The organism is Methanocaldococcus infernus ME, assembly GCF_000092305.1.
GTDB lineage: Archaea > AGJL01 > Methanococci > Methanococcales > Methanocaldococcaceae > Methanocaldococcus > Methanocaldococcus infernus.
Genome location: NC_014122.1, coordinates 284722 through 340620 on the forward strand (window position 1 = coordinate 284722; position 55899 = coordinate 340620).

Annotated in this window: 68 protein-coding genes and 2 tRNA genes (2 of these 70 cut by a window edge); 26 read left to right on the forward strand and 44 right to left on the reverse strand. The window is 33.3% G+C overall.

The window, feature by feature from the left end; all coding sequences use genetic code 11:
- The 3 genes in view from cbiQ to cbiM are tightly spaced (at most 29 nt apart) and all read right to left on the reverse strand, a layout consistent with a single transcriptional unit that may run on beyond the window.
- On the reverse strand, positions 1-681 hold the 5' portion of the coding sequence (gene cbiQ / locus METIN_RS01545; RefSeq protein WP_013099725.1) for a cobalt ECF transporter T component CbiQ. Its footprint begins 135 nt before the window's first position; the window shows 681 of its 816 coding nt (coding positions 1-681); the start codon lies at positions 679-681; its stop codon lies off the left edge, out of view.
- Between the two features lie 29 nt (positions 682-710).
- A complete protein-coding gene (locus METIN_RS01550; RefSeq protein ID WP_013099726.1) occupies positions 711-1058 on the reverse strand; it encodes a PDGLE domain-containing protein in 348 nt (115 codons plus the stop codon).
- A 22-nt stretch (positions 1059-1080) separates the two neighbouring features.
- On the reverse strand, positions 1081-1731 hold the full coding sequence (gene cbiM, locus METIN_RS01555; protein WP_013099727.1) for a cobalt transporter CbiM: 651 nt from the start codon (positions 1729-1731) through the stop codon (positions 1081-1083).
- Between the two features lie 205 nt (positions 1732-1936).
- Here cbiM and METIN_RS01560 point away from each other — a divergent pair, with 205 nt between their 5' ends.
- Positions 1937-2374, forward strand: a complete 438-nt coding sequence (locus METIN_RS01560; protein WP_013099728.1) for a universal stress protein — start codon at positions 1937-1939, stop codon at positions 2372-2374.
- On the opposite strand, the gene METIN_RS01565 is transcribed toward METIN_RS01560, so the two are convergent.
- The 5 genes from METIN_RS01565 to gatD are packed head-to-tail and all read right to left on the reverse strand — an operon-like array spanning position 2355 to position 6032.
- Positions 2355-3530, reverse strand: coding sequence for a geranylgeranyl reductase family protein (locus METIN_RS01565; RefSeq protein WP_013099729.1), 1176 nt, complete (start codon positions 3528-3530; stop codon positions 2355-2357). The genes METIN_RS01560 and METIN_RS01565 overlap by 20 nt on opposite strands.
- Positions 3530-3706 carry an ATP-binding protein gene (locus METIN_RS01570; protein ID WP_013099730.1) on the reverse strand — a complete coding sequence of 59 codons (177 nt, stop codon included), beginning with the start codon at positions 3704-3706 and terminating at the stop codon, positions 3530-3532. The genes METIN_RS01565 and METIN_RS01570 overlap by 1 nt, the downstream gene beginning before the upstream one ends.
- Positions 3707-3736: 30 nt before the next feature.
- Entirely contained in the window at positions 3737-4465 is a 729-nt protein-coding gene (locus tag METIN_RS01575) for a KaiC domain-containing protein (RefSeq protein ID WP_013099731.1), read from the reverse strand.
- 1 nt (position 4466) lies between these two features.
- A complete protein-coding gene (locus tag METIN_RS01580; RefSeq protein ID WP_013099732.1) occupies positions 4467-4766 on the reverse strand; it encodes a hypothetical protein in 300 nt (99 codons plus the stop codon).
- 18 nt (positions 4767-4784) lie between these two features.
- On the reverse strand, positions 4785-6032 hold the full coding sequence (gene gatD / locus METIN_RS01585; RefSeq protein ID WP_013099733.1) for a Glu-tRNA(Gln) amidotransferase subunit GatD: 1248 nt from the start codon (positions 6030-6032) through the stop codon (positions 4785-4787).
- A 115-nt stretch (positions 6033-6147) separates the two neighbouring features.
- On the opposite strand from gatD, the gene METIN_RS01590 reads away from it, so the two are divergent.
- From METIN_RS01590 to METIN_RS01600, 3 genes are read left to right on the forward strand one after another with little or no spacing between them, the layout of a single operon-like run.
- The gene (locus METIN_RS01590) at positions 6148-7674 is read left to right on the forward strand and encodes a type II/IV secretion system ATPase subunit (RefSeq protein WP_013099734.1); all 1527 of its coding nucleotides are present in this window, start codon (positions 6148-6150) and stop codon (positions 7672-7674) included.
- A 5-nt stretch (positions 7675-7679) separates the two neighbouring features.
- A complete protein-coding gene (locus METIN_RS01595) occupies positions 7680-8717 on the forward strand; it encodes a type II secretion system F family protein (RefSeq protein WP_013099735.1) in 1038 nt (345 codons plus the stop codon).
- Position 8718: 1 nt separating this feature from the next.
- A complete protein-coding gene (locus tag METIN_RS01600) occupies positions 8719-9618 on the forward strand; it encodes a type II secretion system F family protein (RefSeq protein WP_013099736.1) in 900 nt (299 codons plus the stop codon).
- Here the strand turns inward: METIN_RS01600 and METIN_RS01605 are convergent.
- From METIN_RS01605 to METIN_RS01630, 6 genes are read right to left on the reverse strand one after another with little or no spacing between them, the layout of a single operon-like run.
- Positions 9604-10104, reverse strand: coding sequence for a TIGR00295 family protein (locus tag METIN_RS01605; protein ID WP_013099737.1), 501 nt, complete (start codon positions 10102-10104; stop codon positions 9604-9606). The genes METIN_RS01600 and METIN_RS01605 overlap by 15 nt on opposite strands.
- On the reverse strand, positions 10101-10652 hold the full coding sequence (gene tfe, locus METIN_RS01610; protein WP_013099738.1) for a transcription factor E: 552 nt from the start codon (positions 10650-10652) through the stop codon (positions 10101-10103). Before tfe ends, METIN_RS01605 begins: the two co-directional genes overlap by 4 nt.
- The gene (locus METIN_RS01615) at positions 10649-11689 is read right to left on the reverse strand and encodes an ATP-grasp domain-containing protein (protein WP_332247459.1); all 1041 of its coding nucleotides are present in this window, start codon (positions 11687-11689) and stop codon (positions 10649-10651) included. The genes tfe and METIN_RS01615 overlap by 4 nt, the downstream gene beginning before the upstream one ends.
- The gene (gene mptA, locus METIN_RS01620) at positions 11661-12602 is read right to left on the reverse strand and encodes a GTP cyclohydrolase MptA (RefSeq protein ID WP_013099740.1); all 942 of its coding nucleotides are present in this window, start codon (positions 12600-12602) and stop codon (positions 11661-11663) included. The genes METIN_RS01615 and mptA overlap by 29 nt, the downstream gene beginning before the upstream one ends.
- Positions 12603-13817, reverse strand: a complete 1215-nt coding sequence (locus tag METIN_RS01625; protein ID WP_048203505.1) for an ArsR family transcriptional regulator — start codon at positions 13815-13817, stop codon at positions 12603-12605.
- Between the two features lie 5 nt (positions 13818-13822).
- Complete coding sequence (locus tag METIN_RS01630; protein WP_013099742.1) at positions 13823-14602, reverse strand: hypothetical protein; 780 nt, start codon at positions 14600-14602, stop codon at positions 13823-13825.
- Positions 14603-14713: 111 nt separating this feature from the next.
- Here METIN_RS01630 and METIN_RS01635 point away from each other — a divergent pair, with 111 nt between their 5' ends.
- On the forward strand, positions 14714-15301 hold the full coding sequence (locus tag METIN_RS01635; RefSeq protein ID WP_013099743.1) for a SagB/ThcOx family dehydrogenase: 588 nt from the start codon (positions 14714-14716) through the stop codon (positions 15299-15301).
- Between the two features lie 11 nt (positions 15302-15312).
- Positions 15313-15717 carry a hypothetical protein gene (locus METIN_RS01640; protein ID WP_013099744.1) on the forward strand — a complete coding sequence of 135 codons (405 nt, stop codon included), beginning with the start codon at positions 15313-15315 and terminating at the stop codon, positions 15715-15717.
- Here the strand turns inward: METIN_RS01640 and METIN_RS01645 are convergent.
- From METIN_RS01645 to METIN_RS01660, 4 genes are read right to left on the reverse strand one after another with little or no spacing between them, the layout of a single operon-like run.
- Positions 15709-16914, reverse strand: coding sequence for a peptidase U32 family protein (locus METIN_RS01645; protein ID WP_013099745.1), 1206 nt, complete (start codon positions 16912-16914; stop codon positions 15709-15711). The genes METIN_RS01640 and METIN_RS01645 overlap by 9 nt on opposite strands.
- Positions 16907-17815 carry a dihydroorotate dehydrogenase gene (locus tag METIN_RS01650; RefSeq protein ID WP_013099746.1) on the reverse strand — a complete coding sequence of 303 codons (909 nt, stop codon included), beginning with the start codon at positions 17813-17815 and terminating at the stop codon, positions 16907-16909. The genes METIN_RS01645 and METIN_RS01650 overlap by 8 nt, the downstream gene beginning before the upstream one ends.
- A complete protein-coding gene (locus METIN_RS01655; protein ID WP_013099747.1) occupies positions 17787-18920 on the reverse strand; it encodes a hydrogenase large subunit in 1134 nt (377 codons plus the stop codon). The genes METIN_RS01650 and METIN_RS01655 overlap by 29 nt, the downstream gene beginning before the upstream one ends.
- Positions 18921-18974: 54 nt before the next feature.
- The gene (locus METIN_RS01660; protein ID WP_013099748.1) at positions 18975-19361 is read right to left on the reverse strand and encodes a toprim domain-containing protein; all 387 of its coding nucleotides are present in this window, start codon (positions 19359-19361) and stop codon (positions 18975-18977) included.
- A gap of 35 nt (positions 19362-19396) precedes the next feature.
- Between METIN_RS01660 and rqcH the strand changes: the two genes are divergently transcribed.
- Together rqcH and trpA are read left to right on the forward strand one after the other, a co-directional pair.
- On the forward strand, positions 19397-21397 hold the full coding sequence (rqcH, locus tag METIN_RS01665; RefSeq protein ID WP_013099749.1) for a ribosome rescue protein RqcH: 2001 nt from the start codon (positions 19397-19399) through the stop codon (positions 21395-21397).
- Positions 21398-21410: 13 nt separating this feature from the next.
- Positions 21411-22229 (forward strand): tryptophan synthase subunit alpha, encoded by an 819-nt coding sequence (gene trpA, locus METIN_RS01670; protein WP_013099750.1) that lies wholly within the window; start codon positions 21411-21413, stop codon positions 22227-22229.
- On the opposite strand, the gene METIN_RS01675 is transcribed toward trpA, so the two are convergent.
- Genes METIN_RS01675 through METIN_RS01685 form a run of 3 tightly spaced genes read right to left on the reverse strand, consistent with a single transcriptional unit; the run spans position 22209 to position 24181 of the window.
- Positions 22209-22826 carry a fumarylacetoacetate hydrolase family protein gene (locus tag METIN_RS01675; RefSeq protein WP_013099751.1) on the reverse strand — a complete coding sequence of 206 codons (618 nt, stop codon included), beginning with the start codon at positions 22824-22826 and terminating at the stop codon, positions 22209-22211. The genes trpA and METIN_RS01675 overlap by 21 nt on opposite strands.
- Before the next feature lie 6 nt (positions 22827-22832).
- On the reverse strand, positions 22833-23738 hold the full coding sequence (argF, locus tag METIN_RS01680; RefSeq protein WP_013099752.1) for an ornithine carbamoyltransferase: 906 nt from the start codon (positions 23736-23738) through the stop codon (positions 22833-22835).
- Between the two features lie 5 nt (positions 23739-23743).
- On the reverse strand, positions 23744-24181 hold the full coding sequence (locus METIN_RS01685) for a DUF2124 family protein (protein ID WP_048203298.1): 438 nt from the start codon (positions 24179-24181) through the stop codon (positions 23744-23746).
- A gap of 99 nt (positions 24182-24280) precedes the next feature.
- Here METIN_RS01685 and infB point away from each other — a divergent pair, with 99 nt between their 5' ends.
- The 3 genes from infB (at position 24281) to nrdD (ending at position 29961) form a co-directional block, all read left to right on the forward strand.
- Positions 24281-26860: an intein-containing translation initiation factor aIF-2 gene (gene infB / locus METIN_RS01690; protein WP_013099754.1), complete on the forward strand. Its 2580-nt coding sequence runs from the start codon at positions 24281-24283 to the stop codon at positions 26858-26860.
- Positions 26861-27484, forward strand: coding sequence for an N-glycosylase/DNA lyase (locus tag METIN_RS01695; protein ID WP_013099755.1), 624 nt, complete (start codon positions 26861-26863; stop codon positions 27482-27484).
- A 191-nt stretch (positions 27485-27675) separates the two neighbouring features.
- Positions 27676-29961, forward strand: a complete 2286-nt coding sequence (nrdD, locus tag METIN_RS01700) for an anaerobic ribonucleoside-triphosphate reductase (RefSeq protein WP_048203301.1) — start codon at positions 27676-27678, stop codon at positions 29959-29961.
- Here the strand turns inward: nrdD and METIN_RS01705 are convergent.
- Genes METIN_RS01705 through METIN_RS01730 form a run of 6 tightly spaced genes read right to left on the reverse strand, consistent with a single transcriptional unit; the run spans position 29951 to position 33541 of the window.
- Complete coding sequence (locus METIN_RS01705) at positions 29951-30358, reverse strand: class III signal peptide-containing protein (protein ID WP_013099757.1); 408 nt, start codon at positions 30356-30358, stop codon at positions 29951-29953. The two genes, nrdD and METIN_RS01705, sit on opposite strands and share 11 nt — an antisense overlap.
- Before the next feature lie 6 nt (positions 30359-30364).
- The gene (locus METIN_RS01710; protein WP_013099758.1) at positions 30365-31174 is read right to left on the reverse strand and encodes a hypothetical protein; all 810 of its coding nucleotides are present in this window, start codon (positions 31172-31174) and stop codon (positions 30365-30367) included.
- 1 nt (position 31175) lies between these two features.
- Positions 31176-32345, reverse strand: a complete 1170-nt coding sequence (locus METIN_RS01715; protein WP_013099759.1) for a DUF515 domain-containing protein — start codon at positions 32343-32345, stop codon at positions 31176-31178.
- Between the two features lies 1 nt (position 32346).
- Entirely contained in the window at positions 32347-32712 is a 366-nt protein-coding gene (locus tag METIN_RS01720; RefSeq protein ID WP_013099760.1) for a class III signal peptide-containing protein, read from the reverse strand.
- On the reverse strand, positions 32709-33050 hold the full coding sequence (locus METIN_RS01725) for a ribonuclease P protein component 4 (protein WP_013099761.1): 342 nt from the start codon (positions 33048-33050) through the stop codon (positions 32709-32711). The genes METIN_RS01720 and METIN_RS01725 overlap by 4 nt, the downstream gene beginning before the upstream one ends.
- 50 nt (positions 33051-33100) lie before the next feature.
- A complete protein-coding gene (locus METIN_RS01730) occupies positions 33101-33541 on the reverse strand; it encodes an Hsp20/alpha crystallin family protein (protein ID WP_013099762.1) in 441 nt (146 codons plus the stop codon).
- A 151-nt stretch (positions 33542-33692) separates the two neighbouring features.
- On the opposite strand from METIN_RS01730, the gene METIN_RS01735 reads away from it, so the two are divergent.
- Genes METIN_RS01735 through METIN_RS01745 form a run of 3 tightly spaced genes read left to right on the forward strand, consistent with a single transcriptional unit; the run spans position 33693 to position 35485 of the window.
- Positions 33693-34388 (forward strand): peptidylprolyl isomerase, encoded by a 696-nt coding sequence (locus METIN_RS01735; RefSeq protein WP_013099763.1) that lies wholly within the window; start codon positions 33693-33695, stop codon positions 34386-34388.
- Positions 34389-34436: 48 nt separating this feature from the next.
- Positions 34437-34757 (forward strand): winged helix-turn-helix transcriptional regulator, encoded by a 321-nt coding sequence (locus tag METIN_RS01740; protein WP_013099764.1) that lies wholly within the window; start codon positions 34437-34439, stop codon positions 34755-34757.
- 5 nt (positions 34758-34762) lie between these two features.
- The gene (locus METIN_RS01745) at positions 34763-35485 is read left to right on the forward strand and encodes a ParA family protein (RefSeq protein WP_013099765.1); all 723 of its coding nucleotides are present in this window, start codon (positions 34763-34765) and stop codon (positions 35483-35485) included.
- Here the strand turns inward: METIN_RS01745 and METIN_RS01750 are convergent.
- From METIN_RS01750 to METIN_RS01770, 5 genes are all read right to left on the reverse strand, one after another.
- On the reverse strand, positions 35478-36233 hold the full coding sequence (locus METIN_RS01750; RefSeq protein ID WP_157198804.1) for a hypothetical protein: 756 nt from the start codon (positions 36231-36233) through the stop codon (positions 35478-35480). The two genes, METIN_RS01745 and METIN_RS01750, sit on opposite strands and share 8 nt — an antisense overlap.
- A gap of 132 nt (positions 36234-36365) precedes the next feature.
- The gene (locus METIN_RS01755) at positions 36366-36587 is read right to left on the reverse strand and encodes a class III signal peptide-containing protein (RefSeq protein WP_013099767.1); all 222 of its coding nucleotides are present in this window, start codon (positions 36585-36587) and stop codon (positions 36366-36368) included.
- Positions 36588-36694: 107 nt separating this feature from the next.
- Positions 36695-36871 carry a hypothetical protein gene (locus METIN_RS01760; RefSeq protein ID WP_394295973.1) on the reverse strand — a complete coding sequence of 59 codons (177 nt, stop codon included), beginning with the start codon at positions 36869-36871 and terminating at the stop codon, positions 36695-36697.
- 105 nt (positions 36872-36976) lie between these two features.
- Positions 36977-37756 carry a prephenate dehydratase gene (gene pheA, locus METIN_RS01765; protein ID WP_013099769.1) on the reverse strand — a complete coding sequence of 260 codons (780 nt, stop codon included), beginning with the start codon at positions 37754-37756 and terminating at the stop codon, positions 36977-36979.
- A complete protein-coding gene (locus METIN_RS01770; protein WP_013099770.1) occupies positions 37753-38394 on the reverse strand; it encodes a class I SAM-dependent methyltransferase in 642 nt (213 codons plus the stop codon). Before METIN_RS01770 ends, pheA begins: the two co-directional genes overlap by 4 nt.
- A gap of 21 nt (positions 38395-38415) precedes the next feature.
- Here METIN_RS01770 and METIN_RS01775 point away from each other — a divergent pair, with 21 nt between their 5' ends.
- The 6 genes from METIN_RS01775 to METIN_RS01800 all read left to right on the forward strand — a co-directional run bounded on the left by METIN_RS01775 (position 38416) and on the right by METIN_RS01800 (position 44068).
- A complete protein-coding gene (locus METIN_RS01775) occupies positions 38416-39291 on the forward strand; it encodes an aldolase (protein WP_013099771.1) in 876 nt (291 codons plus the stop codon).
- 5 nt (positions 39292-39296) lie between these two features.
- Complete coding sequence (gene purF / locus METIN_RS01780) at positions 39297-40706, forward strand: amidophosphoribosyltransferase (protein ID WP_013099772.1); 1410 nt, start codon at positions 39297-39299, stop codon at positions 40704-40706.
- Between the two features lie 117 nt (positions 40707-40823).
- Positions 40824-41342, forward strand: coding sequence for a V4R domain-containing protein (locus tag METIN_RS01785; protein ID WP_013099773.1), 519 nt, complete (start codon positions 40824-40826; stop codon positions 41340-41342).
- A 109-nt stretch (positions 41343-41451) separates the two neighbouring features.
- The gene (locus tag METIN_RS01790; protein ID WP_013099774.1) at positions 41452-42693 is read left to right on the forward strand and encodes an FprA family A-type flavoprotein; all 1242 of its coding nucleotides are present in this window, start codon (positions 41452-41454) and stop codon (positions 42691-42693) included.
- A 219-nt stretch (positions 42694-42912) separates the two neighbouring features.
- Positions 42913-43728, forward strand: a complete 816-nt coding sequence (locus METIN_RS01795; protein WP_013099775.1) for a DsrE family protein — start codon at positions 42913-42915, stop codon at positions 43726-43728.
- Positions 43729-43738: 10 nt separating this feature from the next.
- Entirely contained in the window at positions 43739-44068 is a 330-nt protein-coding gene (locus METIN_RS01800; protein WP_013099776.1) for a DUF5400 domain-containing protein, read from the forward strand.
- Here the strand turns inward: METIN_RS01800 and aroA are convergent.
- The 3 genes from aroA to METIN_RS01815 all read right to left on the reverse strand — a co-directional run bounded on the left by aroA (position 44061) and on the right by METIN_RS01815 (position 46130).
- Positions 44061-45338: a 3-phosphoshikimate 1-carboxyvinyltransferase gene (gene aroA, locus METIN_RS01805; protein WP_013099777.1), complete on the reverse strand. Its 1278-nt coding sequence runs from the start codon at positions 45336-45338 to the stop codon at positions 44061-44063. The two genes, METIN_RS01800 and aroA, sit on opposite strands and share 8 nt — an antisense overlap.
- Positions 45332-46033: a Rossmann-like domain-containing protein gene (locus METIN_RS01810; protein WP_013099778.1), complete on the reverse strand. Its 702-nt coding sequence runs from the start codon at positions 46031-46033 to the stop codon at positions 45332-45334. Before METIN_RS01810 ends, aroA begins: the two co-directional genes overlap by 7 nt.
- Positions 46034-46056: 23 nt before the next feature.
- Positions 46057-46130: transfer RNA gene (locus METIN_RS01815), tRNA-Val, on the reverse strand.
- Between the two features lie 19 nt (positions 46131-46149).
- Here METIN_RS01815 and METIN_RS01820 point away from each other — a divergent pair.
- Positions 46150-46542 carry a UPF0146 family protein gene (locus tag METIN_RS01820; RefSeq protein ID WP_013099779.1) on the forward strand — a complete coding sequence of 131 codons (393 nt, stop codon included), beginning with the start codon at positions 46150-46152 and terminating at the stop codon, positions 46540-46542.
- Here the strand turns inward: METIN_RS01820 and METIN_RS01825 are convergent.
- The 5 genes from METIN_RS01825 to METIN_RS01845 form a co-directional block, all read right to left on the reverse strand.
- The gene (locus tag METIN_RS01825; protein ID WP_013099780.1) at positions 46532-46687 is read right to left on the reverse strand and encodes a 50S ribosomal protein L39e; all 156 of its coding nucleotides are present in this window, start codon (positions 46685-46687) and stop codon (positions 46532-46534) included. The two genes, METIN_RS01820 and METIN_RS01825, sit on opposite strands and share 11 nt — an antisense overlap.
- On the reverse strand, positions 46675-47268 hold the full coding sequence (locus tag METIN_RS01830) for a DUF7411 family protein (protein WP_013099781.1): 594 nt from the start codon (positions 47266-47268) through the stop codon (positions 46675-46677). The genes METIN_RS01825 and METIN_RS01830 overlap by 13 nt, the downstream gene beginning before the upstream one ends.
- A gap of 4 nt (positions 47269-47272) precedes the next feature.
- Positions 47273-47599 (reverse strand): DNA-binding protein, encoded by a 327-nt coding sequence (locus tag METIN_RS01835; RefSeq protein WP_013099782.1) that lies wholly within the window; start codon positions 47597-47599, stop codon positions 47273-47275.
- Positions 47600-47612: 13 nt separating this feature from the next.
- Positions 47613-48059 carry a 30S ribosomal protein S19e gene (locus METIN_RS01840; protein ID WP_013099783.1) on the reverse strand — a complete coding sequence of 149 codons (447 nt, stop codon included), beginning with the start codon at positions 48057-48059 and terminating at the stop codon, positions 47613-47615.
- Between the two features lie 134 nt (positions 48060-48193).
- A tRNA-Cys gene (locus METIN_RS01845) sits at positions 48194-48268 on the reverse strand.
- Between the two features lie 138 nt (positions 48269-48406).
- Between METIN_RS01845 and METIN_RS01850 the strand changes: the two genes are divergently transcribed.
- Together METIN_RS01850 and cfbE are read left to right on the forward strand one after the other, a co-directional pair.
- Positions 48407-48595, forward strand: a complete 189-nt coding sequence (locus tag METIN_RS01850) for an indolepyruvate ferredoxin oxidoreductase subunit alpha (RefSeq protein WP_013099784.1) — start codon at positions 48407-48409, stop codon at positions 48593-48595.
- Complete coding sequence (gene cfbE / locus METIN_RS01855) at positions 48592-49746, forward strand: coenzyme F430 synthase (protein WP_013099785.1); 1155 nt, start codon at positions 48592-48594, stop codon at positions 49744-49746. The genes METIN_RS01850 and cfbE overlap by 4 nt, the downstream gene beginning before the upstream one ends.
- Here cfbE and METIN_RS01860 read toward each other — a convergent pair.
- The 3 genes from METIN_RS01860 to METIN_RS01870 all read right to left on the reverse strand — a co-directional run bounded on the left by METIN_RS01860 (position 49730) and on the right by METIN_RS01870 (position 52720).
- A complete protein-coding gene (locus METIN_RS01860; RefSeq protein ID WP_013099786.1) occupies positions 49730-51625 on the reverse strand; it encodes a PINc/VapC family ATPase in 1896 nt (631 codons plus the stop codon). The two genes, cfbE and METIN_RS01860, sit on opposite strands and share 17 nt — an antisense overlap.
- A 69-nt stretch (positions 51626-51694) precedes the next feature.
- Positions 51695-52072, reverse strand: coding sequence for a DUF22 domain-containing protein (locus METIN_RS01865; protein ID WP_013099787.1), 378 nt, complete (start codon positions 52070-52072; stop codon positions 51695-51697).
- Between the two features lie 3 nt (positions 52073-52075).
- Complete coding sequence (locus METIN_RS01870) at positions 52076-52720, reverse strand: V-type ATP synthase subunit D (RefSeq protein WP_013099788.1); 645 nt, start codon at positions 52718-52720, stop codon at positions 52076-52078.
- A gap of 119 nt (positions 52721-52839) precedes the next feature.
- Between METIN_RS01870 and METIN_RS01875 the strand changes: the two genes are divergently transcribed.
- The 3 genes from METIN_RS01875 to METIN_RS01885 are packed head-to-tail and all read left to right on the forward strand — an operon-like array spanning position 52840 to position 55814.
- Positions 52840-53262, forward strand: a complete 423-nt coding sequence (locus tag METIN_RS01875) for a hypothetical protein (protein ID WP_013099789.1) — start codon at positions 52840-52842, stop codon at positions 53260-53262.
- A gap of 6 nt (positions 53263-53268) precedes the next feature.
- Positions 53269-54213 (forward strand): beta-ribofuranosylaminobenzene 5'-phosphate synthase, encoded by a 945-nt coding sequence (locus METIN_RS01880; protein WP_013099790.1) that lies wholly within the window; start codon positions 53269-53271, stop codon positions 54211-54213.
- Positions 54207-55814 (forward strand): tetratricopeptide repeat protein, encoded by a 1608-nt coding sequence (locus METIN_RS01885; RefSeq protein ID WP_013099791.1) that lies wholly within the window; start codon positions 54207-54209, stop codon positions 55812-55814. The genes METIN_RS01880 and METIN_RS01885 overlap by 7 nt, the downstream gene beginning before the upstream one ends.
- On the opposite strand, the gene METIN_RS01890 is transcribed toward METIN_RS01885, so the two are convergent.
- On the reverse strand, positions 55788-55899 hold the 3' end of the coding sequence (locus tag METIN_RS01890) for a RimK family alpha-L-glutamate ligase (protein ID WP_013099792.1). The gene runs 734 nt beyond the window's last position; only the last 112 of its 846 coding nucleotides appear in the window; its start codon lies off the right edge, out of view; its stop codon occupies positions 55788-55790. The two genes, METIN_RS01885 and METIN_RS01890, sit on opposite strands and share 27 nt — an antisense overlap.

Below are 55899 nucleotides of genomic sequence, written 5' to 3' on the forward strand. Positions count from 1 at the left end.
TGAATAGTAAAGTTCTTCTCCCATAAAATTAACTTTAATAAATGTAAAGCTGATTATCTTAGCTGCCTCTTTCCAACTTTCAAGTATTCCTAACTTTTTTATAGTTCTTGATTTTCTTGAGTGTAATATTTCTAAGGTTTGATTTAACAATAAAAATATGTATCTATATGTTAAATTAAATAAGGTAATAATCTCATCTGGAATTTTAAACATCTTTAGGGAAGAGAGGACTATATTCCATGGTGTTGTTAAAGGGATAAGAATAGAGTAGGAGATACAGGTAGCTACTCTTAAAACAAAGGTTATAAAATACAAAAGTCCTTTATCAGTTATTGTCAAAAATAAGATTTTAATTATTGGTTCCCCAGGAATGAAAAATATGGTTGGTAAGGCTATAAGAGCTGCAAATATAGGAATAAAAATATAAATTCTAAATAAATAGTCTTTGATTGGAATTTTGGACACATATGCTAAGAGAATTGCAAAAAAATTTAATATTATTAATATTTTTAAATCTTTAATTGTTAGGGTAAAAAATACTAACAGAAGTAGAGAGATAATCTTAATTCTTGGCTCTATACTTTGTAATAAGCCATTAGCTTTAGAATACTTTTCATAAAAAATAGCTTCATTGATATAGCTTATAATATGCTCAATGGTCTTCTCAAAAAATTTATTCATAATCCTCACCAAAAAATAAAAAATAGAGTTTAACTACTGGAGGATTTTGGGTTTACAATTTTAACTAATAGATAGTAAGCTCCTAAACATAAGGCTACTCCAACAATTGCAGATATAATATAACCAATTGAAGCATGTAATGGGTCATCCCATCCAGGAATATCATAGTCTGGAAGAGGGGCATATTGCCAAATATCTGCTAAGTGTAACATTCCAGCAACTTTATTAGCTCCTACTTTTTCAGCTAACTCATGAGGATCCCACTCTCCCCAAGCATCTCCATAATTCCAAACCAATAAGATACCAAGAGGACATAAAATAATCATAGCCACAATAATATAAACAAATTTTTTAACTATTGGATCATTCCAGTTCATTATTCCACCTCATAAAAATAATTTAGTTGGTGGAGCTTGTTGCATATAAATGAGAATAGCTTTTCTTAACATACCAAACCACTAACCCTGTAACAATTGCTGCCACTGGACCAGCCACTAAAATATGGGCTAAAGCCATAGCAGGAACTGAAACAGTAAATGGATATGGGCAGTATCCTGGCTCTATAAATGGTTGTAGTCCAAACTCAAATCCTGCTACAATAGCAGCTGCTACTAAGCCAATATAAGCACCAATTCCAGCAGCTACTGGCTCACCAATCTTATCTTTTAAAGCTTTATAAACATAGTAACCAACAAAAGGTAGGACAACACCCATATTAAAACAATTAGCTCCAATACAAGTTATTCCCCCATCTCCAAAGAATATAGCTTGAATAACTAACACTATAGATATTGCTATTGTAGCAATCCATGGATTGTCCATTAGTACAGCTATTAATGTACCTCCAACCATGTGACAAGTTGTACCATCTGGAACTGGAAGGTTGAACATCATAACTAAAAATGAAAAAGCTGTTAACACTCCCAATAATGGAAGTTTTCTTGGATCTAACTTCTTTAACTCCTTTATCCCCTTATACCAAAAAGGAATCATAATTAAATAAAAGAAAGCACAAGTTATTGGTCCTAAGTATCCATCAGGTATATGCATACTACCACCTTAATAGTTTCTGACTATTTCATAATAATGTAGGGAATGGTAATATTATCATATAAACTAAAAACGGTATATATATTTTTTGATAAAACTATCTTTATTTTTATTAAAAACAATTTTATTAAAAAATAACAACTTTTATAAGCCTTTACTTAAACATTTTAATAGAAAACCTAAAAATCCTGGAGAGGTTAAAAGTATGTACAAGAAAATTGTTGTCCCAACTGATGGTTCTGATGTGTCAATGAAAGCTTTAAAGCATGCAATATTTATAGCAAAGAATTTAGACTCTAAAATATATGGAGTGTATGTTGTTGATGTTTCCCCATTTATTGGCTTACCTATGGAAGGTAGTTGGGAGTTAATAACTAAGGTCTTAGAGGAAGAAGGAGAAGAGATATTAAATAAAGTAAAAGAGATGTGTGAAAAAGAAGGAGTAGATGTTGAGGTTAAAATGTTAGAGGGAATTCCTCCTGAAGAGATAGTTAAATTTGCAGAAGAAAAAGAAGCTGATCTAATAGTTATGGGAACCACAGGAAAAACAGGGTTGGAGAGGATATTATTAGGAAGTGTTGCTGAGAGAGTAATTAAAAATGCTCCCTGCCCTGTTTTAGTGGTTAAAAGACAAAGTCCTTAAAGTACTTTAAGAGCTTAGGCCTCATTAAAATCTTTTTAGCAAACTTTTTTAAGTCTATGTCCTCTAACTTCTCTCCTATAACCTCTGCCAACTCCTCTATTTCATCATCACTCAACTTCTCTAAAACCTTCCTATACTTTAGATGATTCATTAACATATTGTAATATTTCTCTTTCCATCTCTCCTCATAGGTTTTTAAAAATTCTTCACTCCAATCTTTATTTTTTATAGCTTCTCCAGCTACTTCCCCAGCTATTAAACCACAGTCCATAGCTAAGTAGATTCCTCCTCCTGTTAGTGGAGAAATTTGCCCAGCAGCATCTCCAACCACTAATAAGCCATCAGTGTAAGTCTTTTCAATAGGTCCAGAAACTGGAGCCCCTCCAACTTTAAGCTCTATAGGAGTAGCATTTTTTAGCCTATCTCTAACTAATTCATTCTCTAAGAAGTCATAGAGATAGTTAATAGCTTTTTTCTTCTTATCTCTAACCCCCAAGCCTACATTAGCAGCATCTCCCTTAGGGAAGATCCAGGCATAGCCTCCTTTAGCTATCTCATTACCAAAGTAAAATTCTAACTTATTTTTATCTATAAGTTCAACATTAACCATTTCAAACTCTGCACATGAGCAAACTTCTAAAGGCTTTTTTTTACTTTTCAGCCCAGCATATTCAGCTATGTTACTCTCAACACCATCAGCAGCTATAACTATCTTACTTCTAACCTTGTAAATTTCTCCTAAGTATTCAATCTCAACTAACCACTCATCTCCATCTCTTTCCAACCCAACAACATTAGACTTTACAGCAACCTTAGCTCCAGCATTAGCAGCTCTTATAGCTAAATATTTATCAAAAATTTTCCTCTCAACAACATAACCCTTAGCTTTATCAGATTCAACTAAAATTTTTCTTCCTGAGGGTGTAAAGATGTAGCCACCATTAACCTCTGATCTAATAAAAGAGCTGTCTAACTCTATTCCTAAGTTTTCTAAGCCAGGAATGGCTTCAGCACACCTTACAGGCTCCCCAATTTCCTGGGACTTTTCAACTAAAAGAGTTTTAGCTCCTAACTTACTTGATGCATATGCTGAACAACTTCCCCCAGGACCAGCACCTACAACTATGATGTCATAACTTTCCTTAAGCTCTCTCATTACTGTTTCACCTTTATAGCATCTAAAGGACAGACAACTTCACAGGCTTTACACTTCTTACACTTGTTTTCATTTGTGACAATAACCATATTCTCCATTAATTGCAAAACCATAGGCTCACAGACTCCTACACAGGCTCCACAGTAGCCACATTTTTGATAGTTAATCTCTATCATTCTTCTCCACCTTAAAAATTAAAATAGGGTTTATCTAACCTTTAATACTTTATCATGATAAACAATAATTCCTTCATCAGTTATCTCAAATGGATGTCTCTTTAGTGAATGACTTGTCCCCCTCATCTTCCAAACTATTAAACTTCTCTTTAACTCTCCATCAACCTCATCCAAATCTAATCTTATAATTCCATCAACAGCATGCTCTACCCCTGGCCCTCCAAAGCCCCTCTCTCCAACAGAGATCTGGGAGGTGAAGACTGCAGTACATCCTAAACCTGAGATAACCCTCTTTAATAAAAATACTGTCTTCCTTGCCATCATTGGTTTGTGTAAATAAAGGGTAGTGACTGAATCTATCCCAACCCTCTTAGCTTTAATGTCATTTATGGCTCTCTTTAATACATCTATTAACTCTCTCTCATCATTTGGATCAACAACTAAGTATTTTTCTCTCTTAGCAGCACTCCCTATACCATAGGTGAAAGCATCTACTATAGCAAACTTTCCTTCATCTTCAAATTTCTTAACATCCCATCCAAATTGCTTCATATTCTCTCTTATCTGTACTGGATGCTCCTCTAATGCCACTAAAACAGCTGGTTCATCATAAAGTTCAACCCCTTTATATAAAAATTGCTGACAAAATATAGACTTCCCTGTCCCAGGACCTCCAGAGAGGAGAACCACATTCCTCTCAGGAATTCCTCCATGTAAGATTTCATCCATCCCTGGAATTCCAGTTTTGACTCTCTTCATCTTACTCACCTCTTTCCTCATATCTTAATGACTTTAACTCCATCCTCTTCTCTGGGATATCATCTAAGAACATTAAAGAGCCTTCCACTTCAATGGCACAGATCTTAGCAGGGTCAATAATTGAGAAATACTTTTTCTCCATGTTCCAAACAAATATTGGATCCCTCTTACCAGTCCATAGATATTTAAGTAAGAGGTTTTTTAAATTAACAACTGCATCAAAGTCAAACTCTCCCTCAAAGCTGTTCCCTTCAAAGTGTATTCTTACAAATAACTTATCTACCTTTTTCCTCCTAACCATAATTACACCTAAAAATTTTTAGTAAGTGTCAAACCTACTTCTATAGCTAATCTCTCCAACTAAATTTTTACCCATTAATTCCTTAACCTCTTCAGATTTATAGTTTCCTAAGAGATACATAAGTTTAACATAAGCTACTTCTGGAAGCATGTCTTCACAGCCAATAACCCCTAAAGCTTTCAATTTCCTTCCATTGGAATAGACATTCATATTTACTCTTCCATTTATTGTTTGAGTGGTCATACAAACAATAACATTATTATCTATGGCATACTTAATATTATTAAAGATATATTCAGGAGCATGCCCTAAGCCAGTTCCCTCTAAAACAATTCCCTTATAACCCTTATCAACATAGTAATTTATTATCTCTCCATCCATTCCAGGGAAAACCTTTATTAGAGCTACTTTTTCCTCTAAGTTAGTATTTATCTCTATTTCTCCTCTCTTCTCAGAACTCTCAACCTCTTCTAAATACTCTATTCTCCTTTCCAAAGGATAGATCTTAGCTATTGGTAGAGAGTTTATAGATTTAAATGCATCTCTTCTTGAGCTATGGCTTTTCCTAACTCTAACCCCACTATGCAAGTAGCAAAAAGTATCTGAGCTTTCCCCATGCATCACTACATAAACTCCTCTAATCCTTTCTCTTGCAGCTAAAACTGAACTTAATAGGTTTAAATAAGCATCTGAGGATGGCCTATCACTACTTCTTTGAGCCCCAACTAAGATAATTGGAACATCTCCTTTAACCATAAAAGAGAGAGCTGCAGCTGTGTAGCTTAAAGTATCTGTCCCATGGGCTATAACTATTCCCTTAGCCCCTTCTTTAACCTCTTCTTCAATAGCCTTAGCTATCTCAGCCCAATAGCTTGGCTTCATATTTTCGCTTAATATGTTCATTACAGCCCTTCCTTTAATCTTAGCTATCTCCAACAGTTCAGGAACAGCTCTTATAAGATCTTCAGCTGTAAATGAAGGATGAACAGCTCCAGTTTCATAGTCAACCTTAGAGGCTACAGTCCCTCCAGTTGATAAAATAGAGATAAGCTCTTCCTCTTCACTCTCTATACTTATTGGTGGAATTTCATATTTAACTTCTCTTCTCTTTAATATTTCAACATCTAAAATTTTCTCTTTCAAAATTCCAATATTGTAGCCATTTCTCATTTTTATGGTTACAATATTGTTATCTACTGATGGTAAGATAAGCCCTTCAAATTCTCCATCTTTAGTTTTAATCCTTACATAGCTACCAACATCCAAACTTTTCACCTTAAAATTTTATATTATTAAACAATGTAATTACTAAAAATAATAAAATTTTTTTTATTATAATTAAGTTATAAAAAACTTTAAAATTATCTTAAGGTAGATAAAAATGGGTATCCTTGATAAGTTAAGAAAAGAACCTGATAAGAAAAAAGAGAAAATTTTAAAAAAAGATAGTGAGTCTGAGATTTTAGATAAATATAGTGTAAAAGTTGATGAAATTGAGTGTGAAGTATTTATAGTTAGGGAAGGAGGATTTACTTACTATAGAATTCCTGATGTAGATAAAATATATGAGTCTCTCAAAGAGTTGGAAAAGGGTAACTATTTTAACCTTATAAAAACCCAAATTACAGATCTTGGATTAGTAACTTATGAGCAAATTAGGGACTATATCCTAAACTTTTCTTTGAGATATGATATAAATATTCCAAATATTGATGAATTAGCCAAATTTTACTATTTATTGATAGGAAGGCTTGGACTATTAGAGATTCCTCTGAATGATCCTAACTTAGAGGAAGTTATGGTTAATGGTTATAATCATCCTGTCTTTGTTTTTCATAGGAAACATCAGATGTGTGAAACCAACATAGTGTTAGATAGAAATGAAGTAGATAGAATTATAGAGAGTATAGCCTCTTTAGTCAATAGAACTATAGATTCAAGGGTTCCTATGTTAGATGCCTTCCTACCAGATGGTAGTAGGGTTAATGCCACAACCTCAGACATTTGTATGAATGGAGCAACAATAACTATAAGAAAGTTCTCAAGAGAGCCTTTAACTGTTATAGACTTAATAAACTTTGGAACCTTAGATGTAGATACAGCTGCCTTCCTCTGGCAGGCTGTTGAAGGTTATTTTGGAGCTAAGCCAGCTAACTCATTGATTGTTGGAGGAACAGGTTCAGGAAAAACTACATTATTAAATGTTCTCTCTTTATTTTCTATGTATAATGAAAGAATTATTACTATTGAAGATACTCCAGAATTACAGATCCCACATAGGCATGTTATTAGGTTAATAACAAGGCCAGCAAGGCCTGGGATGCCAGAGTATGAAGTAACTATGGATGATCTTGTAAAAAATGCTCTTAGAATGAGGCCTGACAGAATATTTGTTGGAGAGGTTAGAGGAAAGGAAGCTTATTCCCTATTGGTGGCTATGAATACAGGACATGATGGATGCTCAGGAACATTACATGCCAATAGTGCAGATGAGGCAATATTAAGACTTCTAAGTCCTCCTATGAATGTTCCTCCTATTATGTTGAATTCTCTAAACTTCATTATAAACATCCAAAGAATTAGGAGAGGAGGGAAAACCCTTAGAAGAATATTAGGGATTATAGAAGTGTTACCAAGTGGAGGAGAAACTGAAATAGCAAAGACAACACTCTATGAATACAGTGCTACCAAAGACGGGCTGGAGAGGAAAGGAGTTTGTATGTGGGAAGAAGAGGTTTGTGAAATTGCTGGAATTTCAAGAGAAGAGCTTTTTAGAGACAGAAATATGAGAAAAAGACTTTTAACTTACTTATATAAAAATAATATTAGAAAGTTGGAGGATGTTGCAAAGTATATAAGAGAATTTCAGATAAATCCTGAGAATGCTCTTAAAAAACTTACAAGCTGATTTTTATGAAAAAAAATAAAAATAAAGTAGATAAAAAAAACTTTATTAAAGAGCTGAAAAAAAAGATTGATATATTTTTAGTTTATTTAGGTTTAAAAGTGCCTGACAGAGAGTTATTAAAAGAGTTAAAAAAAGAGAAAGAAGAAGAAAAATTTGAAATTGATGAAGACTTACTTTTAACTACTGAAGAAAGTATTGGTATAGAAAAATATGAAGACTTATTAATTCATGAGCCTGAAGATTTATTAGGAAAGGCTGCAGCTTCAATATCTTCAGCACTTAAAAGAAGGAAGTTGATAACTAAGTATGATTTAATAATCTTAGGATATAAGGATGAAATTGCCTATTTCAAAAAAGTTTTAATGTATGTTATATCAATATTCTTAATATTTGTATTTTTGGGAATTCTTGATAATAATATTATAGATGGGTTTTTTAAAGGGTTAATATTTAGTGTTATTCTCTTAGCCATCTCACCATTTTACCCAAGATTAAAATTAATAATTTTCAAAGGAGAAATAAAATTACAGATATTATTAGGATTACTTTATATGACATCTCTATTAAAAGCTGGAGCCTCTCTACCAGAAATACTAACAGGGTTAGCCAGAAGTAGAGAGTATGGAGTTTTGTCTTATGAAGCAGCTTTAATTATTAGAGATATAAATTCAGGAATGACATTTGAAGATGCTTTAAGGAGAGCCATAATAAGAACAACTATTCCATTGTTAAGGAAAGTCTTTGACCAAATGATTATTGGTTATAACAAAGGAAATTTATCTCTCTTATTAGAAAAATTGTATGAAGAGATTGTTAGAGAGTCTTTATCAAAGTTAGATACTTCAAAGTTTATGATCCAGAATCTTGGAAACTTAGCCTTTGGGGTGGGTTTAATAATGCCATTTAGTGGGCTTATTATGTCTGCTATGATTTCCAACCAAGGTTTTAGTGGGATATTAAATGCTGTTAATTTCTTAATGCTAAACTTAGGACCAATCTTAGCTATCATATTTGGAGTATTTGTAAAAATGAAGGTGGAATAAATTGAAATACTTAGAATTAATTTATAAAAGAGTAATAAAAAGAAATTTATTAATCTTTAAAAAGTTAGGGAAAAGTTTTGATGAAAAAAAATTTTTCCTAATGTTAGCTTTCTCTGTTATTATTCCTATAATTCTCTCAAGACTACTTAATTTAAGTTTTAAATCCACCATAATCATGACTCTTCTCTACTTTGGAGCAGCTCTTTCTCTACCTTCAATACTTTATGAATCTAAGATGGAGAAGTTAGAGGAAAATTTACCAAAGGCTCTTTATATTATTGTATTAGCTTTAGACTCTGGAAGATCAATTAATGAAGCCCTACATGAAGTTGTTAGAGCCAATATTAAAGAGGTTAGCCCAGTCTTTGCAAGAGTTCTTTATTTAATAGAAAAGCAGAAGTTAAGCTTTGAAGATGCCATGACAATAGTTTCAACATTCTATGACTCAAAAATTCTAAGAATGTTAGGAAAAATCATGATTGAAAATAGAAAGTTTGGAGGAAATCTATCAGAAACTTTAAAGACATTAGCTAAAACATTAGAAGACTTTAGATTATACAAGAGGCAGCTAATGAGTGTTACAGCTAACAGCTTGGCTATGGGTTTCATCATGATCTGCTTAGTTGTCCCAGGTGTTGCAGCACTTTTAGCCTCTTACTTAATGGTGCTTGGTAAAACATTGCCTGGGGTTGGTAATATTCCTCAAATAAATCCTGAGGATATTAAAAGATGTTTAGATGTTATTCAAATGGGAAGTGTTGTAGTTGGAGCTCTCTTCTCTGTCCCATTGTTTGGATTTAAAATTAATAGAATGCTCCTAATTTCAGCCATAACCATGACAGGAAGTATGTTAGTGTTTTACTTAATGATCACCATAGGCCCTATGTTATTCTCTCAGTAAATTTATAATTTCTTCATCAAGCTTAACTATCCTCTTTATCACTTCTTCCTCAGCTCCTCTACTTCTAAATTTATCTAAAACCTTTGATAGAGGAACTCTCTTAGTGCCAAAGATTAAGTTGTCAGCATGAGCCACTATTTTCTCTTCTAAGGTTGTTGGCACAAAATCCTTATAAGGAAGGCCAAATTTTAAAGCCTCTTCTCTTGTAATTCCAGCTCCTATATGTCTCTCAGCTATTAAACAAAGTTCTTCATCAAACCCATATTTTCTTAAAATTTCTCCTCCTATAACCCCATGATCTATTTTATGACTCTTAGATCTCCCTATGTCATGTAGTAAAGCTCCAAGCTTAACAAGTTTAACATCTACATCATGTCCATTATTCTTTATTCTTAGAGCTAATTCATAAGCATAGTTAGAGACTGAGAGACAGTGTTTAACAACATCCTCTGAGCATAGACTTTTTAACAACTTAAGAGGCTTCATGTTTTTACCTTACCACTATTAATAATTGGATTCTTCTTTAACTCCTCTTTTAAAAATTTTATTTGCTCTTCCAACTCTTTTATAATTTCAGAATTGTCAAATTCCTTTAACTGAGAGCCACAGGCTGGACACTGGAAGTTAAAGTCCATAGCCTTATCAAAGGGAATCCTTATATTACATCTCTCACAGTAAAAGAAGACATTTTCTTTTTCATATCTTAATCTCTCTTCAAGTTCTTTAATTAGCTCAAGCACTCTCTTTTTTAAAACATATGGAAGCTTTTCAATGGTTGGCTTCCAAGTGTAATAAAACCAATTCCTATCCTCTTCCTTCCACTTTCTATAAGCTACTAATCTTGCATCATAGAGCTTATAGAGTAATTTCCTAATGATATTAAGCTTTAGTCCAAGCTCTTTAGCAAGTTCTTCCTCTGTAACCTCTCCTTTATCAAGTAAAACTTTTAATAACTCAAAACCAGTCTCATCTCCCTCAAACACATTAAAGAGGAATTCCTGAACTAATGGATCCTCTAAAAATCTTTTTTTCATATGCACCACTCATAAATCTTTTTTATCACACTTTTTAAATTTCTGTTAGCTATTACTGTAGCTAATGGCTCCCCCTTCTCTATTATGGCTCCAAATTTAGGGATGTCAAAAACAAATTTACATGGCTTAATCTTAGCTCTAACCCTTCTCTTAGAAAAGACTATCCTCTTTATAACTGTACTTTTAGGCTTAACCTCTAAATTATTTATTAAAGCCCTTGATAGGTTAGTTTTAGAAGCCATTTCAATAGTCTCAAAGGTTCCTAAGAGCCTTGGGTTTATGTCTAAAATAAAAACATTATTATCTTTAAGAATAAAATCAACTCCCCACATTCCTTTAATGTCAAAAATCTCCTTAATATCTAATAATTTCTTCCAAATCTCACCATTTAAAGGATATGGAGTTCTGTTTCCAGAGTATAGTCCATTAATTATAATTTGTTTGTTGTAGCATATAAATATGTTGTTTATGAAGTTTGCACTAAAACTTTTTCCTTCAATAAGCTCTTGAATTAAAATAGGAAACTTAATATTTTTTAAATTATCTAAGGAAGTTATTTTCCTTATAAAACCTCCACTTCCAGAGGGTGGTTTAACAACAGCTTTATTAAATTCATCTAAAAATTTCTCTAAGTCTTTATAATTTTTAGCTACTCTAAACTCTGGAACTTCATAGCCTAATCTCTTTAATTCTCTATAAATTCTTGGTTTGTAGCTAAGCTCTTTAATTTTCTTTGGCTCAGTGCCAAGGACATTATCCCAATCATAAACCTTAGAATTCTCTCTTTCAAAAACTCCAGAGCCTATTAAAATATAGTCAAACTCTTCATGAATTTCATTAACTTTCCTTGTTAAAAGCTCCTCTCTATAATTCTCTGAAAATTTACCATGTCTATCTTTATTTATAAAATAGTATATTTCATCTGCTAAGAGATCCTCAGGAGCATAGTAAGAGACTGAGCAAACATAATAGTTAGCTCTCTTTAAAGAGTTGGCTATAGGCCTTGTATTAACTCCCACTACTAACACTTTCATCATTTAACTCCTTTCTCAGCTCTTCTATGGTTGAAATCTTCTGAGCAAAGGCATTATGCCTATGAATACTCTCTTCATTGATTTGAGTGATTTGCACTAAGGTGTTGTTGGGGAGGTTAAGCTCTAAAATCCTCTTGGCCATCTCTCTAACACAGTCTTCAACAAACTTAGGATTTTTGTGAGAGGAGATGACAACAAACTTTTCATCCTCTCTCTTTAATAGGCCAAAGATTTCAGAGCTCATTGACTTCTTAATAATATCTATAATCTTTGTAACCTCAACATCAACATCTTCATCCACTTCTAAGATAACCTTCCCTACCCCCCTCTGATTGTGGGAGGCAAAGATTACTGAATTCTCAATAATCTTTAATTCCTCTTCACTAAACTTCTCTCTAAGTTTATTTAAGCACTCCTCCTTAACAAGGTTTTGAGCACAGGGGCAGACAGTTAAGCCAGTAACTTCAGCCCCTATAATTTTTCTAATTTTAATTTTATTGTTCTCTCTAACTCCTTTAGCTCCTCCAATGATCTTATGAACCTCTTGGCTTCTCTTCTTTGATACTGGGGAAAGTTCTTCAACCATGTAGTCAGCTTCCATCTCCACATAGGCCTCTGTAGAGTACTCATGCTTATGAAGTAACTTTTTAACAATCTCTACACAGAGGTTTTCTATTGAGTAACTCTCCTCTTCTAAGGCTTCAGTTATTATCTCCTCAATAACCTCTGGATGTCTGCTCATGTGAATTCCTTTCTGGTTAGAGGGAAGATTAACAAAAACTGAAAAATTGGCCATTAATATTATAGGTCTTTTCTTCTTTCTTTTTATTCTAACCAATTTTTTTAGGTTAGTTATTCCAACCCTACTAAGAGGAATTTTTATATTTGGCTCCATACTTTGGATATCACATCTCATTTAATCACCCTTTAAAAGAACCTCCCTCAATTCCCTTGATAAAATATAATAAACATTATTCCCTTCTCTCTCTTTGTAGATATAACCCATCTCACAGATGTCTGAGAGATGTGTCCCTATAGTTCCAGGAGACTTTTTTAAATACTCTGAGAGCTGTGTTACTGTTGCCTTTCCTCCAAGCTTGGCCATGGCTTTAACAATCTCTGACTGTGCTGGAGTTAGATGGTTTAAAATTTGATGTCCCACACTTATCCCTAAGGTGTGTATAGCTTCAGTAACAATCTTCTCATCTATCTTTGTTAAATTCTTTTTTATAGCTATGGAAATGGATTCTGAGCATGTCATTATTATCTTCCTTGGAATCCCATCACACTCTTCAACAATCTTATCTATAGCTTCCTCAGTGAAAGGCTCAAACTCCTCAGCCCCTTCAGTGTGAGCATCCTCTAACCTTCTCTTTATTAAGTCATAAGACTCTTCAACTGAGAGAGGAGGCATATTAATAATCTTTGGAATCCTATCCTTAATTGGTGGAGAGATTCTTGTTAAGTTATCCATCAGTGTTGGAGAGCCAGCCATGAAGGTTAAGATTCCTTCCTCATATAAAAAAGAGTGGAAGAATTGTAATAAAGAGAGACAGCTCTTTTTAGCAAATTGGTCAGCTTCATCTATTAAAACTATGCATAGCTTATCAGGATCCTTAACCTCATCAATTAAATATTGTAAGTCTCTCTCTATCCTCTCCCTTGGATAGTGAATAGGAACCTTATCCCCATAGTTGTTTAACATCTTGTACATCTCTAAAATTTTTGGAGAATACTCTAAATACTCAGTTTTTATAGTGCCACACATACTTATAATATTCTCAGTTAATATATTGTAAAGGAGTTGAATTAAAAACTGCCTTGGAGTCACTTGAGAAGCTGTAAGCTCTACAACCCAGTGCCCCTGCTTTTTTGTGGCATAGTAAATAATGTTAAGCATTGAGCTCTTTCCTATCCCCTTAGTCCCAACAATTGCAGCATTTGCCACACTTCCATGCATGGCTGAACCTAAAATTTCCCCAATCTCCCTTAACTCTGAAACCCTTCCAACAAAGAATTTAGTGTTTCCCCTTATAGGCTTTTCAGAAAAGGGATTATACTTTAACTTTAATTTTAGCATTGTGTTTTTAATAGAACTTGCAGACTTCTGTATAAATTCTATTGGATCCATAAAAATCATCTTAAGCTCTCTTTTATCATATTTATCTTTTCCCTCATTCTATAATTTCCAACCTTTCTGGCTAAGGAAAGGAGAGAGTTAAACTCCTCATTTATATTTCTTATTATATTCTCTTCCAATCTAAATATCTTCAAGTTAATTAAAAAGAGGGTTTCATAGTCTATTGATGACAGATACTCCTTTTTACTGATCTCTTCTTTGATCATCTCCAAGGTTTCTATTAAAAGCCTTTTAGTTTCTAAGAATTTCTCATTAACTTTCCTCCTCTTTCTTCCTAATAAGAGGAGTTCAACTTCCTTTTTTAGCTCATTTCCTCCAATTTTTAAAGAGAGCATAACAACATCTCTTATTTCAGCCTCAATACTTGTTACTATGTTTGATGCCAACCTCTCAATCTTAAAATTTATGACAGTTAATAAATAATAGTCTTCCTCAGACTTAAAAGGTTTCTTATCAATATAGTTCTTTAGATATTCTAATATATCAATTATTTTATTTATTTTTTCCCTCTCACTCCTTTTTAACTTCTTACTACTCTCAAATAAAATATATTTAATCTCCTTTCTTAAGTCATGATCAGCAACTTTCTTAGCTACTTCAAAAATTTTCTTTGAGATTGGAATTATATCCTCTTCTAACATCTTTCCCTCTTCCAAGTAGTTAATTAAAAATTTGATAACAGCCTTCTCATCCTTCCCTTTAGCATATCTTCTTAAGATTTCTAAGATTCTAATAAAGTCTTCAGTAATCTCTACCTTACTTTTCTCTAAGATCATAATAGACACTATTTATAGTTTTAAATTTATAAATTAATATTGAGTATAATTTTTATACTTTAATTTGGTTAAAGTTTTTATTTAGCTATTAGTTTTTGTGAGGGGAAATTAATGGAGATTCAATTACCTGAAATAGTTAATGTAAAGTTAGAAGATGTATTATTAAAAAGGAGATCTGTAAGAGAATACTTAGGAGCTCCTTTAACTATAAGAGAGCTCTCCCATATATTATTTGCTGCCTATGGAATAACAAATGAGAAAGGGTTTAAAACTGTCCCATCTGCTGGAGCTACATATCCACTTAATATATATGTGAATGTTAAGGATGTTGAAGGAATTCCTGAGGGAATCTATAAATACATTCCAGAGAGACACTCAATTTTAAGAGTCTCTGAGAGAGAATTAAGTTATGAGTTAGCTGTAGCTGCTTTAAGACAGATGTTTATAGCTACAGCTCCAATAGTTTTAATTATAGCTGCAAAGTTTGAAAGAACCACATCTGTTTATGGAGAGAGAGGTTATAGATATGTCCATATGGAAGTTGGACATGTTGCACAGAATGTTTATTTAATGGCTACATCCTTAGGCTTAGGAACAGTGTCAATAGGAGCCTTTATTGATAGTGAGGTTGAAGAGATATTAAAGGGAATTGTTGATGGTCATGTTCTATTATTAATGCCTGTTGGTAGAAAACCATAAAAAGGGATTGGATGGAAGAGGCTAAGATTTCCTTACCTCTATCTGGGAAATTAGGCTCTTTATGGTTAGAGGGAAAGGTTAAGATGTATAAAGTAGATGATTTAAAAGAGATCTTAGATATTGTTAGCAAAAATGATAAATATATAATTTTCCCTCTCTTGGAAAAGGAAGAAGTAGATCTTAACTGTGAGAACCTAATTGAGGGCTCAAATTTTATCTGTAATGAAAAGCCAATCTTAGAAGAAGAGTTAAGTGATGCTGAAACATTGTTAAAGGCTATAAATCTTATAATAACTCTTGAAACACTTGTTGATGGAATTATTGTTTTAAGTAGTAATGAGGAAAAGTTAAAGATATTTACAGAGAATATTTTAAAGTATGTTGTCCCCAAAAATATTATTTGGATTTTAATTTAGTTTTTTAAGTAAATAGACTTTATCTCCCTCCCTAACCCTATTCTTAACTTTAACTCCTACTCTACACCTCTCAGCCTTATCAACAAATTTATGGTTAATTTGCATCTCCTCAACTTTCTCCTCAACACAGCCAGTAGTTTTTCCAATGATTAAGATGGTGTCTCCAACCTTCAGTGATCCATAAAGCTCTATCTCAGCAACACCTATTTTTTTGTAGTAATTAACAACCCTTCCAATCTCAACCTTTCTATAGTTAGAGATATTTCCCTCTCTTTCATATTGGAAGTCTGGCTTATCTCTAAAGTAAAAGCCTGTATCATAACCTCTATTATAAATCTTGTTAAGCTCTTTTTTAAAATAGTTTAATTTTTCATAATAAGTATTGTCAAAAACTGAATCTATAGCCTCTCTGTAAATTTTTGTTACTCTCATCACATAGTCAGCATTCTTAGCCCTACCTTCAATTTTAAAAGAGTCTAAAACTTCCATCAGCTCTGGGATATGCTCAATCATACAGAGATCCTTAGGAGAGAGTAAATATTTTCCTTCACATACTAACTCATAAGTGCCATCAAAGTGCTCATTTATTAACTTCCATCTTCTCCTACATGGTTGTAAGCACTCTCCACAGTTTGCATGCTTATTAAAGAGATAAGAGCTTAAAAAGCATCTTCCACTTATTGCCACACAGAGGGAGCCATGAACAAAGCCCTCTAACTCTAAATCAACTTTATCCTTCTTTAAATTTTCCCTAATTTCTCTTATCTGACTTAAAGAGAGCTCTCTTGATAAAATAACTCTCTTACAGTACTTACTATAAAATTTGGCTAAGGAAGAGTTTGTTATATTACACTGAACACTTGCATGAACCTCTAAGAACTCTTTGGCAATTTCCATTAGAGAGATGTCTGTTAAAATGACAGCATCAACCTCTATAGAATTTGCAAAGTCCAAGATTTCATAAGCCTTCTTTAGCTGATCCTCATAGATGACAGTATTTAAGCATAAATAAACTTTTTTATCTAAATCTTTAGCAATCTTAACCCCTTCCTTAAGCTCCTCTCTTGTAAAGTTCTTAGCATTAGCTCTCATGCTGAGCTCTTTTAAACCACAATATACAGCATCAGCTCCATACTTAAATGCTGTTACAAGGCAAGTTAAATCTCCTGCTGGAGCTAAAAGTTCAGGTTTATTCATGGGCTATCCCAACAATTTCCTTTAGTTTTAAGTTCTCTTCTATTAAAAACTCTTTTATCTCATCACATATCTTTTTAAAGACATCATAGCCTCTGAAATAAACAGCACTTCCAACTTGAACAGCTGAAGCCCCAGCCATCATATACTCTATAGCATCCTCTCCTGTAAAGATGCCACCAACCCCTATAATTGGTTTGTCAAAGTTTTCATATAAGTCATAGACAATCTTAACACCAATTGGCTTAATAGCTTTCCCACTCAAGCCTCCAAATTTGTTAGATAGGATTGGCCTCTTAGCTTTAATATCTATCTTCATCCCTCTAACTGTATTTATTGCCACAAAGCCATCAACTTTAGCATCTACTAAAGCCTCAGCTATCTCTAAGATGTTAGAGACATTAGGGGTTAGCTTAGCAAACACAGGAACTTTAACCTCTTCCTTGACAGCTTTACATACTTTATAGGATAACTCAGGATCCTGTCCTATTGTTGCTCCATAACCCTTAGCATGGGGGCAAGAGATGTTAAGCTCTATTATATCTACATAATCCTCTATCTTCTTAGCCACTTCTCTAAATTCATCTTCATCCTTTCCATAGATAGAGCCAATAATTCTAACTCCCATCTTCTCTATTCTTTTCTTAGCCTCTCTTAACTCTTCTATATACTCATCAACTCCAGGATTGGGTAAGCCCATGGCATTTAATAAACTGTCTTCCAACACAACTATTGTAGGATTCTTATGCCCAGGATTTGGCTTTAATCCTATTGACTTAGTTGTTACAGCTCCAGCTCCTTCCTTGGCCATTCTAACTAATGAACTTCCAGTTTCTCCCATTATGCCACTTGCTAAGAACACAGGATTTTTAAACTTAATTCCTAAGATTTCTGTCCCTAACATGCTCTACCTCTTTTTTAAATACTGCTCTATCTGTACAGGTGAAGCATGGGTCACAGCTAACTATGATAGGCTCAGCATCTGAAACATGATGACCAGGAAGAATAGCTTCCATGGTGGCTAAGTTGGTTAGTGAAGGAGTTCTTATTAACACTTGCCTAACTCTCCAATTTTCATCTAAACCATAGCCATATAAAACTACTCCCCTTGGAGCTTCATGATAGATATCTAAGGGTTTAAATTCTCTAAGTGTATAGTTAGGATTATAAACTCTATCCTCCATCTCCTTAATGTCCTCTAATGCCTGTCTAAGTATCTTTATGGATTCAAAGCACTCATAAAATCTAACTAATAGCCTTGCTAATATATCTCCATCATCTAATACAATTTCTTCAAACTCAAAGTTATTATAGATTGGCATATAATCTCTCTTTCTTAGATCACAAGACAAACCAGAGGCTCTTGCAGTTGGCCCTGTTGCATGATACTTTATAGCTGTTTCTTTATCTAAATAACCAACCTCTTTAGTCCTTGCTAAAATCATAGGATCCTTTATAGTTCTATTCAATAACTTTTTAATCCCTTCTTCTAAGAAATCTAACTTCTCTTCCAGCCAAAAGGTTTTTTTAATGTTACACCTTGGCCTAACTCCTCCAATAACTGGGCAAGAGTATTGAACCCTTCCACCAGTTATATATTCTAAAGCTTTTAAAACATGCTCTCTAATCATAAAAGCTCTATAAGCCATTGTTTCAAATCCTAAAACCTCATACATGTGAGCAAAGAGTAAGAGATGGGAGTGGAGCCTCTCAAACTCTTCAACTATAGCCCTTATATACTCTCCCTTTATTGGAACATCTATAGAGCAACCTTTCTCAGCAACTCTGACACAAGTCCAGACATGTATATGAGAGCAAATTCCACAAACTTTTTCTGCAAGGTTTGTTATTTTCTCTGGTGGTAATCCTTCCATTATAAGCTCAATGCCTCTATAGTTAGAGCCTATAGTTAGCTCAGCATCTCTAATAATTTCATCCTCAATGAATAGCCTTAACCTGTGTGGTTCTAACATAGCTGGATGTACTGGCCCTATAGCTATCTCTTCCATTCTCTCCCCAAGAAATTTATCATTATTAATAATGATAGATTATGATAAAAAATTTTACCACAACCTCTTATTTATATAAGAGAATAGGCTTTCAATATCCCTTATTCCACTGTTGGTATAAATAAAAATCTCTTTCCTAATTTTGGTATTAACCTTTATTCCCCTCTGTCTGAACTCTTCAACTATTGCCTTTGCTAACTTTCTCCCTCTCTTATCAAAGTCAGTTAATAAGATAACCTCTTTAACTCCCAAAGAAATTAGTTCATCAGCTATTAGATAAATTGGGGTCTTTGCTATAACAATAAATGTAGCTTCAATCCCTAACCTCTCTAAGCTTTCCACATCTCTAATTCCTTCAACAACAATAGGCTTATCTTCAGCCTCAATCTTAAGCTCTTCAATAACTTCTAACAACCTCTCAAAGTATTCATCTCTTCTCATAGTTGATCAAAAAATAGTTTTTTAGGTGTTGTCTTATGAAAAAGGAAATTACTAATGTTGACCTCTGCTCAATAGTAAATGAACTGAAATTCTTAGAGGGAGGGAGATTTGATAAGGCCTTTTTAATTGACAAAGATGATAATAGGGAGTTAATAATTAAGATACATAAGGATGGTAGTAATGAATTGGTTATAAGTGTTGGGAAATATAAATATGTTACTCTAACCAGCTATGAGAGAGAAAAACCTAAGCTCCCTCCATCCTTTGCCATGCTTTTAAGGAAGTATTTAAAGAATGCTAAGCTTTTAAGAATTGATCAGGTTGAATTTGATAGAATTTTACTCTTAGAGTTTTCCATTGGAGAGAAGAAATATAAGATAATAGCTGAACTCTTTAAGGATGGGAATATAATATTCTTAGATGAAGAGGACAATATAATAGCTCCTCTAAGAGTTGAAGTCTTTAGTAACAGAAAGATAGCTCCAAAGGAGAAATATCAGTTTCCTCCACAGAAGCCCTTAAGCTTGAATAAGTTAGAGTATAGTATAGCCTATGAAATCTTTAAAGATTTCTTTGAAAAAAATAAAGAGGTTGAATGTGTAAGATTAGTTTCAAGAATCTTAGGGATTGGAGGATTGTATGCTGAAGAGATCTGTGAGAGAGCAAATATAGATAAGAAAAAGAAGAATTTGAGTGAGGAAGAGATTAAAAAGTTATTTTTAACAGCTAAAGAGCTTTATGAGGAAGTTGTAAGAAATAGAAAGCCAAACATAGTTATTAAAGATGGTGAAGAAGTTGATGTTGTCCCTATAGAGTTAAGAAAATATAAAGATTATGAGAAAAGATACTTTAACTCCTTCTATGAGGCATTAGATGAATACTTTGCCAAGTTTTTAACAAGTGTTGAAATTAAGAAGGAGAAGTCCAAGTTAGAGAAAGAGATTGAGAAGCAAGAAAGTATTTTAAGAAGACAGTTAGAAACTCTAAAGGCTTATGAGGAAGAGGTTAGGAAGAACCAAATTAAAGGAGATTTAATTTATTCTAACTATCAGCTGGTTGAGGAAATATTAAATGCTATTAGAGTGGCTAAGGATAAAAAGGGATGGGAAGAGGTTAAGAGAGTTATAAGAGAGAATAAAGAACACCCAATTATAAAGCTTATTGAAGGGGTTAATGAGAAGAAGGGAGAGATTATAGTAAGGCTAAGCTCTGATCTTGATGGGAAGATAGAGGAGAGAGTTGTCTTAGACATAAGAAAGAGTACATTTGAGAATGCTGAATCTTACTATAATAAAGCTAAGAAGTTTAAGAGTAAGATAGAGGGGATAAAGAAGGCTATAGAGATGAGTAAGAAGAAGTTGGAAGAGCTTAAGAAGAAGAGAGATGTTGAGATAGAGGAAAAGAAAGCTCTGAAGAAGAAGGTTAAGAAGGAGAGAAAGTGGTATGAGAAGTTTAAATGGACAGTTATTAACAACTTCTTAGTCATAGCTGGAAAGGATGCTATTACAAATGAGATTATTATTAAAAAATATACTGATAAAGATGACATTGTCTTCCATGCTGACATACAAGGGGCTCCTTTTACAGTGATAAAAACTAATGGTAGGGAGGTTGATGAAGAAACCTTAATGGAAGTGGCTAAATTCTCTGTCTCTCACTCAAAGGCTTGGAAGTTAGGTTATGGAGCCTTAGACACTTACTGGGTTAAGCCTGACCAGATATCAAAAAGAGCTGAGAGTGGAGAATATTTAAAGAGGGGAGCATTTGTTATTAGGGGGAAGAGAAATTATATAAGAAATGTTCCTCTTGAACTTGGAATTGGGGTTTTGGAATATGACAACTCCATAAAGATAACAACAGCTCCACCAGACACTTTAAAGAAACACTTTATAAAGTATGTCTTACTAAAACCTTCAAATAAGGATAAGGGGAAAGTGGTTAAGGAACTTAAAGAGATTTTTAAAGAGTATGATGTAGATGATGAAGATATCTTAAGTGTTTTACCACCAGGAGGTTGTGAAATTAAAAGACAATAAAAAGGGTTGAAAGATGAGGATAGAGGAGAAGTTTAAAGAACTTAAAGAGAAGGGAGAGAAAGCCTTTATAGCCTTTTATGTTGGAGGAGATCCAAGCTATGAGGTGTCATTAGAAGCTTTAAAAAGAATATGTAAATACTCTGATATAGTTGAAATTGGAATCCCTTTCTCAGATCCAGTAGCTGATGGTTTAACTATTCAAAAAGCTGACATTAGAGCATTGAATGCGGGAATGACACCAATAAAGGCATTTAAGTTAGTAGAAGAGCTTAATAAATTCTATCCAGATGTGCCAAAGGTTTTTTTAACCTACTACAATATTATCTTTAAGATGGGAGAAGAAGAGTTTGTTAAGAGATGTAAAGAGGCTGGAGTTGCAGGAATAATAGTTCCTGATCTCCCTATAGAAGAAGCCAATTCTTTACATGAGATCTGTGAAAAGTATGGAGTAAGCTTAATTTTCTTAGTAGCTCCTACAACTCCTGATGAGAGGATAAAGAAGATTGTTGAAAAGGGAAGTGGCTTTATTTATGTTGTTTCAACCACTGGAATTACTGGAGAGAGGGAGAAGTTAGCTAAGGAAGCTAAGGAAACTGTTGAGAGGGTTAAGAGATATACAGATCTTCCTGTCTGTGTAGGTTTTGGAATCTCTAAGAAAGAGCATGTAGAAGAGATCTGTAAGGTTGCAGATGGAGCTATAGTTGGAAGTGCAATAGTTAAGATAGTTGAGAAAAATTTAAATGATAAGGAGAAGATGCTGAAGGAGATTGAAGATTTTGTTAAAGAGCTTAAAGAGGGAACAAAAAAGAAGTTACTTAACAAAGTTTCTTAATATTCCTATTTTCTCTATTTCACACTCAACAACATCTCCCCTTTTAAGAGGCCCTACTCCTGGAGGGGTTCCTGTTGAGATAATATCTCCTGGATAGAGGGTCATGATGGAGGAAATGAATTCCAATAGCTCATAGACATCAAATATCATATTCTTAGTGTTTGATCTCTGTTTAACCTCTCCATTAACTCTACACTCTATTTTTAAGTTCATTGGCTCTATATTATCAACTATTTTAGGCCCTATGGGGCAAAAGGTATCAAAGCTCTTAGCCCTTGTCCATTGTCCATCCTTCTTTTGTAAGTCCCTTGCTGTCACATCATTTAAAATTGTATATCCTAATATATAGTCCTCAGCCTCCTCTTTTCTCACATCCTTGGCTTTCTTCTTTATTATGTAAGCAAGTTCAACCTCATAATCAACTCTCTTAGAGCATTTTGGAATAATAATAGAGTCTTCATGGTAAATAATGGAAGAGGTTGGCTTTAAAAAGATCACTGGCTCATCTGGAATTTCCATGTTCAGCTCTTTAGCATGGTCTATATAGTTTAAACCAACACACACTATTTTTGTGGGCTTCACTTCCCTTATATCCATTTAAGATCACTTGTATATGTGATAAAGTAAGGCTTTCTGAGCATGTAACCTGTTCTCAGCTTGGTCATAGACAACTGATCTGTCTCCATCAATAACATCATCAGTTATCTCCATCCCCCTACTTGCAGGGAGACAGTGCATAACTATAACATCTTCCTTAGCCAACTCTAACAACTTAGAATTTACTTGATAAGGGGGGAAGATCTTTTTTATCTCTTCTAAATCTTTCTTATCTCCCATGCTAAGCCATACATCTGTGTAAATGACATCAGCATCTTTAGCAACTTCTTTAGGGTCATTTGTTATTAACACTACACTATCATTCTCTTCAGCAAATTTCTTAGCCTTCAACACTATCCCAGAGTTTGGTTCATATCCTTTTGGAGTGGCCACATAAATATCTATCCCTAAGATGGAACAGCCTAAAATTAGAGAGTTGCATACATTATTTCCATCTCCTAAGTAAGCTACTTTAACCTCAAAACTTTTTTTATGCTCTTTTATTGTCATTAGGTCAGCTAATATTTGACATGGATGAGAGAGATTACTTAAAGCATTAATAACTGGAACATCAGAATACTTAGCCATCTCTTCCAAATCACTATGCCTATTAACCCTTGCTATGATTCCATCTACATATCTACTTATAACCCTTGCAGTATCCTTTATGCTCTCCTTCTTACCAAGATGTATCTCATTCTGATTCATTATAATTGAGTGTCCTCCACTTTCATAGATGGCTAAGTCAAAGCTTATCCTTGTCCTTGTTGAAGGCTTTTCAAAGATTAGGGCAAAGCTCTTATCCTTTAAAAATTTCTCATGCTCTTTCCTATGCTCTTTAAAGTAAAATGCTTTATCTATTATTTTTAATATTTCTTCTCTACTTAAATCATCAATATCCAAGATATGCAAGATTTTCACCTCTCAACCTCATAACTTATATAAATATCAAAGAGGTAATCAAATTTTATTTTCCAATTGGCCTTTTTAAACATGCTCATAAAACATATCCCTAAGGTTAGCTTAGGTGAAAGGGAGTTTATAAGAGCTTGAACATTATCTTCACTAATATTAAACTTTTTCATAGCCAAGCCTCCAAAGATAACTAAGCAATCAACTTTATCAAGCTCTCCAAAGTCTTCCATCTGTAGCCCTATATTTTCTTTAAGAATTAGCTTTTTACTATCTTTATAGTTTGTGTATGGGATAAAGTAAAGCTCTTTATCTCTGATAACAAAACCAAAGAGTTCAGCAAAGGGTTGGCAAAATCCAGGAATTCCTGCAAAGGCTACAGTATTTATATTGTTAGTGCTAATTACTTCTCTAAACTCTCTTAAGAGTTGGGACAAACTCATAGCTTTCACCAAAATTTTAAATATAGGGATTGGAAATAATACATTACTTTTTTAATTTTTTAGGTTTTTAAATTTAAAGGTTATAATTTGGGGATTTATATGGCTAAGAAAAAGAAACAGGAAAGTAGGTTGAGATGTCCAATAGTTAGTGTCTTGGGACATGTTGATCATGGTAAGTGTCTATCTCCTGAGGAAAATGTCTATATTAACACTGAGGAATTTATAAATATAGAAGAACTCTTTAACCTCTCTAAGGAAGTTGTTTTAAAAGATGACAATAAAGAAATTAGAGAGCTTAATATTGAAGTTTATGGAGCCAGTGAAAAAGGAGAATTTACTAAGCTAAAAGCTTCCCATGTCTGGAGAGTTAAGCATGAAGGATACTTAATTAATGTTGAGCTTAAACATGCAAAAATAAAAGTAACTCCTGAACATCCCTTCTTAACAAACAAGGGATGGAAGAGAGCTGATAAACTAAGCTTTAATGACTATTTAGCAGTCCCTAAGGAATTTTTTAACTGTAATAGGTATCCTCTAAAGGAAGAGCTTGAGAGATTAAGGTTAATATTTGGCTACAGTGAAGAGGAGATTTATGAGAAGTTAGGGATAAAAGAGTTAGATAATCTTAAATATAGGGAGATAGTTGAGCTACTCAATTTATTTAAAGAAGAGCTTAATGAGAGAAAGAGAGAGCTAAGAAAGGAGCCAATTAAGTATTTAAACTCATTATCAGTAAGAGAGGAGATAAAGAGAGAACTCATAGATCTATGGAGAAGAGGAGAGTTTGGAGTAGAAGATCTAAATTATGTAAAAAATTTAATTGATAACTTCTCTTTTCTTCCAGTGAAGGATCTTAAATTCATTAACTATGATGGCTATGTTTATGATATAACTACAGAGATCCACAACTTTGTGGCAAATAAAATTTTGGTTCATAATACAACTCTTTTAGACAAGATAAGGAGAACAAGGGTAGCTGAAAGAGAAGCTGGAGGAATGACACAACATATAGGAGCAAGTGAGATACCAATAGATGTTATAAAGAAGGTTTGTAAGCCACTATTAGGGATGTTAAAAGCTGATCTAAAAATTCCTGGTTTGTTGGTTATAGATACTCCAGGACATGAAGCCTTCACTTCCCTAAGGAGAAGAGGAGGCTCATTAGCAGACATAGCTATCTTAGTTGTTGATATCAATGAAGGCTTTAAACCTCAAACATTTGAGGCTGTAAATATATTAAAGCAGTATAAAACTCCTTTTGTTGTTGCAGCTAATAAGATAGATCTGATCCCAGGCTGGAACTCAAGAGAGGGGCCATTTATCTTAAACTTCAATGAGAAGGCTCAGCACCCAAATGCACTAACTGAGTTTGAGATTAGACTATATAACAATATCATTAGATATCTAAATGAGTTAGGTTTTGATGCTGACCTCTACTCAAGGGTTAAGGATTTAACAAAAACTGTCTGTATTATCCCTGTTTCAGCCAAGACTGGAGAAGGGATTCCAGACTTATTAATGATGGTAGCAGGTTTAGCTCAGAAGTTCTTAGAGGAGAGGCTAAAGTTAAATGTTGAAGGCTATGCTAAAGGGACAGTGTTAGAGGTTAAGGAAGAGAAAGGGTTAGGGACAACTATTGACGCTATCATCTATGACGGAATAGCAAGAAGAGGAGATTACTTAGTTGTTGGATTACCAAATGATGTTTTAGTAACAAAGGTTAAAGCTCTTTTAAAGCCTAAACCACTGGATGAGATGAGAGATCCAAGAGACAAGTTTAGGCCAGTGGATGAAGTTGTTGCTGCTGCAGGGGTTAAGATAGCTGCTCCTGAGTTAGAGAGAGTTATAGCTGGCTCACCTATTAGAATAGTTCCTAAGGATAAGATAGAGGAGGCTAAAGAAGAGGTTATGAAAGAGGTTGAAGAGGCTAAGATAGAAACTGATGAGGAAGGAATTTTAATTAAGGCTGACACTATAGGATCCTTAGAAGCTTTAGCCAATGAGTTAAGAAAGGAAGGGGTTAAGATAGCTAAGGCAGAGGTTGGAGATATAACTAAGAAGGATATTATTGAAGCTTACAGTTATAAGCAAAGTAATCCTCTTTATGGAGCCATAATAGGGTTTAATGTTAAAGTCCTTCCAGAGGCTGAGAAGGAGAATGAGAAATATAAGGTTAAGATTTTCTTAGATAATATTATTTATAAGCTTGTTGAAGACTTCACTGAGTGGGTTAAGAAAGAAAAAGAAAGAATTGAGAAAGAGAAGTTTGAGAGGCTTATTAGGCCAGCAATTGTTAAAATATTGCCTGATTGTATATTTAGGCAAAAGAATCCAGCTATCTGTGGAGTTGAAGTCTTAGCAGGAACTTTAAGAGTTGGATCTCCACTGATGAGAGAGGATGGAATGTTATTAGGAACAGTAAGAGAGATTAAAGATAAAGGAGAGAATGTTAAAGAAGCCAAGGCTGGGAAGGCTGTTTCTATAGCCATAGAAGGAAAATGTACATTAAAGAGGCATGTGGATGAGAATGACATTATGTATGTAGCTGTCCCTGAGGAGCATGTGAGAGAGCTCTATCATAAGTATAGAGATAGGCTAAGAAGTGATGAAGTAGAGGCTCTCTTGGAGTATATGAAGTTAATGCAGAAACTCACCAATAATATATTCTGGGGTAGATAGATGCTTATAAAGAAGATTGAAGAGCTAAAAAATTCTGAAGTTGCAAGAATTATAGAGGAGAGGATAAAAGAATTTAAAGCTTTTAAAGATAAACCTAATGAGGAGTGGTTTAAAGAACTTTGTTTCTGCCTTTTAACAGCCAACTCTTCAGCAGAGTTAGGAATAAAGATTCAGAAGGAAATTGATGATGGCTTTCTCTATCTAAGTCAAGAGGAACTTGAAAAAAGGTTAAGGGAGTTAGGGCATAGATTTTACAAGAAGAGAGCTGAGTATATAGTAAAAGCAAGAAAATATAAAGATAATATTAAAGATATTATTCAAAACTTTAGAGATGAAAAAAGAGGAAGAGAGTTTTTAGTTAAGCACATAAAGGGCTTGGGATATAAAGAGGCAAGTCACTTTTTAAGAAATGTTGGCTATGACAATATAGCTATCATTGATAGGCATATATTAAGAGAGCTCCATGACAATAACTACATAAAAGAGATCCCAAAATCATTATCTAAAAAAAGATATTTAGAGATAGAGAAAATTTTAGAAGATATAGCCAGAGAAACAAGATTAAAGCTTTCTGAGCTTGATTTATATATTTGGTACTTAAGAACTGGAAAGGTTTTAAAGTAAAAAATGTTTCTTGTTTTACAACATTAAAAACCTATTTATTCTTTTTTATGAATTTAGACGAATAACTAACCCTATTTTCAAAATTTAAGCTAAATAAGAACCTAAAGTTTTTTATAGGGACTTAGTAGAAATTATTATTGATTGTTATTTTAATTTTAAATTTAAATATATTATTTTGTGGAGATGAGATGATGATTGATAGCAAGAAACTAAATAAAAATATTAAATTTTTAGTTATTAAAAGAAATGGGAAAAAGGAAAAATTTGATCTTTTTAAGCTAATTAAATCCTTAAAAAATTGTGGAGCTGAGGAAGAGATCATTAATAAGGTTGTGAATGAATTAATGCTTAAAGTTTATGATGAAATTACAACAGATGAGATTAAAAACATTGTTTATAGTATTTTAAGGAAATATAATAGAGAGTTGGCTGAGAAATATAAGAGGGGAGTTATTTTAAAAGTAAGGACTTCTGAGAAGGAGTTTGAGCCTTTTAATAAGGAGAAGATAGTTAAAGCTTTAATCAGAGAGGCTAAGGCTGATGAGGAAACAGCTAAGAGAATAGCTGATGAAGTTGAGAGAGAACTCTTAAAACTAAATGTTAAGTATCTAACTGCTCCAATGATTAGAGAAATTGTCAATGTTAAGCTTATAGAGTATGGCTATGAAGAGTTAAGGCATAAGCATACAAGGTTAGGCTTACCAGTTTATGATATTAAGAGGTTAATTAAACATGGTTTAAAGGAAAATGCTAACATGTTACATAACCCAGAGTCTATACATAAGTGGGTAGCTGATGAAGTGATGAAACAGTATTCTCTCTTAGAGATGTTCCCTAAGTATATAGCTGATGCTCATATAAGAGGAGATATTCACTTACATGACTTAGAATATGCTCCTACAAGGCCAGTTTGTATGCAACATGACCTAAGACCTTTCTTTAAATATGGGTTAAAGGTTGATGGGACTGGATTACATACATCAACAAGTAAGCCAGCTAAGCATCCTGAAGTAGCTATCCAACATGCTGCTAAGGTGATGATGGCTGCTCAAACCAACATGGCTGGAGGGCAAAGTATAGATGAGTTTAATGTTTGGTTAGCTCCCTATGTTAAAAACTTAAGCTATGATAAGATAAAGCAGTTAATGCAGATGTTTGTTTATGAGCTAAACCAGATGTATGTAAGTAGAGGAGGACAAGTTATCTTTAGCTCTATAAATGTTGAACTTGAAATTCCTGATTACTTAAAGGATAAGCCAGCTGTTGTTGCTGGGAAGGAAGTGGGAAGTTATGAAGAGTATGAGGAAGAGGCTCAACTCATACTAAAGGCTTTAATTGATGTTCTATCAGAAGGAGATGCCTTAGGAAAGCCATTTTTATTCCCAAACTTTATTATTAAGTTGAGGGATAATGCCTTTAAGCATGAGGAAATGATGGAAAGGATTCATGAATTGTCAGCCAAGTTTGGAACTCCTTACTTTGTCAATTTAACAAGGAACTGGCAAGGAGAGAATGTTAATAGTATGGGCTGTAGAACAAGGTTAAGCTCAGACTGGACAGGAGATCCTGAGAAGGATACACTAAGAACTGGAAATATGCAGTGGTACACTATAAACCTACCAAGGATAGCCTATGAAGCTAATGGAGATGACAATAGACTATTTGAAATCTTAGAGGAGAGGTTAAGGATTGTTAAAGATGCTCTACTCATAAAGCATGATGAGATGATAAAAAGACTATATGAAGATAAAATTTTACCTTTCCTAACCCAAGAGTTTGATGGAGAGCCATATTATAGATATGAATACACAACTAAGGCTTTTGGTTTTGTTGGGTTAAATGAAATGTTAAAGTACCATATTGGAGAAGAGCTACATGAGAGTAAAGAGGCTTTAAAATTTGGAGTTAGAGTGATTAAATTTATGAGAGACTATGCTGAAAGGTTAAAAGAGGAAACAGGTTTAAGATGGAGTGTCACACAAACCCCTGCAGAGAGTACAGCTGGAAGGTTTGCAAGACTTGACTACAAATACTATAGAGAGGAAACTTTGAGTGTAGTGAATGGAGATCTAAATGACATAAACTCCCTATACTATACAAACTCTTCACATGTTAGGGTTAATGCTCCAATAACCTTAGGAGAGAAAATTTTAGTTGAAGAAAAGTTCCATCCAATTTGTAATGGAGGGCATATATTACATGTTTGGAACACTGAAGTTTCCTCTGATCCAGAGGTTTTAATGGATATTACAAAAAAGATAGCTAAGAGGGATATAGGTTACTGGGCTTACACTAAAAATATCTCTGCCTGTGAGCACTGTGGCTTTATTTCAGGAGGATTAAGAGAGAGTTGTCCTAACTGTAGGTCAAAGAATTTAGCTAAGTACAGTAGAATAACAGGATACTTACAAAATGTCTCCAACTGGAATAGAGCTAAGCAGGAAGAGTTAAAAGATAGAAGATGGTTCAGCTTATAGTAACTCTAACTAAATTATCATTAATTTTTCTTATAACTGCTCTTATAGTCCTTCCTTGGTTTATAGTTAAGTTTCCATTCATCTCAACATTTACTGAACAGGTTGCTGAAACACTATAGTTTAAGTTGTTGTTGGTAAATACTATTATATTATTGTTAGAGCTCCAAGTTCCTGGTGGAGTTTTTATATAAACTATTTTTGTTGTATTTATATCTCCTAAGCTAACCAACTCTATATTCTCTTTCATCTTAGCCACTGAACTATGAGCTAAGCTCATAGCACTGATTTGTACACTTCTATTTAAACCATAGATTCCTACATAACCTACTGAGATGATAACAAATACAATTACAGCCAAAATAAGGATTGAAAATTCTAAGGAAATTTGTCCTCTCATAGTTAATCACTTATACATAACATATGAAAACTCTAATGGTTCATCAGATGAGGTTGTATAATAGATAGTGGGAATCTTTTGCATGTAATAAGAGCTTTGGATTAACATTCCCTTTGGAATTAGAGGGTTATCTATATTACTTTCAGGAATCAGTGGATCATCACTTTTTATTTCTTCTAATCTTTCTACATTCTTTATTTGATGGTAGTACCACTTATCATAGGTTGTCCAAATATCTAAATCTGGCTTAATCTTGAAAAATTGTGAATATCTATTAAACATTACTGGGATGGGGAAGATGATTGAGAGGGTTTCAGTATTTTCTTTTTTAATATATCCTGAGACATACATCTTAAAGTTCTTAATTTCAACATTCCTATATCTTAGATTTTTAAAGATATCATGCAAATTTATAACATCTATTTTATTATAAACTACAGGGCCAATTATAGAATACTCTGTTAAGTTATCAGAAACTGAAACCTGTTTAACTATTGGTTCAGAGTAAATAATTATCTTCTTTGATGAGTAAGGATAGAGCCAAATTCCCTTTATTCCATTAAAATTGGCTTCATAATAAGTATATAATAGGGAGCTATTTGCTTTAGAAATATCTACCTCTAAAGCACTTTTAGGAACACTTAAGCTTTTTTCTTCAAAATCTATTTTATAGGGAAGCCCTATAAAAACTGGATATGGGTTATTATTAACAAGTTCTCCAGTGAAATAAAAAGAATAATTAACCTCAGCTATAACTAAGCCATTAACTGCTCCTAAAGATAATAAAAAAAGTAAAAATAAAGTTATCTTCCTCATTCTACTCACCAGAATTTATTAAAACAATGGTTATTTCATTTTTATTTGTCTTAATTAATTTCTCAACACCATCATCAGGGACAGACAAAATTAAGAAATAGTTCATCTTACTATCAAAAATCTGAGTTTCTTTAGATAATTTATTAAGTCTAATTCCAAAGTTCTCAAACATCTGCTTTATCTTATCATAGTCAAGTTTTCCTATAACTGTAGCCTCTAAAATTCCAGGAATATTATTTAAGTTATAGCTTATTGATGAAGATTGAGAAGAACTATACTGATCCACAGGAGAATTAATACTATTACTTACATCTTTGCTTTCTCCATAACTTACTGAATCAAGTAGTAGATAAGAGGAATCTACAATGGCATAAGTTAGTAATGAGCCATTCTTATTATAGATGGCTACAATACTATTTTCTAAAGGAAGTTCTCCACACCGCTTAGCTGAAACTTCTAAGGCTACTTTTTTAAAGTTAGAGACAGGCTCTATTTTTATTGATTTTAAGGCTTGATAGTTTAAAGTGTCTTTTAAGCTTAATAGCTTAGCTCTACTGTAAAAGTTTGACTTAGTCTCATTGTCTTCTTTATATTTAACATAATAATAGTTGTCTCCTAAAGACAACTCTTTTAAAATTAGATTTAAAACTATCTCTTTTTTATCTCCAACTATATCTAAAGAGTTATAAATTTTTTCAACTTCTTCAGGAGTTTTAGCCAACTTTATTTTTAGGATAGCATCTTTAGCCTTCTGAGAATACTGTAATAGATCTCCATACTCAGACTCTATTAGGTTTATTACATTCTCCTTAACATTATCTAAATTTTTCTTTTTGCTTATGTATTCTTTAGCCTCATTTATAATGTTATTAATCTCTTCAATGCTTGTTGCAGCATCTATTTTTCCTAAAAATACATTTTTCATAGGGTCATTTGGATAAGCTTTAAACATCTCATTTACTGCCTTCTTAGCATCTTCTTTTATTTTATCTAAGTTTGGAGCTACTACATTAGTGGTTTTTTGCTGAGACATAATAGTTGTGATAGTCAAAAATCCAAAAAACACTACAATAATAACAATGACAACAAGAATAACAATTCTTATATTTCTTGCCTGAAGTGTTCTTTTACTCTTCTCTTTTAAACTTTTAATTTTATCAGGATCAACCATTTTATTCAACCTCAATTAAATTTAATCTATATACACTTCTGTTAACTCCTGTCTCATTGTAAATATAATTTATTATAAAGTTTTTGATTGAGTCATTAATATCTGGAGAAACTCCAAGTGTTATATTTATAAAAGAGTCATTTATTTTTTCCCATTTCATCCCAATATAAAGAAGAGTAGTATTTAGTTGATAGGGGTAGCCACTATTCAATAAATTAATAGCTTCCTTAGCTTTATTATCTATCTTTACAATATTAAAGTCAAAACTACCAACATTTTCCTTTAGAAAGTTAGATAGAATTACAGTAGATAAAACAATAATAGCCAATAGTAAAATAGTGAACTCTAAAGATATTTGTCCCCTCATTTTTTCCTCTTCTCCTTCTTTTCTCTGATCATTGGAATTCTATAGATGTGGTTGCACTCTAAGCAGGTTATAACAACATGAGGATATCTCTTAGCTTTAACTCTAACTCTTGCATTTTTTCCATAAACTAAGAGGGTTCCACACTTTTTACAGATCCTTCTTTTCCACTTTTTTGGGAATCTTAGCCTTAGCTTCATGGCTATTTTTCTTGCCAAATATACATATCTTTTAACTCTATCCCAATTCCCTCTTTTAGCTTCCTCTTCAGCAAGATTCATTAAAATGTCTATCCTTTCATATCCTATCTTTTTTATCTTTTTTAAATCTTTTTCTTTCATATTTATCATCAATTTAAATATTTGGATTAATATAGTAAAAAAGAAGGGGATTATTCAATATGGATTCCCCTCTTCCTTGAACCCTCTACCTTTGGTAAGGTTATGTATAGAACTCCATTTTCAAACTTAGCTGATGCCTTATCTTCTTTAACTGCTGATGGTAACTTAATTTGTCTATAAACCTCTTCTTCCTCTGGAATCTCTGAGTAAATAATTCTTTCACTCTCAGTAACCATTAATGGACTTCTCTTAGCTCTAATTTCTAATGTATCTCCTACAGCATTAACCACTATATCCTCTTTAGCAACTCCAGGAAGCCAGGCTATAACCTTTATGTGCTCATCTCCCTCTATAATTGAGATTGGCATAAACCCTTGGCCACTTATCTGTATCCCAGTAGAACTTATCATTGTTGTGGCTCCACCCATAGGCATCATAAACTCTTTAAACATTCTTTCAAAGATTGAGTCAAATGGATCTCTTCCAAACATCTCTCTCACCCTATTTCTTTGTTAGTTATTTTATGTCTTTGAGGTTCCATATAAATCTTTCTATTTTATTAATTTAAATTAACCAAAGTAAGAAATCTATAAAAATGGAAATTAATAATTTTATCTAAAAATTTTCATAAAGAGGGAAAACATGGTTGAAAAGGGAAAGATGGTTAAAGTTAGCTATGATGGATATGTTGATGGTAAGTTATTTGATACAACAGATGAGGAGAAGGCTAAGAAGGAAGGAATATACAATGAGAATATGGTTTATGGGCCAGTAGCTATTTTTGTTGGTGCTGGGCAAATCTTACCAGGATTAGATGAAGTTTTAGAGGAGATGGGGGTTGGTGAAGAGAGAGAAGTTACTTTACCTCCAGAAAAGGCATTTGGTCAGAGAAGGCCAGATTTATTAAAGATTGTGCCAATGAGTGAGTTTAAGAAGAGAGGAATTAAACCAATTGTTGGATTACCAATAACTATAGATGGAGTTACTGGAAGAATAGTTAGTGTAAATAGTGGAAGAGTTCTTGTAGACTTTAACCACCCATTGGCTGGGAAAGAGGTTAAGTATAGAATCAAGATAGAGGAGGTTGTTGAAGATCCTGTCCAAATTGTTAAGGAGATTGTAAAGCTTTCACTACCAAGAATTGAGCCAGAGGTTAAAATTGAAGGAGAGAGTGTTATTATAGAGTTACCAGAATTTGCTCCATATATTCCAGATATCCAAGTTAAAAAGATGGTTATAGCTAATGAAATCATAAAGAGGTTAGGATATAAAGAAGTTAAATTTATAGAAACATTTAAAAAGAAGGAAGAGGATAATAAAGATAATGGAGAAGAATAATTTTATAAATTTTTTAATATTTTTTGTAAAGGGGTTAGGGGATGGGGTATGTCAGTATTAAATTTGATAGGTAAGAAGGGAACAGTTGAAATATTAAGACTTCTAAGCTTGGGAGTGAACTCTTTTACAAAGATAAAAGAGAATTTAAACAATAGTGGATTATCTCTAAGTACAAGGACCTTAGCTCAAAGGTTGAATGAGTTGGAAGGTGAATATCTAATTGAAAAGAATAATGGGAAGTATTACATAACTCAGAAGGGTAAAGAATTCTTAGATATTATTGAGAATATCTTAGCCTGGGAAAAAAGATGGGAAGATATAAAAATAAATAAGATAGTTATAGATATACTAAAAGATAGAGATAGTTGATTATTATGAAAGTTATAACCTATGCCATAGCTAAAGGAGGAGTGGGGAAAACTATATTAACTGCTAACACTGCTGTAGCCTTGGCTGAAAAGGGGAAGAAAGTTTTAATGGTAGATTGTGACCTTGGCTCTAAATCTCTTTCTCACATCTTTAATGTAAATGGGTCAAAAACAAAAATTATAGAGACAGAGTTTAATAACTTAGACATCTTACCAATAGAGCAAAGTATTGTAGATGCTATAAAAATGGACTTTGATCATATAAAAAGGTTATATGAATTAGACTATGACTATGTTTTTATAGACTCTCCAGCAACTACTTCAGGAGTTGAAACATACTTAGCCTTAGGGGTTGCTCACTACTTTATTATGGTGCTTGACTACTTAGCCTTAGGGCCAAGCTTACAAGGGGCTATTAACACATTAGTTATAGGAAAGAACTACTTAGAATGTGAGCCTATAGGCTTTGTTATTAATAATTGCTACTCTATTTCAGAGACAATAGTTAATGACATTCAAAAAATTTTAGGCTTGCCCAACTTAGCCATTATAAAGAGAAATCCAATAGTTGAGCAAACATATTCCTCTAAAATTTTAGCCTATTACAAGGATGAGGAATTTAAAAGAGAGATTGATAAAATAGTTAATGTCTTAGAAAAAGCTGAAGATAGGAAAGAAAAGAGATTTTTAGAGATTGTAGAAAAGATGAGGAAGGGATTAATTATTTAATTGTTTTAAATATATTTTCAAGCTCTTTTTTCACAAACTCTTCATCAGGAACTTTAATTCCATATTTCTCCATAAGCTCTTTATCAACTTTTATATCTAACTTAGTTTTAAAGTTCTCTTTTATATATTCATTTAGTATAAAGCTCTTTAACTCATCTGACATCTTAATAAGCTCTCTAACTAATTTAATGGTTAAAAAGATAAATACTGAGCCAAGAAATGCCATTAATGTCCTTTCAAATATATAGGTTGGGATAGCCTTTACATAATCATTTACTGGAATATGGTAGAGATAAGAGGCTAAAATTGAGCCATAAAGATGATCAACCATAACAACAATATAGGAAAATGATAAAGCTGATACAAAGCTATGTATTGAATTATTAGAATATAATAATTTAATTATTTTTTTTCCAGCACCAATTAAAAGAAGGAAGGCTAAGATGTCAAAGATAGGATGATATGGAGCTTCTCTCCCAACATAAGAATTAAAGTATAAAATAAATCCAAACATATAAATTAATATGGGAACTTTTAAATTATTTCTTGCTAAATAGCCTGCTGAAACAACTGAAAGAATTGGTGGAAGAAAAGAGAAAATTCCAAAATAGTAAGCTTTAGGGTTAATTAAAAATTTAACAATATTAACTAATAAAATAATTAATGAGCCATAAAAAGGGCCAAAAATTAATCCATAGAGTGGAGCTATAGAAGGATATGCATTGATAACACTATGCATTCCAATCATTTTAAACCTCAAAAAAGACATAAAAATAAATAAGAAGATTATAGCAAGAGCTAAGGAAGTGAATTTAATATTTCTATTTTTTAAAAGATATTTAAATATATCCTGCAAAGAGGATCACAAGTTTATTCTAACTTAAGTTATATTCTGTATTTTTTCTGCGGCCTGCTCTGCAGCCCCTCCTAAAGTCTCAACAGTTGTGTTAGCATGTTGTCCAGCTTTAGTTGATGCACTTTTTATGTTAGTTACATAAAAATAAGCAGCTAAAGCAGCAACAGCTACAGCAGCTGCTACTAAGATTCCAATCTCCATTGATATTTGTCCTCTTTTAGATAATAGTTTTTCTAATATTTTCATTTATATCACCTAATTAAGTATTTTTTAGGTACTTTAATATTATAAAGTTTTGAGTATATAACAATAACTAACTTTTATTCTACTACAAAACCATAAAATTTATATACCTAAGAATTAACTAGTTCTGAAATTCTTCTTGCAGCCCTTTCACTAACACTATTAAGTGCATTAGTAACATTGGTAGTTTCTATCCTACTCATACTATCCCTAACATTCTTTATATAATAGAATGAGGCAATAGCAGCAACAGCTACAGCAGCTGCTATTAAAATGGAGAGCTCCATTGATATTTGCCCTCTTTTAGATAAGAGTTTTTTTATCATAATTTCACAGGATAATTTTTAACTCTATTAAAATTTTTAAACCTATCTAAACTCTGTCTCACAAACCTAAACTAATATAGGATAGCTCCCTAAAACCCTTAAAAATGATACATATCTTTTTAAGCTTTCCAGCACTTCCAAGTTTAAGCCCTCATAGTCTATATAAAAAATATATGTCCCCAACATTCTTTTAGAGGGTCTTGACTCTATCCTTGTTAAGTTAATTTCTCTTAAAGCAAACTCTTTAAGAATATGGTAAAGAGCTCCAGGCTTATCTTCCTTTAGCTCAAAGACTATTGAAGTTTTATATTTATTGAAATTTCCATCTATCTCCTTCTTCCCAATAACTATAAATCTTGTTTTATTATTTTTATAGTCTTCTATATTCCTCTCCAAGATCTTTAAGCCATGTAGCTTAGCCAAGCCTTCTGAACCTATAGCTCCTGCCTCTTCATTCTTGCTTGCTAACTCTACAGCCTTGGCTGTGCTTTCAACAGCCTTAACTTCCCATCCATGCTTTTTTATATATTTTCTACACTGGGCCAAAGCTTGAGGATGAGAATAAATAATCTTTATTTTCTCTTTGCTATGCCCAATTAAATTATGATGGATATCTAAGACTGTTTCACCAACTATTTTATAGTCATACTCTAAAAGTAAATCTTGGGTTAAATTTACAGAGCCTTCTATAGAATTCTCTATAGGAACTATTCCATAGTCATCTTTAGCTTTCTCAAAGATCTCATAGATATTTTGACAATAACAAAGCTTAGCATTCAAATATTTTAAAATCTTCTTTCCAGCTGTTTCAGTGTATGTTCCCTTTGGCAAAGTGTAGAGTTTCAAACTTTCACCATTTCCACTATTAAAAACTGTCCTCCTCTTTTAAATTTCCTTGATAAAATTTTATCCAACCTCTTATAAAACTTTAAGAACCTTTTTAAAATTGAGGTTGGAAGTATCTTAATAAAGGATGGGAGAAAATAGAGAGAGTAATAATTTATAATTTTAAATTCTTTAAAGTCTTTTAAGCTTAGAGGTTCATGTTTAACTCTAAAATCAAAGAATATAGGCTCTTTAAAAAAGCTATCTTTATTTACAACAATTACCACTAACCTCCCTCCTCTTTTGAGAACTCTAAATAACTCTTTTAAAGCTTTTTCATGATTTGTATGCTCTAACACATTTATACATAGGATAGTGTCAAAGCTCTCATCTTTAAAGGGTAAGTTTTCTATATCAGCACAAACCTTATTTTTATCTATAGGGAATTTTTTCAACTGCTCAAGACATATATCTAAGTATATTGTTTCATAGTTCTTTGTTATCTCATAAAAGGTTCCAAAGCCACAGCCAGCATCTAAGATAAAGCCCTCTACCTTAATCTCTTCCATTATCCTCTCATCAACAAATTTGATAATCTCTCTAACATAGGAAGGAAGAGATTCTAAGCTATAATGTTTATAGAATTCCTCAACATCCATAATTTAAACTTTGGTGAGACAATGGATATTAAAGTTCCCCTTACTGTGCCAGAGTATGCTAAGAAAGAATATATTTCTAACTATAAAGAGCTAACCAAAGGGACAGGAAGGTTAATGATCTTTGCTGGAGATCAGAAGATAGAGCATATGAATGATGACTTCTTTGGGGAGGGAATAGCTAAGGATGATGCTGATCCTGAGCATCTCTTTAGGATAGCAAGTGAAGGAAAGATTTGTGCCTTTGCTACCCAACTTGGTTTAATTGCAAGATATGAGGAATATGGAAAAGTTCCTTACATAGTTAAGATTAATTCAAAGACTCATTTAGTTAAAACAAGGGATCCAATAAGTAGAGCCTTGGTTACTATTCAAGATGTAATAGACTTAAAGGAGAGGGGAGTTAATATCTTAGGAGTTGGCTACACCATTTACCCAGGAAGTGAGTATGAGCATATAATGTTCAGAGAGGCTTCAAAAATTATCTTGGAAGCTCATAAACATGGGCTAATAGCTATTTTGTGGAGTTATCCAAGAGGAAAGAATGTTAAGAATGAAAAGGATCCTCATTTAATAGCTGGAGCTGCTGGGATAGCTCTATGCTTAGGAGCTGATTTTGTTAAGGTTAACTATCCAGGAGACTCATACAAGTTTAAAGAAACTATATTAGCTGCTGGAAGAACTGGAGTTTTATGTGCTGGAGGTAGCAAGATAGAAGAAGAAAAATTCTTAAAGCAAATTTGGGAGCAAATTAATATTAGTGGAGCTAAGGGAAATGCTACAGGAAGGAATATTCACCAGAGGCCATTAGAAGAAGCTATAAAAATGTGTAATGCAATTTATGCTATAACCATTGAAGGGAAGAGTTGGGAAGAGGCTATAAAAATATTGAGAGGGTAAAAAGGATGTGTGGAATCTTTGGGATCTTCTCACTGAGTGGAGAACAGGTTGCTAAAAAAATTTACTATGGCTTATTTAGCCTACAACATAGAGGACAGGAAGGAGCTGGGATAGCAGTAAGTGACTTCCAAAATATTTACCACTATAAAAATATTGGCTTAGTTACTGAAGTCTTCAATGATGAAATTTTACAGAACCTTATAGGCTTCTTAGGAATTGGACATGTTAGATATTCAACAACTGGAGGAAAGGCTGTAGAAAATTGCCAGCCATTTGTTGTTAGAAGCTCTTTTGGGAATATTGCTATAGCACATAATGGAGATCTTTTAAACTCAGAAGAGTTAAGGATAGAGTTGGAAAAGAGAGGGCATATATTTACAAGCTCAACAGACAGTGAAGTTATAGCTCAACTTTTAGTTAGAGAATTGTTAAAAACTAAGGATGTAATTGAAGCAATAAAGAAGACTTTAAAAAGGTTGGTTGGGGCTTACTCTTTATTAATAATGATAAATGATAGAATCTTTGCTATAAGAGACCCATGGGGCTTTAAACCATTATGCTTAGGAAGGGATGAAGATAATATTTATGTTTCCTCAGAAGACTGTGCTCTTTCAACTTTAAATGCCAACTTTGTTAGAGATGTTGAGCCAGGGGAGATAGTTGAGATAAGTAAAGATGGGATAGAGGTTTATAAGATAGAGAATGATGAAGAATACTTCATAAACATAGAGGGAGAGAAGGTTTATAGAAAAGCAGCTACTTGTATGTTTGAATATGTCTATTTTGCAAGACCAGATTCTACAATTGATGGAATAAGTGTCTATAAAGTTAGGAAAAATATAGGGAGAGAGTTGGCTAAAGAGCATCCAGTAGATGCTGATCTTGTCTCTCCAATTCCAGACTCTGGAAATACCTTTGCCTTAGGCTATTCTGAATCTTCTAAGATTCCATACTGTGAAGGGCTAATGAAAAATAAATATGTTGGCAGAACCTTTATTCTTCCCTCTCAAACAGAGAGGGAGTTAGCTGTAAGGTTAAAACTCTCTCCTATAAAGGCTGTACTTGAAGGGAAGAGGGTAGTTTTAGTAGATGACAGTATTGTTAGAGGAACAACCTCAAGGAGAATAGTAGAGATGGTTAGAAAGGCAGGAGCTAAAGAAGTTCATCTAAGAATTGGATGTCCTAAGATAATTTCTCCATGCTACTATGGGATAGATATGCCAACAAAGAGAGAGCTTATAGCTTCCAATAAAGATATAGAAAAAATTAGAAAAGAGATAGGTGCTGATTCTTTAGGCTATATTTCCTTAGAAGGGCTGATAAAGGCTATAGGAAGAAAAGATTTATGTTTAGCTTGTCTAACAGGGAAGTATCCTACAAGGACAAACTTCAAGAAGGTTATGAAGTATAATTAAAAATTTTTCCTATTTTCATCTAAATCTTATAGATTTTTGACTAATTTAGCACCAATATTTTTATTTTTTAATAATCTCCCTATTTTAATTATTTAAAAATTTTTTAGGTGAATTATTATGAAACTAATACTAACTGCTGAAACAGCTAAGCAATTATCTAAGACTGAGGAAAGTAAAGAGATTCCAGATGATGAGAAACTAATTAAGAAGTCTATAGAATTACTATTAAAAGGAGAATCTAAAAAAAAGGTTCCTGTAGAGTTCTTTAAAGTTATGGTCTATATAGCTATAAAAAAGATGTTAGAATATGGAAATGCTATAACATTCTATGAAATTGGTTATGAGTTTGGAAAGCACTTAGATATAAAAGATCTCAATGACTTAAAAGAATTCTTTGAAAAGGCTAACTTAGGAGAGTTAGAAGTTGTTAGTGAAGATCCTTTAATATTAAAGGTTAATAATTGTACCCTCTGTAGCAACTTAGAATTTGATGAACCCATCTGTTACTTAGATGCTGGAATCTTAGCTGGAGCTTTGGAGAATATACTTAACAGTGTTGTAGTTGTTGATGAATTTGAATGTATGGCTACAGGAGGAGACGCTTGCTATTTTAAAGTTGAGGTAGTCAAGGACTAAATTCGTAACATTGCATAGAATAAGAACAAAAATTCAAACCGTAAGTATAATTAATAAGGTAGTGTAAAAATAAATAACCGTAAAATAACACAACAAAAAGGTGAGACTAATGAAAGCAGACGCAATAAAAATTGCTGATGGAGTATACTGGGTTGGAGTTTTAGACTGGGACATAAGAATGTACCACGGATACACATTAAAAGGGACTACATACAACGCTTACTTAGTCTTTGGTGATGAGAAAGTTGCTATAATTGACAACACCTACCCAGGAACCTCTGCTCAGATGTGGGGAAGAATAAAAGATGCATTTGAAAAAGAAGGTAGAGAGTTTAAAATAGATGTTATCGTTCAAAACCACGTTGAAAAAGACCACAGTGGAGCCTTACCAGAAATACACAAGAAGTTCCCAGATGCTCCAATATACTGTACTGAAGTAGCTGTTGAAGGTTTAAAGAAGCACTACCCATCCTTAAAGAATGCTCCATTCAAAGTTGTTAAGAGCTTAGACACAGTAGATTTAGGAGGAAAGACCTTAACATTCTTAGAAGCTCCTCTCTTACACTGGCCAGATAGTATGTTCACATTCTACAATGAAGGAGGAATCTTATTCTCAAATGATGCATTTGGTCAGCACTTATGCTTCCCAGCACACATGAGATTTGATAAGGATATTCCAGAGTATGTCTTAATGGATGCTAACCAAAAGTTCTATGCAAACTTAATTACTCCATTATCAAAGTTAGTCTTAAAGAAGTTCCAGGAAGTTATTGACTTAGGATTATTAGACAAGATAAAGATGATAGCTCCATCCCATGGACAAATCTGGACTGACCCAATGAAAGTTATAAAGGCTTACCAAGACTTTGCTACTGGAAAGGCTGCTAAGGATAAGGCAGTTATTGTCTATGACACAATGCACTACTCCACTCAAAAGATGGCACATGCACTTGCTGAAGGATTAATGAGTGAAGGAATTGAAGTAGTTATGTACTTCTTACACTATGATGAAAGAAGTGAAATTGTTAAAGATATCTTAGATGCTAAGGCTGTCTTATTTGGAGCTCCAACAATCTATGATGAGCCATACCCAAGCTTAGGAGATCTTGTTTACTACTTAAGAGGTTTAAAGTTCAACAGAGCTGGATTTAAGAGATTAGCTTTAGTCTTTGGATCCATGGGAGGAAATGGTGGAGGAGTAGAGAGATTAGCTGAAGATATTAAGAAGTGTGGATTTGAAGTCATCAACCAGTATGAGCTCTACTATGTCCCAACTGAAGATGAATTAACAAACTGCTACAACATGGGTAAGGAGTTAGGTAAGAGAATAAAAGAGATGAAAATTGAATAACTTCTCTTAACTTTTTTATTTTTTAAGAACCAAATTCTTCTAAAAATTTCTTTTTTCTTTCTTTTTAAATAAAAAATATTAAATAAAAAATAAACTGATTGATATTGATAAAATCAATATTGTCATATAAAAGAATCTTCAAATTCATAAATTAGAAAAGTTTATATACTAATTTGTTAGTAGTGTATAGTAAAAGCACAATCATGAACTGGTGAGATTATGATAGAGTTTAGTGTTAAAGGCTTAAGAAATCCAGAAATTTTAGTTCAGCAAGTTATGCTAATGAGTGGAGAAGATTTAATTGTAGTTGAAACTGATGGTGAAGAGCAAATAAAAAAGATTGAAGAGTTATTAAAAAAGAACAATGTTAAGTATGAAGTTGAAGGGAATAAGGTTAAGATCTTTGCTAAAGAGATAAAGGCTGACAAAACTATAAATGTTGTTGGAGCTACATGTCCAGGGCCAATAATGATGGTTTCAGACATCTTAGAGAAGATGAATGTTGGAGAGATCTTAGAAATCATCTGTGGAAAGAATGCTCTAACTGACCTAACTGAAGGGCTAAAAGGGATGGGACATGAAATAATAAGTGTTGAAGAAAGAAATGATGGAACATATAGAATCTTATTAAAGAAGGGAGAGAAGAAAAAAGAGGAAGTTAAGAGTGTAGAGATAAATGAGCTCTTCATTATTAACACAACTGGAACAGGAAATGCTGAAAGGGCTTACTCAACCTTTATGATGGCTGATATAGCCTTAAAAATGGGATTAAAGCCAACAATCTTTTTAATGCTTGATGGAGCAAGCTTAGCATTAAAGGGAGAGTGTGATAAGGTTAAGCATCCAGACTTTCCAAAGTTAGGAGATTTGGTTAGAGATGTAATAAAGAAAGGAGTTAAGGTTTATGTCTGTGAGTTAAGTGCTAAGTTCAGAGGAATTGATGAGAAAAACTTAGAGGATGGCTTTGAAATTGCTGGAGCTCCAACATTCTTAAACTATCTATCTAAACCAAATGTAAGACCAGTTTGGCTATAGGTGAGAGAATATGAATGAAATAATCTCCTTAGTTTCTCTCTCAGTTATCTTTGGCTCCCTACTCTCAGGCTTTGCCACCTTTAGAATGACAGGAATGAGGCTAATGCCACACTTTGCATTATTAATAATTTCTTTCATCCTGACATTAATTTATTTAGCCTTAAAAAATCCTATGGTTGGCTACCTCTCCATCTTAGCTCAAATTTTGTCAGTTATTTCAATTTGTCCAACCATCTGTAACATATTAAAAACTCAATTTCAAAACTCAGCTATATATTCCTCTCATCTTTCCATGATGGGAATTTTATTGGTTTTAGCTATTGGTAATTTATTTATCTAACTTCTATATTAGCCCCTAAGCTCTTCATAACCTCAACAAAGTTAGGGAAAGAGATCTTAACAGACTCTTCTCCTCTAATTACTGTTTCTCCCTCAGCCTTTAAGCCAGCCGCTGTAAAGGCCATAACTAACCTATGGTCATGATATGTTTCTAACTCAGCTCCTTTTAGTTTCCTAACCCCTCTTATTATTAAGCCATCTCTCCTTTCTTCTATATCAGCTCCCATCTTTTTTAATTCAGTGTAGCAAGCTCTTAGTCTATCACATTCCTTATATCTAACATGCTCACCATTGTAAATAACTGTCTTTCCCTCAGCAAAGCATGCAAGGACAGCCAAGGTTGGGACAAGATCAGGGATGTCATTGACATCTATCTCTACTCCCTCTAAGTTATATTCCCCCTCTATCTCAACCCTATCCTTCTTAACCTTTATATCAGCTCCCATCTCTTTTAGTATCTCTATTATTCTCTTATCTCCTTGCTTAGAATCTCTAAATAAATTTTCTATAACTATGTTAGAGTTTATTAAAACTCCAGCAGCTATTATATAAGAGGAAGAGGAATAATCTCCCTCTACTGTGTAATCACAACATCTATATCTTTGATTTCCATAGACTAAGTAGCCATTTTCAACCTCTTCCACTCTTACACCAAAGTGGCTTAAGACATCTATAGTTATGTCTAAGTAGGGCTTAGACTTTAGAGGAGAAGTTAAAATTATATTGGTGTCTTCCTCATTGAAAGGCAGGAGCATCATTAAAGAAGTGATGAATTGAGAGCTAACATCTCCCCTTATCTCTACCTTATTTCCTTTCATCTTACTACTTTCAACAATAATAGGAGCTAAGCCATTAAGCCTTGAGGAGTAAGCTTTAACATTAATTTGCCTCAATGCTAAGAGTAAAGGTTCCATGGGCCTCTTTCTTATGGAAGAGTCTCCTGTTAAGATAGCATAGCCCTTAGGGATTAATGAAGATATTGATGTCAAAATTCTTAAAGTGGTTCCACTATTTCCAACATCTATAACATCCTCCGGAGTCTCTATCTTCCCTCCTTCAACTTCCCAACACTTTTCACTTGTTTTTATCTTGGCTCCTAATAACCTACAACCTCTAACAGAGGCTAAACAATCTCTTCCATTGAGAGGATCCTTTATTAAGCTCTTCCCTTCAGCTAATGAGGCTGATATCACTGCTCTATGTGTATAAGACTTAGAAGGTGGAGCCTTAACCTTCCCCTCTAAATGCTCAGTTTTTCTAACTATTAGCATTTTATCACATACTTTCTTCCTAATCTAAAAATTCCATAATTTGAGCCAAGCTTTAAATACTTTATAGCTTCCTCAGGAACCTTTACTGAGGCTAAGTAATCAACATCTATCATGTTAGGTAAAAGTTGAGCTGTTGGACCAACTAAAATAGTTTCTCCCTTAGCTCTGTCTAAGATCATGTCAATGGTGTCATTTATTAAGGTGGTTCCACTGATAATTAGGAGATCAAACTTAGGGATTAAGTTATATTCAAAGGCATCACTTACAACTTCATCATTTCTAAATTTTCTATCAAAAACTACACACTTCTCTTTTAACTTCTCATAGATAGGTTTTATATATCCAATCATCCCAATATTTTTATATTGCTTAGCTATCTCTAAAATGTCTCTTTTAAAATCTTCCTCACTCACTTCAATATAGTACTGGCAAATAGCATTTATAGTAGATATTCCCAAGGTTCTCTCAATGATGTTCAAGCTGTTACTCATCTCTATTAAGTCATCAAGATCTTTAAACTCTATTGGCTCTTTAATATGTTTAAGTTCCTCAACTAAAAGCATGGCTAAGCCTAAACTCCTTTTCCCATCTTTCTCCAATAAGGAGTAAGTATATGGATAACATAAAGAAATATCTAAAATAGTAAAATCATCTGAAATCTTTTTAACTTCTTTAACTATCTTCTTTATTCTCAAGCTCTACACCCTAAATAAAATAGTGGGCCCAGCCGGATTCGAACCGGCGACCACCGCCTTGTGAGGGCGGCATCATAGCCAGCTAGACCATGGGCCCACTTAAAGGGAGGGAGGGAATGAACTCTAAGGTTATAGCTGAATATATATTAAATAATGTAAAAGAGGATTATAAAGTTTATGAGTTTGGGATAGGGTTTAACTATGAAGTAGCCCTAATTTTAAATGAGTTTGTTGACTTGTGTGTTGTTGATATAAATGAGAGAGCTATATATAAAGCCAAATCCTTAGGGTTAAAGGGAATTGTAGATAATCTTTTTAGGCCAAGGTTTAGTTATGAAGATGCTAACCTAATCTATACTATCAGGCCACCTTTAGAACTTGTATATAGTATAGTTAAGATAGCCAAGGATGTTAATGCTAAGCTAATTATAAGGCCTCTATCAAATGAGTATATGGAAGGGTTTAAAATTAAAAATTATAAAGGAGAGTTCTTTTATCTTATGCCTTAATCTTATGTCTTCTCCAGAATCTCATTTTTGGATGTGCTCTAACTCTCCCCTTTGTTTTCAAAATAACAAATAGTGGAACTCTCCTATTCTGCTTTAAAGCCTTTGCCAATCTTGTCTTTTTTCCTAATGTTTTTATACTTCCCAATTTCTCACCCCTACCACTCTACTCTGTTTATGCTCAGGGAAGTATTTATTTGGGTCTTCCCCTATCATTTTCATATAACTTCTTATCTCAGCCTCATAGTCAGAAGTTATTTTAGTTCCACTCTTTATTTCCTCAATGATAAAGAATCTGTTTATTAAATCTTTTATTGTCTTATGTCCAAATCCTAAGAGAGGAGAGATATATTGAATATTTTTCCTCATCTCCAAGCTTTGGATCTCAGAGTATGTTAGCTTAGGAACCTTATCATCTCTCCTTATTCCATCAGCTAACACTTTATACTTGTCAGCAAGTGTCTCAAGAACTTTCTTATGTATATAATTTATTCCTTCAGCAGGATAGCCATGTTTTAAAATAAGAGAAACCCCCTCTTCTAAGATACTTTTGTCAAGATATTCAACCCTATGCTCAAACCCCAATATCTTTGCTGTTTCTTCAGCAAGTTTATAACTATCTATAACTCCAAAATTTACAGTGATAAGTTTAACATCATAACCAAGTTTTTTTAAGATTAAGGCTGCTAAGCTACTGTCTTTCCCTCCACTGAAGAGGAGATAAACCATAAAATCACTTTCTTACTATCTTAATCTCCCTCTTCCTCTTAGCTGAAGCTATCTTCTCCAATAGAGCCTTAAATTCCTCATCAGTTAAGGGAATCTTTAACCTTCCAAGCTGAGCTAATTGGATAAGTTGAAGCTCTATAGCAGCAGCAAATTCAGGCCTTGCCATTCTTATTCTTTCTAACCTTTCCCTTGCCTCAGGGGTTAGGATTTTTTTAAGCAGGGCCTTTTTTTGTAGTTCCATCTCTAATAACTGTTCTTGCTTAGCCTGTTCTTCTTGTAACTTCTTCTGCAACTCTAAAAGTTTTCTTCTTTTAATTTCTTCAATATCCATACTAAACCACTTTTTAATACTTAGCTAACTCTGGCATTTCATTTATTAGCTCATCTCTAACTTCCTTAGCTATGTTGTCTAAGAAACTTCTACCCTTTGGAGTTATAACCCTTCCCTCAGGAGTTCTTTTAACAAATCCTAACTTCTCCAACTCCTGAAGAGCTTTTCTTACAATGTTTCCACTACCCTTATAAAAGTGCTCTGGCTCATGTCCTCTATTCTTCCTTCCACCATAGGCTGTTCTTAACCTCTCAACTCCTACAGGGCCATAGATATAGATCTTTCTTAAGATGGAAGCACATCTTATATACCACCAATCATCCTGCTCAGGCCTTCTCTCTCTGCTAACTCCTGTCTTCACAAAAGGAACCCACTCTGGAACTCCAATATTTAGCTCTTTTAACCTCTCAGCCACTTTCTTAATTAATGGCTCTGGTGGAACATCATATACAGTAACCATAAACACCCCTCTTTATTTTTTGTGTTTTAAAATCTTAATACTAAAAAAATTTATTACCAAATTCTGTTATGTGGTATATATAACTTATTAATGAGTATAGTTAGATAAATGAATTTATAGTTTATAAAAAAATATGGAGCCGGGGGTGGGATTTGAACCCACGTAAAGCGGATCTGCAGTCCGCTGCCTAGCCCCTAGACTACCCCGGCTCCATAATGGCACTCTAAAGATATATAGAAGGGATATATAAAGCTTTTGGTTAAGTTCATTCCAATTAATAAATAATAATGGTTATATAGAATAAATACAAAAATAAATTTTAAATTTTTTAATAGGGGGTGAAAGATTTGGCTGTAACAATTGATTACTCAAAATGTAAAGGTCCAGACTGTGCTGAGTGTGTAAATAACTGTCCAATGGAAGTTTTTGAGATTGAAGGAGATAAGGTTGTTGTAGCCAACCCTGATGAATGTACCTACTGTGGAGTCTGTGAAGATGTCTGTCCAACTTCAGCAGTTAAGGTAGAGCCTGAATGAAGTTAATAGTTGATGTCAACCATGGAGCTTTAGAGTTGGCTAAGCACTATTTATTTTTAGGCTATGATGTAGCAATTTATGACATCTACAATAAATTAGAGAAGTCTAAAGAGCATAGGATAATATTTGAGAATTTAAAAGAAAAGTTTGGAGTTGAACTTATCAATAACCCAGAATTTTCTTCTTTTGATGAAGTTATAGCCCCTATTCATTGTCCCCTTACTATCTCTTTTACCTCTTTTCATGATGCAGTCTCTTTTATCATCAAAAAAAGATTTAAAGATAAGAGTAAGAGAATTATTTGTATTACAGGAGTTAAGGGAAAGACAACCACTACTGAAATCTTATACTCTCTTTTAAAGGATGACTATGAGATAGCTTTACACAACTCAAATAGAGGCTCTATAGCTCCTCCAGCTATTTTAGATTTATTAGAGAGGGAAGAAAAAGATCTTTATATTTTTGAATGCTCTCTTGGTTTAGTTGAGAGTAAATATGGAGCTATAACAAACATCTTAGAGAACTATCCTATAGCCAAGGGAAAGAGGAGAGCAATAGTTAAATTTTTAACAACTAAGAACTGTGAAACTTGCTATGTTAATAAAGAAGATTTAGTTAAATACAATATTAAGGTTAAGGAGAACTTTAAAGTTTTAGACACTGAAGTCAAGATATTAAAAAAGTATCCTCTAAGATTTTTATATATGAATGAGGAGATTGAGCTAAATGAGAGTTGCTTAGGGCTTCACTATATTAAAAATTCTATCTTTGCCTTGGAAATTGCTAAGAACTATATGGATATAAAAGATGCTATAAAAAAGCTAAAAAATATTAAAATAAAAAATAGAATGGAAGTTAAGGGAAAGGTGGTTAGAAATATAAACCCTGGGTTAGATGTGAAGGCTATTGAATACTCAATAAGAGACTATCTCTCTATCTTTGATGGGCCAATATACATAGGAGGGAACTTTGGAGTAACATGTGAAGAGATTGATATAAAAAAGCTTTCAGAGGTTTTGAAGAAATTTAAAGCTAAATATGTCTTTGTTGGAGAGATTGGAAAAGAGCTTTTAAAATATATAGATGGAGAATATTTAGAAGAGATAGATGAGGTTGAAGAAGGGTTAATTATTATTAGACACTCTCTATAAAAATATCTCTATTCTCCTTCATAGCCTTTAGAAGCTCTTTCCCTACCTTTGTCTTTTTGTTTATTCTAACTGTCCCATCTCCCCTTACAGTAACTGTTGCTATTGGCTTACCATCAATATATATCTTTATATTTTCTCCAGCAAGCTCTTCTCCAACATCTACTATAACATGTCTATCAGTTTCATACAACTTAGTGATTTCAAGCTCATTTATATATTCATATTTATCTAATATTTTTTCCTCTTCATCCTTCTCTCTAACTGAAATCTTCAATCCTAACATGTCCTCTAACTTACTGATCTCCTTTCCTCCTTTCCCAATAATTGAGCCTATATACTTCTCTGGAACATATAAGTCTATTTTATCTTCTCCAGTAACCCTAACCTCTGGCTTAGCCTTTCTTGGAAGGAGCTTTCTTAAAATTTCTTCTATCTTCTCCTCAGCATAGCTATAAATTGGCTTTCTCCCACTCTCTCCCTTAACAGGCATGACTACAACTTGCTCTCCATAGGTGTAAATTTCATACTCAACCTTTCCAGTCTCAAAGTCTTTAACCTCTATAACAGGTCTTGCTAAGTCTTCTTCAGTCATACCATAAGGAACCTTAACTGTAAAGTCAAGCTCATAAACCTTCTCTATCTTCCCATCTTTTATAAAAATTACAGTATCAACCACTTGAGGAATAACCCCTAACTCAACCCTGCCAATTAGCCTTTGAATAGCATCTATTGGCTTACTTGCATGAACAACTCCAACCATTCCTACTCCAGCCATCCTCATGTCTGCAAAGATTTCAAAGTCTCTTGTCTTTCTAACCTCATCATAGATAGTATAGTCAGGCCTTACCAAAAGAAGGATGTCACAAGTTTTTTCCATATCTCCTTCAAGGGGAGCATATTGAGTTATCTCCTTTGAAACCTGTAAATCCCTTGGACTCTCCATAGTCTTAACAATCTTACCCATATCTTTATAGAACTCAGCTAAGGCTGTAACAAATGTACTTTTCCCACTCCCTGGTGGTCCAGCTACAAAGATTCCCTCAGCTCTCTCCTTCAATCTTTCTAAGAGTTTATCAGATAACTTATAGTCATCAAGGGAAACCTTAGCTATAGGTCTAACAGCTGTTACTTCTAAAGCCTCTGAAAATGGAGGTCTTGCTATTGAAATCCTTAAATTACCAAGCTGTATAACTGTAGCCCCTTTCCTTTGAATTTCAAAAAGTCCATTGTGGGTTTCAGCATACTTTATAATGTTGTCAATAATTTCCTCCATCTCCTCCTTGGTTAGCTCTTTATCTCCAATTGGAACCAACTTAATAGACCCTGGCTTCCCCTTCTTAGCATAAGGTAAGCAATTCTCTTTTAAATGGACAGACATGGTTTCTTCATCAAAGAACTTCTCTAAGATTAGATCAATGTCTTCCTCAACACTCTCTAAGTAGTAACTCTCTATCCCCTGAGCCTTGGCTAAGTTATACTGTATCCAGTCACTTGTTAGTAAAACTGAACCTGTTTCCTTAGCCACCTTTCTAATCATTGCATCTATCTCTCCACTTCTTGCTAAGGTTATCTCTTCCAAGCTTGGCCTCTCTCCATAGTAGATAACCTCAATATTCTTCTCCTTAGCTTTCTCTACCAACTTCCTAAGCTCTTCTATTCCCTTAAATCCTACCTCTCTCCCTCTATTTGCCTGATACTCAAGTTCAGAAACTACAGCTTCAGGAATAATGATAGTTGAGTTATCTAACTTCCCCTTATCTATAAGCTCAGTTATTCTTCCATCTATCACTACACAAGTGTCAGCACAAACTTTTTTTCCTTGTAAATTCAGCTCTTCAACTTTTTTACTCTCTAATTTTTTCCTTTCCTCTAAGTTCATAATTTCACCAAATGATAATAAAAATTTCAATTATATATTATCAATATAAAAAAAGATGAAAAAATAATTTTATTTCTTCTCAGCCCTCACCAAAAGAAGAACTCCTAAGAGGTCATCTTTCTTTATCTCTCCATCTAAGGCTGAGGCAAATGTTGCAAAGTCTGCCTCTCTTTCAGTGTCTATAGGCATTGGAATACTTTCTCCAATAGCTATAACTGAGCCTAACTTATGTCTTGCATAGGGACAGATCATAACAATATAGTAAGGAGGAATCTTAATTTTCCTGATCTTTATAGGTTTTATGTCTCCAGCTTTTACAGAAACATTTTTATCAGCAATGATTGGCTCAGTTTTAACCTCTCCTAAGATTTTTAAGTCATATCTTAAAGTGTCTTCATGTAACCCTTCTTCAATCTTCCCAATTCTTGTTATTATCCTAAAAACCATATATTAACACCTTTCTTCCTCTCTTCTTTCAATTCTTGCCTTAATTAACTTCAATCTGAAGAAATTCTCCCTCTCCATCTCATCCAATCTCATAGATATATATTTCTTCAGAGCCTTTAACCTTGGGATTATAATATGTTCTAAGGCATTAACTCTTCTTTTAGTTTTTATGATCTCTTCAGCTAACAACTTAATAGAGGTTTCTATCTCAGCCAATTCAGTTATTAACTCTAAAGCTTCTTCAAATTTCTTAGCAGCTTCATCTAACTTAGCAGAGGTTCCATAAGGAGAGTAGCCTCTCTCTCCAAACTTTCTTTTAACATTGTAAATTTCAAATGTAGGAACAGTGACACCCATAATATTCTTAGTGTCCATATCAACACTTAACTTTTCATTCTCAGCAGCTAATGAGGCTTCATAAACCTCAAGAACTCCCATAGCCATCTCAGCCATGATTAAGTCTTTATAAGCCTCTTCTAATTTTTTCTCAACCCTCTCTCTTAAGTCAGAAGCCTGCTCTATAATTTGAAAAAACTCCATAATTATGGCATCTCTCTTTTGTTTTAATAACTTATGTCCCTTTTCAGCTAACTTAATTTTATTTTTTAATTTTAATAGCTCCATCCTTGTAGGGTTAACCCTCTGCATGATTTCCCTCCACAAGATTTTTAAAGATACATTTATAAAAGAAACATTTTATAATTATTTTGGGTCAAGTTATATAATTACTTTTTTAAACACTTTCAAATTGTGAAAGGGTGAAAGCTGTGTATATCATAAATCAGTCAAACAAGAGGTTAGGGGTTTTCTATGAAGATAACTATTTTGTCTATGATATGAAAGGAAAAGAGGGGGAGGATAAGATCAGAATGAACTTTGAATCATCAGCCCTACTAAAAATTTTATTAGACAAGGGAATTTTAGAAGCTGAGAAGATAAATATGGACTTTAAAAAGTATGGAGTTAAGAGAGATAAGATAGTGGATATAGGAACAGTATTTGGAGCTGATGGGAGAATCTCTATAGGTGTTTTACCAGCTGATGAGAATAGAGTGGCCTGTGTCTTGGTTGGATTCCACAAGGAAGATAAAGATATCTCTATAGTCCTTAGACCTAAAAAAGCTGCAGTCTTTTCAACTCTAATTTTAAAGTATCTCTTAGACAATATAGAGAAGGAAGTAAAAAAGTGATTTCCTATGAAAATTATTTCTCCTTCAAGGATACACATGGGATTAATAGATTTAAATGGCTCTATTGGGAGGGTTGATGGAGGGGTAGGCTTAGCCTTAGAAAAGCCAAGTCTTGAAATTGAAGGGAAAGAGGATGAAGATATTGTTATAGAGTGTGACAATGAAAATATAAAGAGAAGAGCTTATAAAGTAGCTTCAACAATTCTTAACCACATTGGAGAGAGAGGGGTTTATTTAAAAATTAATTCTTATTTCCCTCAACACTCTGGCTTAGGTAGTGGAACACAGATAGCTCTATCAGTTGGAGCCTTAATAGCTAAAATCTATGGTAGAGAGTTAGACCCTTATGAGATAGCTAAGCTTACTGGAAGAGGAGGAACATCAGGAATAGGAATAGGAGCCTTTAAATATGGTGGCTTTTTAATAGATGGAGGGCACAGCTTTAAAGAGAAAGGCTCATTTAAGCCAAGCTCAGCATCTCTTGGAGTAAAGCCAGCTCCAATAATTTTTAGACATGACTTTCCTTGGGATCTAATATTGATAATTCCTGAAGGGAAGCATGTACATGGACAAAAAGAAGTTGATATCTTTAAAAAATACTGTCCTATTCCATTGGAAGAGGTTAGAGAACTTTGTCACCTAATCCTAATGAAGCTCATGCCTTCAATTGTTGAGAAAAACTTTGAAGACTTTGGAGAGGTTATAAATAGAATGCAATTTTTAGGATTTAAGAGGGTTGAGCTTGAGCTACAAAGTGAAGTTGTTAAAGATTTAATAATTAATTTGCAATCTGTAGCCTACTCTGGATTATCAAGTTTTGGACCAACAGTTTATGCCTTTGGTGATAAGAAGGAGATAGTTTCAATAGCTAAGGAAATTCTTGATAAGTTCCAGATCTCTGGGAAAATTATTGAAACAAGGGCAAATAATGAGGGATATAAAATATGCTGAAGAAATTTTTAAGCATTCTTGATAACTTCAAAAAAGATGACTCAAAAATAGCTGAGGAATATTTAGATAAAGGAGAGTATAAAAAGGCTGTTGAACTTTACTTAAAAATACTTGAAAGAGATGGACATTTAAAGGTTTCTGATCTTGCCAATTTGGCTTTTGCATATTACAACTTAGAAGATTACAATTTAGCTTTAGAATTTATAGATAAGGCTTTAAAAATTTCAGAAAGGCCAGAATTTAAATATATAAAGGGAATAACTTTATATAAATTAGGAAAATTTGAAGAAGCTTACAATTATTTAAAAAGTGCCTCAACCACTGTAAAAAAGCCTGATCTCTACTACACCTTAGGAGAGCTATGTTTAAAATTCAAAAAATTTAAAAATGCTGCAAGATTCTTTATGAAAGCTTACCAAGTGACAAAAGATGATATCTATCTTTACAAGTTTGGAGTGGCTAAGTTTTTTATGGGGGAGGTGAGTGAGGCATTAGAGGTTTTTGAGAAAATAAAAGATAGGAATAGGAAGGCTAAGGAAGTTTTAGAGTCTATAAATGAAATATTAAAATATATTGACTACCAACCTTCATTAAAGTTGAGAAGAATTATAAAGAATATAGAGAAAGGAGGTGAAGATCTTCTAACAATATTAGATAAAATCCTTGAACTTGAGAGAGAGGAAGATCTTGCCTATCTTTATAAAGCTATTATTTACAGAATTAACAATAAAAATAAAGAATTTTTAGAGAATCTTGAGAAAGCCATGAGCTTAGTTAAGAGATCTATCTATTATATTGAGCTCTCTAAATACTATGAGGATGAAGAAAAGACTATATCTTTTTTATTAAAGTCTAATGAAATTAAGGAAAATCCATTAGCCCATATTTATTTAGCTCTCAATAACTATAAAAGAGAAGAAAATAAAAAAGTAGAGGAGCATTTTAAAAGAGTTTTTGAGATTACTGATGATGAATTTTATCATATCTTATCTCTTTTAGGCTTGTATTTAATAAATGACAATATAGATTATTTAAGAAAAGCTTATTCATACTTTAAGAAGATCTATGATGAGGAAGATTATTTCCTAATGGTTATTGGTGGTTATATAACATACAAGTTAGAGATGTGGGAAACAAGTTATAACCTATTTAAAAAAGCCTTGGAAATTAAGGAGAGTGATGAGATATTAAAGGGCTTAATACTAAGTGGAACTAAGGCCAACAAATTGTTAGAGATTGAAACCTTCTTAGAGAGAATAAATAATTTTGATGATGTTGATCTCAAAAATCCACTATTATATTTAGATATCTACCATAAATATGATAGAGCTCAGATTTGCCTGGCTATACTTTACAGATATATCTTAAAAAATCCTATAAAAGCAAAAATTTATCTTGAGCATCTTTTAGAGGAAATTAATATTTTATCTTTAATAAAAAATTTGTCAGCAAGGGATGAGCTAAAGAGGTTAGTAGAATACTTAAATGTAAAGTTAGAGGATGAGATTTATAGATTCTTTACTGAAGATGAGTATAGTGTTGATAATGAGCTAATAGAAAAGAGTAAGAAGGTTTTATATTTGTTTGATTATGTTATCTAACAAAATAGAGGCTAAGTTAACCTCATGAGCCTTAGATATAGCTATCCAAGATGGAGTAGCATTAACCTCCAACACTAACAATTTA

Coding starts and splice junctions, on each gene's coding strand:
- METIN_RS01795 (WP_013099775.1), top strand. CDS start 42,913: ATGATAGAGTTTAGTGTTAAAGGCTTAAGAAATCCAGAAATTTTAGTT.
- METIN_RS01625 (WP_048203505.1), bottom strand. CDS start 13,817: ATGGATCCAATAGAATTTATACAGAAGTCTGCAAGTTCTATTAAAAAC.
- METIN_RS01595 (WP_013099735.1), top strand. CDS start 7,680: ATGAAAAAAAATAAAAATAAAGTAGATAAAAAAAACTTTATTAAAGAG.
- cbiM (WP_013099727.1), bottom strand. CDS start 1,731: ATGCATATACCTGATGGATACTTAGGACCAATAACTTGTGCTTTCTTT.
- METIN_RS01790 (WP_013099774.1), top strand. CDS start 41,452: ATGAAAGCAGACGCAATAAAAATTGCTGATGGAGTATACTGGGTTGGA.
- METIN_RS01695 (WP_013099755.1), top strand. CDS start 26,861: ATGCTTATAAAGAAGATTGAAGAGCTAAAAAATTCTGAAGTTGCAAGA.
- METIN_RS01570 (WP_013099730.1), bottom strand. CDS start 3,706: ATGATAGAGATTAACTATCAAAAATGTGGCTACTGTGGAGCCTGTGTA.
- METIN_RS01705 (WP_013099757.1), bottom strand. CDS start 30,358: ATGAGAGGACAAATTTCCTTAGAATTTTCAATCCTTATTTTGGCTGTA.
- mptA (WP_013099740.1), bottom strand. CDS start 12,602: ATGAGATGTGATATCCAAAGTATGGAGCCAAATATAAAAATTCCTCTT.
- METIN_RS01885 (WP_013099791.1), top strand. CDS start 54,207: ATGCTGAAGAAATTTTTAAGCATTCTTGATAACTTCAAAAAAGATGAC.
- METIN_RS01720 (WP_013099760.1), bottom strand. CDS start 32,712: ATGAGGGGACAAATATCTTTAGAGTTCACTATTTTACTATTGGCTATT.
- METIN_RS01660 (WP_013099748.1), bottom strand. CDS start 19,361: ATGAGAAGAGATGAATACTTTGAGAGGTTGTTAGAAGTTATTGAAGAG.
- METIN_RS01755 (WP_013099767.1), bottom strand. CDS start 36,587: ATGAAAATATTAGAAAAACTATTATCTAAAAGAGGACAAATATCAATG.
- METIN_RS01745 (WP_013099765.1), top strand. CDS start 34,763: ATGAAAGTTATAACCTATGCCATAGCTAAAGGAGGAGTGGGGAAAACT.
- METIN_RS01605 (WP_013099737.1), bottom strand. CDS start 10,104: ATGAAGCCTCTTAAGTTGTTAAAAAGTCTATGCTCAGAGGATGTTGTT.
- METIN_RS01865 (WP_013099787.1), bottom strand. CDS start 52,072: ATGGTTTTTAGGATAATAACAAGAATTGGGAAGATTGAAGAAGGGTTA.
- METIN_RS01650 (WP_013099746.1), bottom strand. CDS start 17,815: ATGTTAGGGACAGAAATCTTAGGAATTAAGTTTAAAAATCCTGTGTTC.
- purF (WP_013099772.1), top strand. CDS start 39,297: ATGTGTGGAATCTTTGGGATCTTCTCACTGAGTGGAGAACAGGTTGCT.
- nrdD (WP_048203301.1), top strand. CDS start 27,676: ATGATTGATAGCAAGAAACTAAATAAAAATATTAAATTTTTAGTTATT.
- METIN_RS01740 (WP_013099764.1), top strand. CDS start 34,437: ATGTCAGTATTAAATTTGATAGGTAAGAAGGGAACAGTTGAAATATTA.
- METIN_RS01820 (WP_013099779.1), top strand. CDS start 46,150: ATGAACTCTAAGGTTATAGCTGAATATATATTAAATAATGTAAAAGAG.
- METIN_RS01630 (WP_013099742.1), bottom strand. CDS start 14,602: ATGATCTTAGAGAAAAGTAAGGTAGAGATTACTGAAGACTTTATTAGA.
- METIN_RS01725 (WP_013099761.1), bottom strand. CDS start 33,050: ATGAAAGAAAAAGATTTAAAAAAGATAAAAAAGATAGGATATGAAAGG.
- METIN_RS01730 (WP_013099762.1), bottom strand. CDS start 33,541: ATGTTTGGAAGAGATCCATTTGACTCAATCTTTGAAAGAATGTTTAAA.
- METIN_RS01880 (WP_013099790.1), top strand. CDS start 53,269: ATGAAAATTATTTCTCCTTCAAGGATACACATGGGATTAATAGATTTA.
- METIN_RS01550 (WP_013099726.1), bottom strand. CDS start 1,058: ATGAACTGGAATGATCCAATAGTTAAAAAATTTGTTTATATTATTGTG.
- tfe (WP_013099738.1), bottom strand. CDS start 10,652: ATGAAAAAAAGATTTTTAGAGGATCCATTAGTTCAGGAATTCCTCTTT.
- METIN_RS01675 (WP_013099751.1), bottom strand. CDS start 22,826: ATGGATATAAGGGAAGTGAAGCCCACAAAAATAGTGTGTGTTGGTTTA.
- METIN_RS01645 (WP_013099745.1), bottom strand. CDS start 16,914: ATGAATAAACCTGAACTTTTAGCTCCAGCAGGAGATTTAACTTGCCTT.
- METIN_RS01750 (WP_157198804.1), bottom strand. CDS start 36,233: ATGATTGGAATGCATAGTGTTATCAATGCATATCCTTCTATAGCTCCA.
- METIN_RS01770 (WP_013099770.1), bottom strand. CDS start 38,394: ATGGATGTTGAGGAATTCTATAAACATTATAGCTTAGAATCTCTTCCT.
- METIN_RS01560 (WP_013099728.1), top strand. CDS start 1,937: ATGTACAAGAAAATTGTTGTCCCAACTGATGGTTCTGATGTGTCAATG.
- rqcH (WP_013099749.1), top strand. CDS start 19,397: ATGAAAAAGGAAATTACTAATGTTGACCTCTGCTCAATAGTAAATGAA.
- METIN_RS01870 (WP_013099788.1), bottom strand. CDS start 52,720: ATGCAGAGGGTTAACCCTACAAGGATGGAGCTATTAAAATTAAAAAAT.
- METIN_RS01840 (WP_013099783.1), bottom strand. CDS start 48,059: ATGGTTACTGTATATGATGTTCCACCAGAGCCATTAATTAAGAAAGTG.
- METIN_RS01735 (WP_013099763.1), top strand. CDS start 33,693: ATGGTTGAAAAGGGAAAGATGGTTAAAGTTAGCTATGATGGATATGTT.
- METIN_RS01685 (WP_048203298.1), bottom strand. CDS start 24,181: ATGAGTTTGTCCCAACTCTTAAGAGAGTTTAGAGAAGTAATTAGCACT.
- METIN_RS01830 (WP_013099781.1), bottom strand. CDS start 47,268: ATGGTTTATCTCCTCTTCAGTGGAGGGAAAGACAGTAGCTTAGCAGCC.
- METIN_RS01590 (WP_013099734.1), top strand. CDS start 6,148: ATGGGTATCCTTGATAAGTTAAGAAAAGAACCTGATAAGAAAAAAGAG.
- METIN_RS01785 (WP_013099773.1), top strand. CDS start 40,824: ATGAAACTAATACTAACTGCTGAAACAGCTAAGCAATTATCTAAGACT.
- aroA (WP_013099777.1), bottom strand. CDS start 45,338: ATGCTAATAGTTAGAAAAACTGAGCATTTAGAGGGGAAGGTTAAGGCT.
- METIN_RS01575 (WP_013099731.1), bottom strand. CDS start 4,465: ATGAAGAGAGTCAAAACTGGAATTCCAGGGATGGATGAAATCTTACAT.
- METIN_RS01800 (WP_013099776.1), top strand. CDS start 43,739: ATGAATGAAATAATCTCCTTAGTTTCTCTCTCAGTTATCTTTGGCTCC.
- METIN_RS01655 (WP_013099747.1), bottom strand. CDS start 18,920: ATGGAAGAGATAGCTATAGGGCCAGTACATCCAGCTATGTTAGAACCA.
- trpA (WP_013099750.1), top strand. CDS start 21,411: ATGAGGATAGAGGAGAAGTTTAAAGAACTTAAAGAGAAGGGAGAGAAA.
- infB (WP_013099754.1), top strand. CDS start 24,281: ATGGCTAAGAAAAAGAAACAGGAAAGTAGGTTGAGATGTCCAATAGTT.
- METIN_RS01775 (WP_013099771.1), top strand. CDS start 38,416: ATGGATATTAAAGTTCCCCTTACTGTGCCAGAGTATGCTAAGAAAGAA.
- METIN_RS01715 (WP_013099759.1), bottom strand. CDS start 32,345: ATGGTTGATCCTGATAAAATTAAAAGTTTAAAAGAGAAGAGTAAAAGA.
- METIN_RS01760 (WP_394295973.1), bottom strand. CDS start 36,871: ATGGAGCTCTCCATTTTAATAGCAGCTGCTGTAGCTGTTGCTGCTATT.
- METIN_RS01635 (WP_013099743.1), top strand. CDS start 14,714: ATGGAGATTCAATTACCTGAAATAGTTAATGTAAAGTTAGAAGATGTA.
- METIN_RS01710 (WP_013099758.1), bottom strand. CDS start 31,174: ATGAGGAAGATAACTTTATTTTTACTTTTTTTATTATCTTTAGGAGCA.
- METIN_RS01615 (WP_332247459.1), bottom strand. CDS start 11,689: ATGATGAAAGTGTTAGTAGTGGGAGTTAATACAAGGCCTATAGCCAAC.
- METIN_RS01580 (WP_013099732.1), bottom strand. CDS start 4,766: ATGGTTAGGAGGAAAAAGGTAGATAAGTTATTTGTAAGAATACACTTT.
- METIN_RS01565 (WP_013099729.1), bottom strand. CDS start 3,530: ATGAGAGAGCTTAAGGAAAGTTATGACATCATAGTTGTAGGTGCTGGT.
- METIN_RS01640 (WP_013099744.1), top strand. CDS start 15,313: ATGGAAGAGGCTAAGATTTCCTTACCTCTATCTGGGAAATTAGGCTCT.
- METIN_RS01860 (WP_013099786.1), bottom strand. CDS start 51,625: ATGAACTTAGAGGAAAGGAAAAAATTAGAGAGTAAAAAAGTTGAAGAG.
- cfbE (WP_013099785.1), top strand. CDS start 48,592: ATGAAGTTAATAGTTGATGTCAACCATGGAGCTTTAGAGTTGGCTAAG.
- METIN_RS01835 (WP_013099782.1), bottom strand. CDS start 47,599: ATGGATATTGAAGAAATTAAAAGAAGAAAACTTTTAGAGTTGCAGAAG.